The sequence below is a fragment of the Vibrio sp. Vb1166 genome, from assembly GCF_033338695.1.
GTDB classification, from domain to species: domain Bacteria; phylum Pseudomonadota; class Gammaproteobacteria; order Enterobacterales; family Vibrionaceae; genus Vibrio; species Vibrio alginolyticus.
In genome coordinates, this window is sequence record NZ_JAWOTE010000024.1 from 1 (window position 1) to 57,671 (window position 57,671).

The following is a 57,671-nucleotide window of genomic DNA, read 5'->3' on the forward strand; positions in this document are numbered from 1 at the left end:
GCGGAATTGGTAGACGCACCAGATTTAGGTTCTGGCGCCGCAAGGTGTGAGAGTTCAAGTCTCTCCTTCCGCACCATCTTAAATTAATCTACACTATGAGAATACGCGGAAGTGGCGGAATTGGTAGACGCACCAGATTTAGGTTCTGGCGCCGTAAGGTGTGAGAGTTCAAGTCTCTCCTTCCGCACCATTCTTTCTCTCGATAAGAGAGGTTAAGTAGTCTTTGACTATTTACGCTGTAGGGCTATCGCCAAGCGGTAAGGCAGCGGCTTTTGATGCCGCCATTCCCTGGTTCGAATCCAGGTAGCCCTGCCATATACAATGATATTGAGATTTTACCAATTATCTTGATATCTACAGAATAAGTTGCGGAAGTGGCGGAATTGGTAGACGCACCAGATTTAGGTTCTGGCGCCGCAAGGTGTGAGAGTTCAAGTCTCTCCTTCCGCACCATTATCGGAAAACCCAGCATGACTTTGCTGGGTTTTTTCTTTTTTTGGTTCTGGACTCGGGAAATCATTAGATTTGCCGAATTAAAAAAGCGAGCTCATGGCTCGCTTTTTTTCTATCTGTGATTTGAGTAGCTTACTACATACCTAACGCGTATTTCAGTACTTGAGCCTTAATTGGCCCTGAGTTTTCAGCAAGCTTCAATGCAGCATTACGTACGAACTTCAATGGCCCAAGATCGTTGCTAAAACCTTTATAGAAAAAGTCCATGCCCGTCTGCATGAGTAAGTTGTCAGGTCGACGTGCGCGTTCGTATTTCGCGAGTAAGGTATCTTCCAGCTTTTCTTGGTGTTCTGTTACCGAAAGGAGAACGTCTACATCTTTGAAGCCTAAGTTTACCCCTTGCCCTGCAAGCGGGTTGATCGTATGAGCAGAGTCACCCACTAACACGCAATTTTTGCTTGAGTAGCTTTGCGCATGACGACGAGTGAGTGGGAATGAGCCAAACTGTAAAACTTCAATATCGCCTAATTCAGCAGGGAAATGACGTAAGATTTCTTCCCTTAGTTGAGGTTTACCCATCGCACACAGTTGTTTAATACGTTTAGGCGAGTCATACCAAACCAAAGAACCTTGGCCTACTACTTGACCATCGTCGTTACTCAAAGAGCACAGAGGTAAAAATGAACGTGGGCCTGAAGGTGTAAATTGTTGCCAAGTAATATCTTGCTGAGGCAATTCTGTTTTCACGTTAATCAACATGCAGTGTTGTCGGTAATCCCACGCAGTTACACCAATTCCAGCCAATTGACGAACTTTAGAGTTTGCACCATCAGCACCAATCACCCAGTTAGCTTCAAACTGCTCCCCACTTTCTAGTGTCACAAGGTTTACATCTGCAAACTCAATGGCTTTTAATCGCTCAGGACACATCACGGTTAGATTTTCATACTGAGAGAAGACTTGCCAAAGACCTAATTGGATTAGGCGATTTTCAACGATGTAACCTAGCTGATCCAATGACAATTCATCAGAGTGAAAACGAGTACGGCACTCTGGGTGCTCCCAAGTTTCTAAGCGACGATAAGGACAAACTCGCATGCTCTTGATCTCTGACCATGCTCCGAGTGAATCAAGTAACTCCACCGACTGGTGCGAGATTGCAGATACACGAATATCCATCGCCTGAGCGGCATCAAAAACTTTAGGTTTTGTACCTTCAACCAAGACAACGCTTCTGCCCTGCTTGGCAAATCCAACAGCGACGGCTGCCCCAACCATACCGCCACCGATCACGGCGATGTCATACTTGTTCATTTTTCACTCTTCATCGTGCTGATTAATTGGCGTTTTTTATTGTACTTTCCATGGCTATTTTTACAAAATTGTTTAACAAAAAACCTTGTTCTGCATAGGGCGAAAAACTAGATTTCATCAGGCTTTGCAGAGAATTAGCTAGATCACTAGTCAGGTGCTTTTTAAAGCAGTACAATACGCCGCTTACCGCCGTGATGGCGGCTATAATTTGAGCAATAGCTCTCCGATTTAAGTACAACTGAACGAGCGAAAGTGAGATGAGTAAGAAACTGCTAATTAAAACCTGGGGCTGCCAGATGAACGAATACGATTCATCAAAAATGGCCGACCTGCTTAATGCTGCAAACGGCTACGAGCTGACGGAAGAGCCAGAGGAAGCAGACGTACTTCTACTTAACACCTGTTCGATCCGTGAAAAAGCGCAAGAGAAAGTTTTCCACCAGCTAGGCCGCTGGAAAACACTAAAAGATAAAAAACCTGGCGTAGTTATCGGTGTAGGTGGTTGTGTAGCAACGCAAGAAGGTGACCATATTCGTGAACGTGCACCATACGTTGACGTTATTTTTGGCCCACAAACTTTGCACCGCCTACCTGAGATGATCAAACAATCTCAGTCCGATGATGCACCAGTTATGGACATTTCGTTCCCAGAGATCGAAAAATTCGACCGCCTACCTGAACCTCGCGCTGAAGGTGCGACAGCATTCGTTTCTATTATGGAAGGCTGCTCTAAGTACTGTACTTACTGTGTCGTACCGTACACTCGTGGTGAAGAAGTAAGCCGTCCAATGGATGACGTACTGTTCGAAATCGCCCAACTTGCTGAACAAGGCGTACGTGAAGTAAACCTTCTGGGTCAAAACGTAAACGCGTACCGTGGTCCTATGCACGATGGTGAGATCTGTTCATTTGCAGAACTGCTTCGTTTGGTTGCGTCTATCGATGGTATCGACCGTATTCGTTTCACGACGAGCCACCCGTTAGAATTCACAGACGACATCATCGCAGTATACGAAGATACGCCAGAACTTGTGAGCTTCCTGCACTTACCTGTGCAAAGTGGTAGTGACCGTATCCTAACGATGATGAAACGCCCTCACACCGCTATCGAATACAAATCGATCATCCGTAAACTGCGTAAAGCTCGTCCTGATATTCAAATCAGTTCAGACTTTATTGTTGGTTTCCCTGGTGAGACAGACAAAGACTTCCAAGACACCATGAAGCTAATCAAAGATGTAGACTTTGACATGAGCTTCAGCTTTATTTTCTCTCCACGTCCAGGTACGCCAGCAGCGGATTATCCTTGTGATGTGTCAGAACAAGTGAAGAAAGAGCGCCTTTACGAACTACAGCAAACTATCAATGCTCAAGCGATGCGTTACTCTCGCTTAATGCTTGGCACAGAACAACGTGTTCTAGTTGAAGGTCCTTCGAAGAAAAACCTAATGGAACTACGCGCTCGTACAGAAAACAACCGTGTAGTAAACTTTGAAGGTAGTGCAGACCTAATTGGTCAGTTCGTTGATGTGAAGATCGTAGACGTATTTGCAAACTCACTGCGTGGTGAGCTAGTACGTACTGAAAAAGACATGGATCTTCGTAGTGTAATTTCCCCAACGCAGATGATGGCGAAAACACGTCGCGAAGATGAGCTGGGTGTAGCTACTTTTACGCCGTAAGCTCGTATAAATAGCCATAGAGAGCCTGGTCGTTATCAGGCTCTCACTAAGTGGCAAAAAATGAGAGGCAACATTGAGCAATAAAATCGTAACTCTAGAAATTAACCTAGAACCTTCAGACAACCGCCGACTAGCTAGCCTGTGCGGTCCATTCGATGACAACATCAAGCATTTAGAACGTCGTCTAGGCGTTGAAATTAACCACCGTAGTGACCACTTTACGATTGTCGGTAAACCTCATACCGCATCAGCTGCGCTGGATATCCTGAAAACTCTATATGTTGATACCGCACCTGTACGAGGTGAGATCCCAGATATTGAGCCTGAGCAAATCCATCTAGCGATCAAAGAGTCTGGTGTTCTTGAGCAGAATACTGAGTCTAACATCGAGCATGGTAAAGAAGTCTTCGTCAAAACCAAGAAAGGTGTGATCAAACCACGTACGCCAAACCAAGCGCAGTACTTGGTTAACATGGTCACGCATGATATTTCTTTTGGTATTGGCCCGGCTGGTACAGGTAAAACCTACCTTGCTGTAGCAGCAGCTGTTGACGCACTAGAGCGCCAAGAGATCCGCCGTATTCTACTTACTCGTCCAGCGGTTGAAGCTGGTGAGAAATTGGGCTTCCTGCCTGGTGATTTAAGCCAGAAAGTCGACCCATACCTACGTCCGCTATACGACGCCCTATTTGAAATGCTGGGCTTTGAGCGAGTAGAGAAGCTGATTGAACGTAACGTGATTGAGGTTGCTCCTCTTGCTTACATGCGTGGTCGTACTCTAAACGACGCCTTTATCATTCTTGATGAGAGTCAGAACACCACAGTTGAACAGATGAAGATGTTCCTAACGCGTATTGGTTTTAACTCTCGCGCGGTTATCACTGGTGATGTCACGCAGATTGACTTACCTCGTGGTGCGAAATCGGGTCTTCGTCATGCTATTGAAGTACTAAGCGAAGTTGACGACATCAGCTTTAACTTCTTCTTAGCCGACGACGTTGTACGTCACCCTGTGGTTGCTCGTATCGTTAACGCGTACGAGAAGTGGGAAGCGCAAGACCAGAAAGAGCGTAAAGAGTTCGAGAAACGCCGTCGTGAAGAACGCGATGCGAAGTTACTAGAAGCAGCAAAAGCCGAACTGAATGCACAAGTTGCTTCAACTAAGGAATAACCATGGTGATTGAACTTGATCTGCAACTGGCAGTCGAAAATGAAGAAGGTTTGCCTTCGCAGCAAGATTTCCAATTGTGGCTAGATAAGACAATTCCTCTCTTCCAGCCACAAGCCGAAGTCACCATTCGTATTGTTGATGAACAAGAAAGTCATACGCTCAACCATGAGTATCGCGGCAAAGATAAACCAACTAATGTGTTGTCGTTTCCATTTGAAGCACCTCCTGGTATGGAAATAGATTTACTTGGTGATTTGATTATTTGCCGCCAAGTTGTTGAAAAAGAGGCGGTTGAACAGAGCAAGCCTCTGCTAGCACATTGGGCGCATATGGTTGTACATGGCAGCTTGCATCTGCTAGGTTATGATCATATAGAGGATGACGAAGCCGAAGAGATGGAGTCCCTCGAAACCGAAATCATGCAAGGTATGGGTTATGAAGATCCTTACATTGCTGAAAAAGAGTAGCTATTGGCCACTCGACAGGGAAAGGCGAACCACCTAAATGACTCTCGTGTTCGCCTCTCTATGTGTGCTATCACACTTCTGATAGCGTTACTTAATTGAGAAACAATGAACGAAGATAATTCTCCCTCTTCTAACGAAGATAAGAAAGAAAAGGCAGAAGGTCCGAGTAGAAAGTCCTTCTTTGAACGTCTAGGTCAACTATTTCAGGGCGAACCAAAAGATCGCCAAGAGCTTGTGGATGTTATCCGCGACTCTGAAGTCAACGACCTGATTGACCATGACACTCGCGATATGCTTGAAGGTGTTATGGAAATCTCCGAAATGCGTGTGCGTGACATTATGATCCCGCGTTCGCAAATGGTTACAGTTGAGCGTACTCACGACCTTGATACCTTGGTTGCTTTGATTACCGATGCTCAACACTCTCGCTACCCTGTGATCAGCGAAGATAAAGACCATGTGGAAGGCATACTTCTAGCGAAGGACTTACTTAAATACTTAGGCTCAGGCAGTAATCCATTTGATATCGAAGAAGTCATTCGACCAGCGGTTGTGGTACCGGAAAGTAAACGCGTTGATCGACTGCTGAAAGAATTCCGTGAAGAACGTTATCATATGGCCATTGTTGTCGATGAATTCGGTGGTGTTTCTGGTCTTGTGACCATTGAAGATATCCTTGAGGAAATCGTCGGGGATATTGAAGATGAATTCGATGAAAGTGAAGAGACGGACATTCGTAAGCTGAGCAAGCATACGTTTGCTGTCAGAGCGCTGACAACCATCGAAGAGTTTAATGAGACATTCGGAACCAACTTCAGCGATGAGGAAGTTGATACCGTTGGTGGTATGGTCATGACTGCCTTTGGTCACTTACCTTCTCGTGGTGAACTGGTTGAAATTGAAGGCTACAACTTCAAAGTCACCGCTGCCGATAACCGTCGTGTCATTCAACTCCAAGTGACGATCCCAGACGAAGAAACCCTGGTTGAAGCCACTCAAGAGTAACGCGATACCCATTGGGAATCTCAGAAATTACAATGATGAATGAACTCTTTCATCGCCTTAAGCGGCCCTTAGTGGCCGCTTTTGTTGGCGCCTCTACTACACTCGCTTTCGCTCCTTACAAGCTGTGGCCTATTGCCATTCTTAGCCCAGCAATTCTACTGATTCTTCTTGCTAACCAAACTCCGAAACGCGCACTATGGATTGGTTATGCTTGGGGGTTAGGTCAATTTGCAACTGGCGTTAGCTGGGTTTACGTCAGTATCTCCGGTTTTGGCGGTATGCCGCTCATTGCCAATTTATTTTTAATGGGCTTGCTTGTTGCCTACTTGGCTGTTTATTCAGGCTTATTTGCTTGGCTCAACAACAAGCTGTTTCCTCAATTTACGCTCACAAAAGCACTTCTCGCTGCACCTGCTTTATGGCTGATCAGTGATTGGTTACGTGGTTGGGTGATGACTGGCTTCCCTTGGTTATGGCTAGGCTATAGCCAGATAGATGCTCCACTCGCAAGCTTTGCACCAATTGGCGGCGTAGAACTGCTTACTCTATTTATCCTTATCAGCGCAGGGGCGTTAGCCTATGCATGGATTCATAAGCAGTGGCTGATGGTGATTATCCCTGCGGTGCTACTCAGTACTGGCTTTGGGATTCGCAACTACGATTGGGTAACACCCCGACCAGAAGACACGACTAAGCTCGCGCTGATTCAAGGTAACGTAGACCAAAACCTAAAGTGGCTACCAAGTCAACGCTGGCCAACCATCATGAAGTACGCTGACTTAACTCGTGAAAACTGGGATGCTGACATTATCGTTTGGCCAGAAGCAGCAATTCCCGCTTTTGAAATTGAAGTGCCTTCATTTTTGAGCAATATCGACAGCGCTGCAAAAATGAATAACAGCGCAATCATCACCGGTGTCGTCAACCAAGCTGAAGATCGACAGTTCTACAACAGTATTCTGTCCCTCGGCATCACACCATACGGTGACTACAGCTTCGATTTAAGCGAACGTTACCATAAGCATCACCTACTACCGTTTGGTGAGTTTGTACCATTTGAAGATATTTTGCGCCCATTAGCGCCATTCTTTAACCTACCGATGTCGTCGTTTAGCCGTGGGGCTTTTGTGCAGCCAAACATCGTTGCGAATGGCATGCACATGGCACCAGCGCTTTGCTATGAGATCATCTTTAATGAGCAAGTGCGTCAAAATGTGACTGACGAAACAGACTTCATTCTAACGCTTTCAAATGATGCATGGTTTGGTCACTCTATCGGTCCTCTTCAGCATATGGAGATCGCCCGTATGCGTGCCTTAGAGTTAGGTAAACCGCTCATCCGCTCGACTAACAACGGATTAACAGCGGTAACCGATCACAAAGGTAAAATCGTTGAGCAAGTACCGCAGTTTGAAACTGCAGTACTGCGCGCAGAGCTCACCCCAACCAATGGACAAACGCCATATCGAATCGTTGGTACTTGGCCATTGTATATTTGGGTTGGGTTAAGTTTAGCGCTGGCGCTCGGCTTAAGAAGAAAACAGAGCTGATAACAGCTTGAAAGTAGAAAAGACAAAAAAGAGGCGACTAAGCCTCTTTTTTATTCATAGCATTATACTGTCGTTACGCGCCATTTATGGCTTTAATGACTGACGAGTAAAGCCTTTGTGACCACATTTAATACACGGAATGATTACAGTTGGGTGGTTATACGTTGTCTTGTGACCACATTCATCACAGACTAAAGTGCCTAAGCCTATCACCTCTCCTGCTTCATATAGCCCTTGATGCTCTAAGTCATCGAACAACTCAACCCACTCAACTTTAGTTCGGTCAGTAATCTCTAACAGCCCTTGCCATATCGAGTCCGCAATCGTTAAGTAAAACGGGCCGCTTTTGCTATCCTCGTAACTCTCTGAAAACTCTTTTAAGTCTGCTTTAAGGTACGCTTTGATTAAAGCCAATTCATCTTTGGTCAAGTCATTAGCAGCATCCACCACTTTGCCCGACGTCTCAATCGCTTTGTTAACTTCTTCCGGACTGTGCTTCAAGGTTTCAATCACATCCTCGAGCATTTCCTCATAACCTGTTTTACGTTTAGGCATAACTGACCTCCATCTTTCTCCTACCTGCGTCACTTAAGGGCGCATGGGTACAGATTGGCTATTGTTGTGATCCCTAGCTTTAGGTATTCTATGACGATCTATTTAAGTCTGTTCTAACCGAACTCACAAATTCCAAGATAACGGATACCATCGATGCAAGAACAATACAACCCACAAGATATTGAACAAAAAGTTCAAAAGCACTGGGATGACAACAAAACCTTTGTTGTAAGTGAAGACCCAAATAAAGAAAAATTCTACTGTCTGTCCATGTTCCCATACCCAAGTGGTCGACTGCACATGGGTCACGTGCGCAACTACACTATCGGTGATGTAGTATCTCGTTTCCAACGCCTACAAGGCAAAAACGTGATGCAACCAATCGGTTGGGACGCATTCGGTCTACCTGCAGAAAACGCAGCAGTAAAAAACAAAACTGCGCCAGCACCTTGGACTTACGAAAACATCGAATACATGAAGAACCAACTTAAGCTTCTAGGCTTTGGTTACGATTGGAACCGTGAATTCGCAACATGTACACCGGAGTACTACCGCTGGGAACAAGAGTTCTTCACTAAACTTTACGAGAAAGGTTTAGTTTACAAAAAGACTTCTTCTGTTAACTGGTGTCCTAACGACCAAACTGTTCTTGCAAACGAGCAGGTTGAAGACGGTTGTTGCTGGCGTTGTGATACGCCTGTAGAGCAAAAAGAAATCCCTCAATGGTTCATCAAAATCACTGAATACGCTCAAGAGCTACTAGACGACCTAGATAAGCTTGAAGGTTGGCCTGAAATGGTAAAAACCATGCAGCGCAACTGGATTGGCCGCTCTGAAGGCGTTGAGCTGAAGTTTGAAGTTAAGGGTCAACAAGACCTAGAAGTTTACACAACACGTCCAGATACGCTAATGGGTGTGACTTACGTGGGCATCGCAGCCGGCCACCCTCTTGCAGCTCTTGCTGCAGAGAACAACCCAGAGCTTGCAGCGTTTATCGACGAATGTAAGAACAACAAGGTTGCAGAAGCTGAGCTAGCGACAATGGAGAAGAAAGGTATGGCTACTGGCCTTACTGCTATTCATCCATTGAACGGCCGTGAAGTTCCTGTTTACGTAGCAAACTTCGTACTGATGGACTACGGTACAGGCGCGGTAATGGCAGTACCTGCACACGACCAACGTGACTACGAGTTCGCAACGAAGTACGGTCTAGACATCGTGCCTGTTATCAAGCCTGCTGATGGCAGCGAGCTAGACATTTCTGAAGCGGCATACACAGAGAAAGGCGTACTGTTCGATTCTGGTGAATTCGACGGCCTAGAATTCCAAGCGGCGTTCGATGCAATTGCAGCGAAGCTAGAAGCAGAAGGCAAAGGCACTAAGACTGTAAACTTCCGTCTACGCGACTGGGGTGTATCTCGTCAACGTTACTGGGGCGCACCAATCCCAATGGTAACGACTGAAGACGGTGAAGTTCACCCAGTACCTGCTGACCAACTACCAGTGATTCTTCCAGAAGACGTGGTAATGGACGGCGTAACCAGCCCAATCAAAGCAGACAAAGAGTGGGCGAAGACAACCTTTAACGGCGAACCTGCTCTACGTGAGACAGATACGTTCGATACGTTCATGGAATCTTCTTGGTACTACGCGCGTTACTGTTCACCACAAGCGGACGACATCCTAGACCCAGAAAAAGCAAACTACTGGCTACCAGTAGATCAGTACATCGGTGGTATCGAGCACGCTTGTATGCACCTACTGTACTCACGCTTCTTCCACAAACTACTGCGCGATGCGGGTTACGTAACTTCTGACGAACCGTTCAAGCAACTACTGTGTCAAGGCATGGTACTGGCTGATGCGTTCTACTTCGAGAACGAGAAAGGCGGCAAAGAGTGGGTAGCTCCAACAGACGTAGCCGTTGAACGTGATGGTAAAGGCCGCATAACTTCTGCTAAAGACACTGAAGGTCGTGATGTAACGCACTCAGGCATGATCAAGATGTCTAAGTCTAAGAACAACGGTATCGACCCTCAAGAAATGGTAGACAAGTACGGCGCTGACACAGTACGTCTATTCATGATGTTCGCGTCTCCAGCGGACATGACACTTGAATGGCAAGAGTCTGGCGTAGAAGGTGCGAACCGCTTCCTAAAACGTGTTTGGAAACTAGTGAAAGAGCACACAGCGAAAGGCGCAGCAGAAGCAGTAGATACCTCAGCGCTTTCTGGTGATCAAAAAGCACTTCGCCGCGACGTTCACAAAACTATCGCGAAAGTGACGGACGATATCGCTCGTCGTCAAACATTCAACACCGCGATCGCAGCGATCATGGAGCTGATGAACAAACTAGCGAAAGCGCCTCAAGAATCTGCGCAAGATCGTGCAATCCTTGACGAAGCACTGAAAGCTATTGTTGTCATGCTTTACCCTATCACTCCGCATATCTCATACGAGCTATGGGCAGCACTAGGTGAAACAGACATTGATAACGCGGCATGGCCGACGTTTGACGAAAAAGCGCTAGTTGAAGACGAAAAAACCATCGTTGTTCAAGTTAACGGTAAGCTACGTGCGAAGCTAACAGTCCCAGCGGATATCTCTAAAGACGATATCGAACAGCTTGGTCTAAACGACGAAAACGTGGTTAAGTTCACTGATGGCCTGACTATTCGTAAAGTCATTTACGTTCCAGGTAAACTTCTGAACATCGTTGCAAACTAATCGCAGCTGTCAATTTGTCTCTGTGTAGCGAACTTATTTGTTAACCAAGAGTCATTAAACAGGGTAGTTTTCTACCCTGTTTATTTACCTCAAACCATTCACATGAGTGGTTTAAGGTAAATAACCCCTTCAATTTAGGATGAATACAATCAATGCGCTTTTTCTCTTTGATTAAACTACCAGTGGTATTGGTATTAGCGGGGCTTCTTTCTGCCTGTGGTTTTCACCTTCGCGGCGAGTATTCCGTACCGGAAGAGCTGCACACTATGTCTTTCTCCAGCTACGATGAATACAGTGAATTAACTCGCTATGTTCGCTCTCAACTCGAACTGAACAAAGTTGAACTTGTTCAACCATCATCGACGGTACCCAACCTTCATTTGACGGAAGCGACAATCGATGAGCGTACACTATCGCTTTATCAAAATAGCCGTGCAGCAGAAAAAGAGCTGACATACGTAGTAAAATACCGTGTGACGATTCCTGGCTATGGTTCTAAAAACTTTACGACAACAGTAAACCGCAACTACCTAGACAACCCGTTGACTGCACTTGCAAAATCTGTTGAGCGTGACGTAATTGAAGACGAGATGCGCTTGCAAGCTGCAAAACAAATGATGCGCCAGTTGGGCCGTATTCGTGCCGAATATGAAGCAGGACAAATCTCTGAGCCAGCGAACACAAACTCTTAATCACTATGCGAATTTATGCCGATAAATTAACGGATCATTTAACTAAACACGTTAAACAGGTTTACCTAATCTTTGGTAATGAGCCGTTACTGATTCAAGAAAGCCGCCAAGCAATCCAAAAGGCATCGTTTCAGCAAGGTTTTGAGGAAAAACACCGTTTTGCGGTGGATGCTAGCATCGACTGGAATCAAGTTTACGACTGTTTCCAAGCGATGAGCCTGTTTTCAAACCGTCAACTGATTGAGCTTGAAATTCCTGAAAGTGGCGTAACAACCGCCGTCAGCAAAGAGCTGCAAACACTGTGTGATATGCTTCATGATGACATCATGCTCGTCATTGTTGGTAGCAAACTGACCAAAGCCCAAGAAAATGCGAAATGGTTCAAAGCATTAAGCTCAAAAGGCGATTGGGTAAGCTGCTTGTCGCCAGATCTACAACGCTTACCTATGTTCATTCAGACACGTTGCCGCACGTTGGGACTAAAACCCGATCAACAATCACTGCAAATGTTGGCTCAATGGCATGAAGGTAACCTATTTGCATTGTCACAAAGCTTAGAGAAATTGGCCCTACTCTATCCGGATGGTGAGCTGACTATCATACGTTTAGAGGAAGCCCTAAGTCGCCATAATCACTTCACTACCTTTAACTGGATCGACGCCTTACTGGCAGGTAAAGCAAACCGTGCACAACGTATTCTTCGCCAACTTGAGGCGGAAGGAGTCGAGACCGTGATCTTGATTCGAAGTGTACAAAAAGAGTTGAGCCAACTTTTAAATATGCATCAAGACTTAACTCAAATGGGAATGAACCAGGTATTTGAGAAATATCGAGTTTGGCAAAACAAGCGTCCACTCTATAACGCAGCACTGACCCGCTTATCGGCGAGTCGTATTTGTGCATTGCTCTCCTTGTTGGCTCAAGCAGAGATAAAAGCCAAAACTCAATATGACGAGTCTGTATGGCCAACTATTCATCAGTTGAGCTTAGAAACCTGCTCTCCTGATATTAAGCTGGCAATTTAAAAATCAAAGCGTGATATAGTGCGCGACCTGTTTTGCAAGCAAGAATGTAAAACACTGTAGAGATAAGAGACAAACCGAGGAAAACCGAGTGCTTCGCGAAGAACTGAAAGACTTTTTAGCTGATAAAGCCGACGACATGAAAGCGGAAGACATTATCGTCCTAAATGTGGAAGATAAATCAAGCGTGACAGATTACATGATCATCTGTACTGGTACATCCAAACGCCACGTTTCATCCATCGCTGACCATGTTGCAACAGAAGTGAAAAAAGCCGGTCTTGAGCCACTAGGAATGGAAGGTGAAAACGAAGGTGAATGGGTAGTCCTAGATATGGGCGACGCCATGCTTCACGTGATGCAAGAAGAGCACCGCGAACTCTACCAGCTAGAAAAACTCTGGGGTTAATCTTTTGAAAATTCAACTAATTGCTGTTGGCACAAAAATGCCAAAATGGGTTGAGGAAGGCTTTCAAGAATATCGTCGCCGTTTCCCGCATGATATGCCGTTGGAGTTGATTGAAATCTCTGCTGGCAAGCGTGGTAAGAATGCCGATATCGCTCGCATCCTGCAAAAAGAAGGAGAAGCGATGCTCGCGGCGGTACCAAAAGGCAACCGTATCGTCACGTTAGATATCCCAGGTAAAAAATGGGACACTCCTCAACTCGCTGAGCAGTTAGAAGCTTGGAAATTAGATGGCCGTGATGTATCAATATTAATCGGCGGTCCTGAAGGACTCGCTCCTGCATGCAAAGCTGCAGCAGACCAAAGCTGGTCATTATCTGCCTTAACGCTACCCCACCCTCTAGTGCGTATCGTAATGGCAGAAAGCTTATACCGAGCGTGGAGCATCACCGCTAACCACCCTTATCATCGCGAATAATCGTTGTTTAACTTTAGAGCCAAGCGTTAATGATTCGTAAACGCCGCAGTCAAATCCGAGATTATCAAGCCGAAGCGCGTCTGTTTGCCAGCCGCGCTATTGTTGCTTTTATCGGCATTGTTGTCTTGATGGGAGCTCTGGTTGCCAACATGTACAACATTCAGGTGAACCAGTTTCAAGACTATCAAACCCGCTCGAACGATAACCGCATCAAAGTGGTGCCTATCGCGCCTAACCGAGGTCTAATTTATGACCGAAATGGCGTTTTACTGGCAGAGAACCGTCCCGTCTTTAACTTAGAACTGACCCCAGAAAAAATTAAAGACATTGATGCAACCATCCAAGAATTACAAACTATTCTGGAAATTACACCAGACCAGATTGAACGTTTCCACCACGAGCGTAAACGGACTCGTCGATTTAAATCGGTCCCACTGCTTACCCAACTGAACGAAAAACAAGTAGCGGTATTCTCCGTCAATCAGTACCGCTTTCCGGGTGTGGAAATAAGTGCGACCTTAAAGCGCTACTACCCTTTCAGCGAAGTCTTAACCCACGTGATTGGTTACGTTTCTCGAATCAATGATCGCGACATGCAGCGCCTGATCCGAGAAGAAAAAGACGCAAACTATCAAGCCACTCGCGACATTGGTAAGCTGGGTATTGAAAAATACTACGAAGACCTCTTACACGGTACAGCCGGATATCAAGAAGTCGAGGTAAACAGCCGCGGCCGAGTAATTCGTACGTTAAAGTACGTTCCACCTGTACCCGGAAAAGACATCGTTTTAAACCTTGATATCAACTTGCAGCTGTACGTACACCAATTATTGGATGGCCGCAGAGGCAGTGCTGTAGTGATCGATCCTAGAGACAACGGTGTACTGGCTATGGTTTCAAGTCCTAGCTACGATCCTAACTCGTTCGTGCACGGAATCTCAGGTAAAGACTATCGTGCCCTTTTGAACGATAAAAACCGTCCTTTGGTCAACCGCACTACACTTGGCATTTACCCTCCGGCCTCTACCATCAAACCATTTATGGCGGTAGCCGCGCTGCAAGAAGGTGTCGTCACACCTAACACCACACGAAATGACCCTGGTTATTGGCGCATACCAAACTCCAACACACGCCCGTTTCGTGACTGGTTGCGTTGGGGGCACGGGCGCGTCGATATCATTAAGTCGATCGAAGAGTCTGTTGATACCTTCTACTATCAAATCGCTTATGACATGGGTATTGACCGTATTTCGAATTGGATGATGATGTTCGGTTTTGGTGATTACACTGGCATTGATATCTACGAAGAAAGTAAGGCGAATATGCCGACTCGTGACTGGAAAATGTCTCGCCATAAAACCCCATGGTATAAAGGTGATACGATCCCTGTGGGTATCGGCCAAGGATATTGGACAGCAACACCAATGCAAATCGCCAAAGCAACCTCCGTATTAGTAAACGAGGGAGAAGTGATCGCACCTCACTTGCTCAAAGCGACGATAGAAAATGGTAACGACTTCGAAGAGCAGCAAACGACAGAATACGTGACTTACCCACCAATCAAGAATGTGCCTAAAAAGTACTGGGATATGGCGAAAGAAGGCATGCGTCGGGTAAACCATGGCACGCGCGGAACAGCTCGCCGCTCATTCTACAAAATGAATTATGAAACAGCGGGTAAATCAGGTACTGCACAGGTCTTCGGTCTGGGTGAAAACGAAGAGTACAACGCCGATGAGATCGCCGAGCACTTACGTGACCATGCGTTATTTACTGGCTTTGCACCATTTGATGATCCTAAAGTGGTCGTCACTGTAGTACTAGAAAATGCCGGTGGTGGTTCTAGTAACGGTGCCCCAGTAGTAAGGAAAATTTTTGACCGAGTCGTTCTTGGTCCAGAAGAAATTGAGCCTGAAAACAATGCGAAGAAAGAGGTAAAACAGTAATGAAGATGGATCCCTCTACAGGTAAAAATCGCGCCCTGTTTGAACGCTTCCATATCGACTTACCACTCCTACTTGGCATACTGGCCCTGATGGGGTTTGGCCTGGTGATCATGTACAGCGCCAGTGGCCAAAGTTTACTGATGATGGATCGCCAAGCCATGCGAATGGTGCTTTCACTCGTTGTGATGCTCGTCCTTGCACAGCTTTCTCCACGAACTTACGAAAGCTTGGCACCTTTGATGTTCGTTGGTGGCGTTATACTGCTTTTCGGCGTGCTGTTTTTCGGTGAAGCATCGAAAGGCGCGCAGCGTTGGCTTAACCTCGGTTTTGTGCGCTTTCAACCGTCAGAGCTATTGAAGCTCGCAGTGCCATTAATGGTGGCTCGCTATGTCGGTAGACAGCCCCTTCCACCAACGCTAAAAACACTCATTGTTGCACTGATTATGGTCTGCTTACCAACCATTCTCATTGCAAAGCAGCCTGACTTAGGTACCTCGATCCTGATCGCCGCTTCCGGTATTTTTGTTATCTTCCTCGCCGGCATTAGCTGGAAAATCATCGCTGGTGCTGCGATTGCATTAGGTGGTTTCATTCCAATTCTGTGGTTTTTCTTGATGCGAGAGTATCAAAAAGTGCGAGTTCGTACTCTATTTAACCCGGAATCTGATCCGCTAGGAGCGGGCTACCACATTATTCAGAGTAAAATTGCGATTGGCTCCGGTGGTATTTCCGGCAAAGGTTGGTTGCAAGGTACGCAGTCACAACTAGAATTTCTTCCAGAACGACACACTGACTTTATCTTTGCAGTAATTGCTGAAGAATGGGGTATGATTGGCTTCCTTTGCCTTTTAGCCATCTATCTATTTATTATTGGACGAGGTTTATATCTCGCCAGCCAAGCGCAAACCGCATTTGGACGAATGATGGCAGGCAGTATTGTACTCAGCTTCTTCGTGTATATTTTTGTAAATATTGGCATGGTAAGTGGCATCCTACCTGTAGTAGGTGTACCGTTGCCACTCATCAGTTATGGCGGCACATCAATGGTAACCTTGATGGCTGGTTTTGGTATTCTGATGTCGATTCATACGCACCGAAAAGCATTCTCTAAGGCGACCTAGACATGCAAAAACGCGCTTTATATTCCTTGGTTTTCTCTGCTCTTATTTTGGCAGGTTGTTCATCAACTAGCCAAAAAGAACAAGAAGGCCGTTACGAACTCGAATCCGATGTTGCACCGGATACACCGCTTTCAGTCGAACACATCGAGGATGCGCATCCTAAATATGAACCGTACAGCCTAGGTGGGAACAAAGATTACCACTTGCGAGGCAAAGACTACAAAATAGTTCGCAATGCGAAAGGCTTTAAAGAAAAAGGCCGCGCATCTTGGTATGGGAAAAAATTCCAAGGTCATTTGACTTCTAATGGCGAAATCTATGACATGTACTCAATGACGGCAGCGCATAAAACGCTACCGTTACCAAGTTACGTAAAAGTTACCAATACTGACAACGGCAAAACCACCATAGTACGAGTTAATGACCGAGGTCCTTTTCACGATGGCCGTATCATTGATTTAAGCTATGCCGCCGCGCACAAGTTAGATGTCATAAAAACAGGCACCGCGAACGTGGAAATTGAAGTGATCAGTATCAATCAGCCCACGGACAAAAAGTCATTAGAAGCGCACCCTAGGTACGTTATTCAAGTGGCATCATCAAAAAATGAAGAACGCGCGCGAACTTTAGGTACCGAGCTTGGTCAAAAATTGGATACAGAAACTTTCCTAGAGAGTGCGAAAGAGTCTTATCGCTTGTTGTTAGGGCCATTTACTGACTATTCCCTGACGCAAGCCACATTAGATAAAGTAAAGTTGCTCGGCTATTCGTCTGCATTTATTAAAAAACACAACACTGCCAAATGACCTCGTGTCATGAATTTCTCTTTGATCCCCCTCTTACATAACTAGGGATTCTGATAAGATGTCTGCAGTTAACCCAAAAATTTGAATTACCATGAATAAAAATAAGTTTGTGAAATCTATTCTCGTTTCTTCGGTTGCCCTTTCTGCAACTTTCGCTCAATCTGCTCTTGCATCACCTATCGTTGTTCCAGATGCCCCTCAAATCGCGGCGAAGGGCTACGTGCTGATGGATTACCATTCAGGTAAAGTACTGGCAGAGAAAGAGATGAACACAAAATTGTCTCCAGCTAGTCTGACTAAGATGATGACCAGCTATGTAATCGGCCAAGAGCTAGCGCGTGGTAATATCTCAGAAGATGATGATGTCACCATCAGTAAAAATGCGTGGGCGAAAAACTTCCCTGATTCATCAAAGATGTTCATTGAAGTAGGCACAACAGTTAAAGTACGTGACCTGAACCGAGGTATCATCGTCCAGTCAGGTAACGATGCCTGTGTTGCGATGGCAGAACATATTGCAGGTTCAGAAGATGCGTTTGTTGACCTAATGAACGCTTGGGCCAACACATTGGGTATGACTAACTCGCACTTTGCCAACGTTCATGGCTTAGATAACGCAGAGTTGTACTCAACACCATACGACATGGCTCTGCTGGGTAAAGCACTTATCCGTGACGTACCAAATGAGTACCGAGTGTACTCAGAGAAGAAATTTACTTACAACGGCATCACCCAATACAACCGTAACGGTCTACTTTGGGATAAGAGCATGAACGTTGACGGTATCAAAACGGGTCACACAAGTAATGCGGGTTACAGCCTAGTAAGTTCAGCAACTGAAGGTCAAATGCGCTTGGTTGCGGTCGTTATGGGTACTAAAGATGCCAATGCTCGTAAGTCAGAAAGTAAAAAGCTGCTAAGCTACGGCTTCCGTTTCTTCGAAACAGTGGCACCGCACAAAGCAGGTGAAACGTTCGTAGAAGAAAAAGTGTGGATGGGTAACAAAGACACCGTAGCACTGGGTCTTGACCAAGATACTTACGTAACACTACCGCGTGGTGAAGCGAAAAACCTAAAAGCAAGCTTCGTCCTTGAAAAAGAGCTAGAAGCCCCAATTAATAAAGGTGATGTAGTTGGTAAGCTATACTATCAGATCGATGGTGAAGATATTGCCGAATACCCACTAATGGCACTAGAAACCGTAGAGCAAGGTAGTCTATTTAGCCGCATGTGGGATTACATCGTATTGTTATTCAAGAGCTTCTTCTAAAAAGAACATTAGAGTAGCAAACTTATTCGCAAAGCCGCCTGAATGGGCGGCTTTTTAAGTTTGAGCTCCTCGTCTTGAGTTCCCCCTAATTTGACTGTACTATTTCGCACCGCAACGAATATCTACTGGAGTTATCGATATGCTAACCATCAACTCTGATGCAAAATTAAAAGACCTGCTTGAGTTCCCTTGTTCATTTACTTACAAGGTAATGGGTCATGCAAAGCCTGAACTTCCAGAGCTTGTTCTTGAAGTTATTCAGCGCCATGCTCCAGGTGACTACAGCCCGACCGTTAAACCAAGTGCTAAGGGCAACTACCACTCTGTGTCAATCAACATTACTGCAACCTCTATCGAGCAGGTTGAGACACTGTACAAAGAGTTAGGTGAAATTGACATCGTACGCATGGTTCTATAATTTTTTGATATATTAAATTTTTTTTGAAAGCAGCCTTGGCTGCTTTCTTTTTATTTATCAAAGAGATAACGAGGCTTTACATCACTTTCAGTTAAAAATCCGTTACGCAGCGGTAGAGCATCAGGGTTATCCGGTTTATAATCCAAAAACTTTATATATTAGCAACAGGAATTCCCATGCAACACCAACTTGTTGTAAAACGACTTGGCCGCCAAGACTATGAGCCTGTATGGAAGGCGATGCATGAGTTCACCGACCAACGCACAGAAGAAACCCGTGATGAAGTCTGGTTGGTAGAACATAACCCAGTATTTACGCAAGGACAGGCAGGTAAAGCTGAGCACTTGATTAACACTGGCGATATTCCTGTTGTACAAAGTGATCGCGGAGGCCAGGTTACGTATCATGGCCCTGGTCAGTTGGTCGCCTACTTCTTGATCAACCTACGCCGTAAAAAATTAGGTGTACGAGATCTCGTTACCACAATCGAGAACCTCGTGATCAACACGCTAAAAGCATACAATATTGACTCAGCCGCACGACCTGACGCACCAGGTGTCTACGTTGCCGGTAAGAAAATATGCTCTCTCGGTTTACGCATTCGTAAAGGATGCTCGTTTCATGGTTTAGCCTTGAACGTAAATATGGATTTAACACCGTTTCTGCGTATTAACCCTTGTGGTTATGAAGGTATGGAAATGGTTCAGGTCAGCCAATTTGGCGGCCCAGACAATGTAGAAGCCGTAGAAAAACAATTAATAGAAGAACTCGTTACTTTGCTCGATTATGAGCAAGTAGAATTCAGCACAGAAGCACCTTCTCAAGGTAATAAAGCATGAGCAAACCAATCCAGATGGAAAAAGGCGTTAAATATCGTGACGCCGATAAAATGGCATTGATTCCCGTAAAGAACATGCCTACAGAGCAGAAAGAAGTGCTACGTAAGCCTGATTGGATGAAGATCAAGCTACCAGCCGACAGCCAACGAATTCAAGACATCAAAGCGGCGATGCGTAAGAATAAACTTCACTCCGTATGTGAAGAAGCATCTTGCCCGAACCTAGCGGAATGTTTTAACCACGGTACAGCAACCTTCATGATCTTAGGTGCTATTTGTACTCGTCGTTGTCCTTTCTGTGACGTTGCTCATGGCCGCCCATTACCACCGGAAGCAGAAGAGCCTCAAAAACTGGCGAAAACCATTGCCGATATGAAGCTGAAATACGTAGTAATCACTTCTGTTGACCGTGACGATCTGCGTGACGGCGGTGCACAACACTTTGCCGATTGTAACCGCGAGATCCGTGCGTTAAACCCGCATATTAAGATTGAAACACTGGTTCCTGACTTCCGTGGTCGCATGGATGTAGCGCTTGATCTAATGAAAGACAATCCGCCAGATGTCTTCAACCACAACTTAGAAACAGCGCCACGTCTTTACCGTAAAGCTCGCCCAGGTGCGAACTATAAATGGTCACTTGAGCTTCTTAAGAAGTTCAAAGAGCAGCATCCCGATGTACCGACCAAGTCTGGTTTGATGATGGGTCTTGGTGAAACCAAAGAAGAAATCATCGAAGTACTGAAAGATCTACGCGCACACGGCGTAACGATGCTGACTCTAGGCCAGTATTTAGCGCCAAGCCGTCACCACTTGCCAGTAGAACGTTACGTTCCACCATCTGAGTTTGACGAGCTAAAAGAAGTTGCACTAGAACTTGGCTTCACGCATGCAGCGTGTGGTCCATTTGTGCGCTCTTCTTACCATGCCGATATGCAAGCTCAAGGTATCGAGATTAAATAAGCTCTCGCTTGTTTTGAAAAGCTTGTTTTGAAGAGAAAAGGTTGGCTCAGTGCCAACCTTTTTTGTATCTGTCAAATGATGATAAAAAGCCATTCTACCTCCGTCATTCTGAACAGCGAGGAACGAGCGTGATTGAGAATCAGTTTCCAACGTACTGATGATTTTTTGGGAAACGCTGAGTAAAAGAGTGTGCCTCAACAAGATTCCTGCTCTCGCCTAGGCTCGTCGGAATGACGCGGTTTGGATATATTGAAAGGGACAGTGTTGGTAGCCATCTCCTTATCACACACTCTTCGCTATATCTCATTCCAAACGCCAGACAAACAAAAAGGCCCTCAATTGAGGACCTTTAGTATATCAATGTTCAAAATAGATGAGTCGAGTTCTAGGAGAACACACGGAGTTTGCACGAGCAAGTGAGTATGTTCGACACCGGAATTGACTCATTCTATGAAGAATAGTTAGGCGTAAACCGGTAGACGCTTACAAATTTCGAGCACTTTCTGTTTAGTCGCTTCGATAACTTCTTCGTTGCCGATGTTATCTAGAACGTCACACATCCAGTTTGCTAGCTCTTTTGCATCTTCTTCAGTGAAGCCACGGCGAGTGATCGCTGGCGTACCTACACGGATACCAGACGTTACGAATGGGCTGCGTGGGTCATTTGGTACTGAGTTCTTGTTTACAGTGATGTTTGCTGCACCTAGTGCCGCGTCTGCGTCTTTACCAGTGATATCTTTGTCGATTAGGTCAACAAGGAACAAGTGGTTTTCTGTACCGTTAGATACGATTTTGTAGCCACGCTCTTGGAACTGACCAACCATTGCTTTTGCGTTTTTCACTACGCGAGCTTGATAAGCTTTGAACTCTGGCTCCATCGCTTCTTTGAACGCTACTGCTTTACCAGCGATAACGTGCATTAGAGGGCCACCTTGACCACCAGGGAACACTGCTGAGTTCAATTTCTTGTACATATCTTCGCCAGCATTTGACAAGATAAGACCACCGCGAGGACCTGCTAGTGTTTTGTGCGTCGTTGTTGTGACCACGTGAGCATGCGGTACTGGTGTTGGGTATTCACCGGCGGCGATAAGACCAGCTACGTGCGCCATATCAACAAATAAGTAAGCACCTGCTTTGTCAGCGATTTCACGCATGCGTTTCCAATCAACGATTTGCGAGTAAGCAGAGAAACCACCGATGATCATCTTAGGTTTGTGTTCAAGTGCTAGCTGTTCCATCTCGTCGTAGTTGATTTGACCAGCTTCATCGATACCGTAAGGGATAACGTTGTAGTGCTTACCCGAGAAGTTTACTGGTGAACCGTGAGTTAGGTGACCACCGTGTGCTAGGCTCATGCCTAAAACTGTATCGCCAGGGTTAAGAAGCGCCATGTAAACTGCGCTGTTTGCTTGAGAACCTGAGTGAGGCTGTACGTTAGCGTACTCACAACCAAATAGTTGGCATGCACGCTCAATTGCTAGTGCTTCAGCTTTATCTACGTACTCACAACCGCCGTAGTAACGCTTACCTGGGTAGCCTTCAGCGTATTTGTTCGTTAGCTGAGAACCTTGCGCTTCCATTACACGTGGGCTTGTGTAGTTTTCAGAAGCGATAAGTTCAATGTGTTCTTCCTGGCGAAGAGTTTCTTCCTGGATAGCTGCGAACAGTTCCGCATCGTAATCTGCGATGTTCATATCACGCTTAAGCATCTGTATCTCCTGACTCAGATTAGTACTGAAAGTTGCAAAAAAACTGTTGAATGACCCGACGCAAACGTTTTCGTCACCCTAATGGCGCGCATTCTACATAATTTGATTTAGGTCATAAAGAGAAATTTACAATTTTTCTCATGCAGTTTTTTCATGATGACAAGCAATGTTTATCATGCCAGCATTGCAATCGCATAACGACAATCTATTGCCTGTCAAATTTGTGCTTTACACCCTGTAAAACAGCAATTACATAGGTTTACCGTAAATTTTACCCTCTAGCTACCGAAAAGATCATCTTTTTACTACTATGCACGCCTTATTTATCACTAATGACTGCAATATTGATGGAAAAACACTCATTAAAAGAAGACTGGATAGCGATTCTCACGGGTACCTTTTTAGTAGCTCAAGGCGTTTTCTTTCTCCAATCCGCGAGCCTTCTAACGGGAGGCACGACTGGATTGGCTCTGCTTATTAGCCAATTTACACCTTTTACCTTTGGTGTGCTGTACTTTTTAGCAAACAGTCCTTTTTACTTACTAGCATGGAAACGCTTCGGCCGTCATTTCGCCATTAATAGTGCCATTTCTGGCGCGTTGGTTTCTATCTTTGCCGATCATCTTTATTTGCTAATCTCGCTCGAATCGGTAAATGAAGTTTATTGCGCCATCGCAGGCGGGCTTTTAATGGGGCTCGGTATGCTGATCCTATTCCGACATCGCTCCAGCTTGGGTGGCTTTAACGTGCTGTGTTTGTTTATCCAAGACAAATTTGGCATTTCAGTTGGCAAAAGCCAAATGGCAATCGATGCATGTATCCTATTTGCTTCATTCTTCTTTGTCACACCAGAAGTGATTGGCCTTTCAATTTTGGGGGCGTTTGCACTCAATCTCGTGTTAGCGATGAACCACAAACCGCACCGCTATTCCGTGACCTACGGTTCATAAATTTTTGATAATGATTGAAGCGCGATTTATAAGATTTCGCGCTCCAATCGCTATATAATACTTCGCGATTTCCAAATAGATCGGTACGGTATGCGCGACTTTCTGCAACAAGCTAAACAGACTCACAGTTATATTGCGATTGGAGAGCTGATCTATAACCCGAAGACACAGACCCTTCATCAAGATGTTATCGCGATTGATCTTGAACCTCGCACCATTGAATTATTAGAACTGCTGTTAACAAGCGTTGGCCACCCACTCTCTGCTGACACCATTATTGAAACCATTTGGCAGAGCAAGTTCATCTCTAAGAATGTGCTCACGAACCGCATTAGCACCTTACGTGCCCTGCTACAGCAGTACTTACCCGAATACGATGCCGCTAAGCTTTTAGTCACTTACCCCCGCAAAGGCTACTTTCTTAACCCTGCCAATATTCGTTTGGTGCCACCAGCGAAAAGCCATCGACGCGTTATCCCAACTCAGGTTGCGAGGAATAAGAACTTCAAGCTGATTTTTGCTTATAGCTTGTGTGCCATACTTGCAGTTTGTAGCGTGACGCTCGCAAGCTTGTTATGGCAACGCCAAGAAATCTCAACACAACAAACACGTCATCAACTACTGATTCCCAAAGTCGAGCTACTACTCAACCGTGTCGATTCAATCGGCTCTCAGGCGCGAAAATACCGCATACTGGTCAAAGCCATCTTGCTGCAACAACAGGTCGAATATCCATACACCGACATCGCCAACCAAGATGCTCCCAGTTACTTTCTTGATCCTATCGGTCATGCGCCATATTTCCCTGGCGCACGAAACATGCAGACCAGCGACTACGAGCTCAATATCGAGTTAAAAGACGGCACAAAACAGGGCATCTTGAAAGCGCAGATGAACCTTATTTATCCTGCGACGGGCAAGCTAGCGTTTCGCAATGAGTACACACTGCGTTTATCTGACTTACAATCGGATATTTTCCAAATGCACTCGGATGTCGCGCAATACTTCAATCTGCCTGCACCTTCGGCAAGTACGTGGCAGCTTTCGGATATTCACAAAAAAATGTTATTCGAGAATGCCTTTTCTAGCCAACCTCTCCGACAATCTGATGAGTTTGCGGCTATAACAACGGCAAGACATCTCGCCTTATACGAGCACGAACATCAAAAGCTGGAAGCGTATTTAACTCAAGTACAATCGTCGTTTGATGTTTTGCCAGATGAGCTGAGCCTCTGGTTAGGTCTATTGCATTTCAAATTAGGTAACTTAGACAGGGCAAAAGCTCTGTTAACGACACCAGATGGCGACTCACGTATCCAAAACGCACTGATTTATACCTTTGTGTCTCACATTGCTTATAAGCAGAACAAACTTGAACAGTTCCGTCTCAACTACATGGAATCACTGGTGGCGCTGCTGCGCGTTTTACCTTCCGAAACCTTGTTTGAGCGTCTTTCTCAATCTGAATCAAAAGAGACTTGCCTCCAACCGTGGAAAACGTTGCATGTTAGTGTGACCGATCAAGAAATCATAAGCCGATGGAAAGCGCTCATTAACGAGTATTGCACTAACGTAGCCAACGAAATAACCCCAAACAAAACAAAGACCTAAATATAAAATTAAGCTTTCATTAACCCCTGTTAGCTTTTGTTTTTTGCCCTTTTTCTCTCACTGAACTTAGCATGCTCGCATTCAAGCAACGGCCCAACATGAAACGGCCTTATCAATCAGGAATGTAAACCATGCTAAACAAAATGACGCTTATCGCAGCAGCAACTCTGGCTCTTTACGGCTGTGGCGGAGGTTCGTCTTCTGGCAGTGCGAATCCAAACAAAATGCCTCAAGAAAGTTTCGACGTCTCGATTCACAACTCAATCTTCGCTCCTGTACCAAACACACAATTGAGCTATTCGTTTAGCTTGGATGGCCAACCAGAGGGCGACATGAAACTGAGCTTCCAAGCGATGGATAGCGAGCAAATATTGGCAGCATTGGCACAAATCCCAAACAGCGAGGCAATGGTCCAGTTGGTTAATGACTTGGTGAACTACGGCGCCGAACAGTTCTACTATTCAGACGAGCAGTACAACGACGACGAAGAGAGCAATACGCTTTACTTTGCAGGATCAGATGGTGCACTCCATGAAATCACTGACGCTTATTTCATTGGTCATCAGTTTATTGCCATGCTTATGCACAGCGGTCCGATTTTCCGCCTAAACGGTGACGACGTAAAAGAGAAAAGCCCGAATATTGACATCGGTGAAGAAACTATGTCTCTGCAAACCACTCTTACAGGCTACGCAGTTCACAACCTTCTAGACCGTTTTGAAGATCATGAGTGGGTACAAAACCTTCCTATGACAGCATCTTGCCAAGTGGTTTGGCAACAGCAAATCCGAGAGACTGGTATGCGTAAAGCGTTCTCGATCTCAGGCAAGAAAATTGAAGCGGCATACCTGATGGAAGAGAACATCTACAACCTAAACTGTGATGATATGGACTCAATGGAGTTCGCCACTTCGGCAGAACGTTGGTTTAATCCGAGCTTAGGTCTGATTGAGCAAATCGAACTACTAAAAGTACAACAAGTACAAATCAACGAAGAGAAAGTGCAGCTAACAGCGATTGAAACAAAATAAGCTCGCATCTTTTAGAGATACGGCATCTCAATAAAAGAAGGCTTTGGGGAGCACACCAAAGCCTTCATCTCGAACATCAATCCTAGGGGTGATGACACCCGAGTTTATTCTTCTATCAATAAAATACGAGTTTCGTAAGGTCGTAACACTTGATGGTTTGACGCGACTGCGCTCGCTGAGTTTTGATAGTTGGATAGCAAGTTTTTCGCTTTACTCAGTTCAAAACGTTCTGGCAGAACGCATTCCACCTCTTCAGCGTAGTAGTTATTGATACACAGCAGCGTTTGTTTGTCGTTCTGGCGAGCGTAAGCAAAAATGCGTTGATGCTCTGGCAGTAAATCTTCATAACGGCCATCGGTGATCACCGGAACCTGTTTACGTAGCTCAATCAAACGTTTGTAGAAGTAGAACACCGAGTTCAAATCAGCAACCGCTGCTTCTGCGTTGATTTCAGAGTAATTCTGCGCCACTTCAAGCCACGGTGTGCCTTCGGTAAAACCAGCGTGCTTTTGGCAGTTCCATTGCATTGGTGTACGTGAGTTATCACGCGACTTCTGCGCCAAAATCGCCATCATCTCCTCGTGTGATACACCATCACGGTTGACCATAATGTCATACATGTTGGTGCTTTCTACGTCACGGTACTGGCTGATCTCGGTGTAACCTGGGTTGGTCATGCCGATCTCTTCCCCCTGGTAAACATAAGGTGTGCCTTGCATCATGTGCACTGATGCCGCAAGCATCTTGGCAGATTCAACACGGTATTGCTCGTCGTTACCTAATCGGCTCACAACGCGTGGCTGGTCGTGGTTACACCAGAACAGCGCCCCCCACCCTTTGCCATTTAAGCCCGTTTGCCAATGATTGAAGATCTGTTTTAACTGAATGAAATCAAACGGCGCTTTGGTCCATTTTTCACCATTTGGATAATCGACTTTCAGATGATGGAAGTTGAACACCATGGATAGCTCTTTGCCGTCTAGCGAAGAATATTGCTGGCAGTGCTCTAGTGTGGTGGAAGACATTTCACCCACCGTCACGCTGCCGTATTTTTGAAACACAGATTCGCTAATCTCTTGAAGGTATTCGTGCACACGTGGACCATCCGTGTAGAAACGACGACCATCACCAATATCGTCACTTGGAAAATCTTGCTGCTTGGAAATCAGGTTGATAACGTCGAGACGGAAACCATCCACTCCTTTTTCTGCCCAGAAGCTGATGACTTCTTTCACTTCTTCACGCACTACTGGGTTTTCCCAGTTTAAGTCCGCTTGCTCTTTAGCAAAAAGGTGCAAATAGTACTGGCCTGTTTTTTCATCCAGCGCCCAAGCGTTACCACCAAACTTAGATTGCCAGTTGTTTGGTTCTACACCATCTACCGGATCTTTCCAAATGTAGTAATCACGGTATGGGCTGTTTTTATCACCCAGTGCGGATTGGAACCACTTGTGTTCTGTCGACGTGTGGTTCACTACAATGTCCATGATAATACGAATGCCCAACTGATGCGCTTCTGCTAGCAAAGTATCGAAATCTTCCATAGTGCCGAACTCAGGGTTGATCGAGTAGTAATCGGATATGTCATAACCGTTGTCGATCATTGGTGATTGGTAAACCGGCGTCAGCCAAATCGCATCCACACCAAGATGCTTAAGATAATCCAGCTTAGAAATGATCCCTTTGATGTCGCCCGTGCCTTTACTGCCACTGTCACAAAAGCTTTTTGGGTAAATTTGATAGATGGTTGCGGTTTTCCACCAGCTCTCATCATGCTTGGTCATAGCCATTTCTAACACTCACTTACCAGTAATCGGAAACTTAAAATTTGAAAAGAAAAATAGGCGGAGGCAGCCAAGTCACTGCCTCAAATAGAATTACGCGTTTGCAGGCTCAAGCTCACCTTTGGCTTGTGCACGCTTATAAAGAATTAACGTTAATGCGGCAGGTACCAGCATTGCGACTAACATAGCCAAAGCAAAAATGCCCCAGAACTGCGGTTGGATAGATAAGATGCCAGGCAAACCGCCCACTCCGATACCGTTCGCCATTACGCCCGCACTACCACAAATAGCAGCAGCACACGCACTACCGATCATTGCGCTCAGCATTGGGAACTTGTATTTCAAGTTGATGCCGTACATCGCCGGCTCAGTCACACCAAGGTAAGCAGAGATAGCTGCAGGCACTGAGATATCACGCTCGCCGTGTTTTTTACTGATGATAATGATGCCGACGACCGCAGACGCTTGAGCAATATTTGAAAGCGCAATCAGAGGCCAAATTGGCGTGCCGCCTAGCTCTTGCATCAGTTGAAGGTCTACCGCGTTGGTTGTGTGGTGAATACCAGTAATGACCAATGGCGCGTATAGGAAGCCGAAGATGGTTGAGCCAATCATTGCGAAGTCACCCGTCATGGCTGCTTTTGCTGCGAAAGCAACGCCGTCACCCAACATACGACCGAATGGACCAATGATAGAGTGCGCAAGAATCACAGACACAATGATTGAGACAAACGGCACGACCACTAGGTAAAGGTAAGACGGAATGATGCGTTTTAAGTTGGTTTCAATAAACGCCAGAGCCATACCAGCAAGCATTGCTGGAATCACTTGCGCCTGATAGCCCACTTTCTCGATGGCGAATAAGCCAAAGTCCCAAACTTCAGGTACTTGCTTACCAATTAGGTAAGCGTTCATTAACTGCGGCGAAACCAGCGTGACACCCAATGTGATACCCAAAATCGGAGTACCGCCGAGTTTTTTCACTGTCGACCAACACACGCCAACTGGTAGGAAGAAGAAGATTGCTTCACCAATTAGCCATAGGAAAGAGTGTACCGTTGCCCAAAACTGGCTGATTTCCGTTAGCGTTTGACCATCAAACATCTTGATGTCGCCAATCACGTTACGGAAGCCAAGGATCAGACCACCGGTAATGATCGCAGGTAGCAGTGGTACAAAGATTTCTGCAAGGTGGGAAATACCACGCTCAACGATATTCATGTTTTGACGAGCAGCGTTCTTCGCTTCGTCTTTGCTGGCTTCACTTTTACCCGTCAGTCCGATCAGTACCTTGTAAACTTCATCCACTTCAGTACCGATAACCACTTGGAACTGGCCTGCGTTGGTAAAACAGCCCTTCACCATCGGTAATGTTTCTAACTGTTTCGTATCTGCTTTGTCCGTATCATTTAGAACAAAACGCAAGCGAGTTAAACAGTGACTTACACTGGCAATATTGTCCGGCCCCCCGACCAGCTCAATAAGACGCTCCACGTCTTTACGCGCAATCTTACTCATAACTTTGTCCACCCTGTATTGGATACATTCGATTCATCATTTTGTTTTTATAAATGGGAACATTCCCATTTCTTAATTTTAATATTGCCATTCGAAGACAAAAAACAAAATGGGAACAGTCCCATTAATTGAGAATGATCACAGTATAATTTTAGAGCAGATCGTTTTAGTGTGGATTAACAAACGATAGGCTGTTGAGTAAAGTGAACCACTTCCTCATCGCCATTTAATTGATTGATCAGCATGTTAGCGGACTTCTCACCTGCAAGGGTATAACCTGGATCGACACTAAATACTTTAGGGAAAAGGAAAGAGAGCAATTCATTACCACCAACACCTGTCACAACCACGTCTTCACGGCCTAACTCTTGAAGACGCTTAATCACGCCCAACGCGATAGTGTCACTGGCGCACACGATGGCCTGAGTATCAGATTGAAGGACTTTGTCTACCAACTGATAAGCACTTTCATGGCTCAACTTACCCGTTTGGAAACAAGGTGCAATTTGCTTGCGTTGACACCAAGCTTTATAAGCATTTAGACGAGCTAAGCCAGTGGTTTTGTCTTCAGGATCAACACCAATATAAGCAATGTGAGATAAAGATTGCTGCTCAAGATGAGACAAAGCCATGTCTATCACACCTTGGTTGTCGTAGTTGATCGAAGAAACCATTTGCGTGTCCATCGCGATCACGACGATACGATTCCCCCACTCCGCCAATGCTCGCTCATCACATCCAGTAAAGCCAAACACGATCACCCCATCGACGTTGCGACGTTTAAGCACATCCAAATGTTCATTGGTTTTATCGCGATCGAATTGGCTCTCCATGATCACCGCATCATAACCAGCGGAATACAAAGCATTGAGCATGGTACCAACGGCGCGATTTTCTGATGGTGAATCTAAACGGGAGATGATAACCCCAATAACCTTTTGACTGCCACCACGCATCGACTGCGCCGACTTTGATGGGACGTAGCCTGATTCACGAATGATTTGCTCTACCTTCTCACGCGTTTGCGGTTTCACTTTTGGATCGTTAGTAAGCACACGGCTTACTGTTGATTTGCCCACGCCTGCCAATTTTGCGATATCAAGAATGGTGAGTTTTTTGCTCATAAGTGTTCAGATTAAAAGAAGGAATCAAACAAAAGGGAAGCAGTGGCTTCCCTTATCTCAGTCAGTAATGAAGATTACTTGTTTAAGTACGCAGGCACATCTGCAATGCTATCTAATACTACCGTTGCAATGGCTTCGCCCTGTTCCGTTACTGGCTTACCAGTGCGAACCAAAATCTTAGTGCCAACGCCTGCCGCTTCTGCTGCCATCATGTCTTCAGCTTTATCGCCGATCATCACAGATTTCTCCATGTCGATCTTCAAGAAGTCACGCGCAGAAATGAACATGCCTGGTTTTGGCTTACGGCACTCACAATCTTGCTTGTACTCGCCAATGCCATGTTCTGGATGATGTGGACAGTAATAGATACCATCGAACTCAACACCATTATCAGCAAAGTTCCAATCCATCCATTGAGTCAGAGACAAGAAACGGTCTTCACTGAATTTACCGCGTGCGATGCCCGATTGATTCGTCACTAACACTAGAAGGTAGCCTTTATCTTTTAGCGCTTTCGTCGCTTCAAATACACCATCAATGTACTCAAAATCATGTTCGTCATGAACGTAGCCGTGGTCAACGTTTATCACGCCATCACGATCGATAAAAACAGCAGGTTTTGCCAAAACGTATTTCTCTATTAACTCGGTTTAATCAGATTATTACATACCTTATAAACTTCAACACTATCTAATTCATTCTAGACCTCGACAAAACGGTTGATTTGTTGGGCAAGAATCGGTAAATCTGAGGGTGCCCTGCCGTCTACCTCCTGCTTGCTATCTATACATCTCCGTTTCGAAACAGAACATCCATACATTTAGACGTCTAGACGTAAAAATATCTATTGACTTCATTCTGCTTAACCCATAGCATCAACTGAAAATTGAGATAAAGCTCAACATTAAGTTCTGTCAAAGGCCGTTTTTGACAGCGAAGTTCCCCGTATCTTTGGGCAGGTTGAAACATGATAGAAATAAAAAACGTCAATAAAGTGTTCTACCAAGGCAGTAAGGAAATCCTTGCCCTGAAAGACATTAACCTACACATCGACAAAGGCACCATCTTTGGTGTTATCGGTTCATCAGGTGCTGGTAAAAGTACGCTGATCCGCTGTGTCAACATGCTAGAAGCACCGACTTCTGGTTCCATCATCGTTGATGGTGTAGATCTAACCAAACTCAGTAAAAAACAACTAGTCGAAACACGCCGTAACATTGGCATGATCTTCCAGCACTTTAACCTGCTTTCGTCTCGTACTGTGTTTGATAATGTGGCATTACCCCTAGAACTGGCAGGTAAAGACAAATCGCAAATCACAACAAAAGTAACTGAGTTGCTAAAGCTTGTAGGCTTAGCCGACAAACACGAGAGCTACCCATCTAACTTAAGTGGCGGACAAAAACAGCGTGTGGCAATTGCTCGTGCATTGGCATCCGATCCTAGCGTGCTGCTTTGTGATGAGGCCACTAGCGCACTAGATCCAGCAACAACTCAATCTATCCTTGAGTTATTGAAAGAGATCAACCGCAAACTCAACATCACGATTTTACTTATCACTCACGAAATGGAAGTCGTAAAAAGTATCTGTCACGAAGTAGCAATCATCGGTGGTGGTGAGCTGGTGGAAAAAGGCACCGTTGGCGATATTTTTGCGCACCCTAAGACAGAGCTAGCGCACCAATTCATTCGCTCAACGCTGGATCTTTCCATTCCTGAAGATTACCAAGCTCGTCTGCAAGCAGAGCGTGTTGATGGCAGCTACCCGTTGGTTCGCTTAGAGTTTACTGGCGCAACCGTCGATGCACCGTTAATGTCGCAAATTTCTCGTAAATACAATATTGATGTGAGTATTTTGAGTTCCGACCTTGATTACGCTGGTGGAGTGAAATTCGGCATGATGGTCGCAGAGCTATTTGGTAACGAAGAAGATGACAACGCAGCTCTTGAATACCTGCGTAAGCACAACGTAAAAGTAGAGGTACTTGGTTATGTCCTTTAATACGATTTCTGAATGGCTGAGTTTAAACAGCAAACTACTTTTAGGTGCAACGTGGGAAACGCTTTACATGGTTGCGGTTGCCGGATTAGTCGGCTTTGCTGTGGGTATTCCATTAGGCGTAATCCTCCATATTACTAAGAAAGGCGGCCTACTTGAAAACACCAAACTAAATAGCGGCTTAGGCGCTATCGTTAACATTGGTCGCTCAGTGCCATTCCTCGTACTGATGGTTGCGATTATTCCAGTGACAAAAATGCTGGTTGGAACCTTTATCGGTACAACCGCAGCAATCGTCCCACTGACTATTGGCGCCATTCCTTTTGTCGCTCGTCTTATTGAAGGTGCTTTATTAGAAGTACCGACAGGCTTGGTGGAAGCAGCGCAGTCAATGGGGGCGACACCAACACAGATCATCACAAAAGTTCTACTACCTGAAGCAATGCCGACTATTGTTAACTCAGTAACGATTACCTTGGTCACTCTCGTTAGCTACTCAGCTATGGCGGGTACGGTAGGCGGCGGCGGCCTAGGCGACGTAGCCATCCGTTACGGTTTCCACCGCTACGATGTAACTATCATGGCCGTGACTGTCGTGATGTTGATTGTTCTAGTACAGATTATTCAGTCTATCGGTGACGCAGTGGTGCGCCGTGTAGACCACAGATAAGCATCAAAAATACAAATTATAAGGAGATAAAGATGAAATTTAGCCTTAAAGGTCTTTTGACTGTAGCAACGGCCGCCTCTGCTCTTGCTCTAGCGGGTTGCGGCGACAAAGAAGTAGACGTAAACAAAGTAAAAGTTGGCGTTATTGCTGGTGCTGAAGCACAAGTAGCCGAAGTTGCCGCTAAAGTAGCAAAAGAGAAATACAACCTAGATGTTGAGCTAGTAACATTTACCGATTACGTAACACCAAACGCCGCTCTGGATGATGGTTCAGTAGACGCGAATGCGTTCCAGCACAAACCATACCTAGACCAACAAGTGAAAGACCGCGGCTACAAACTGGCTATCGCGGGTAACTCATTCGTTTATCCTATTGCTGGTTACTCAAAGCAAGTAAAATCAATTGATGAAATTCAAGATGGCGCACGCATCGCAGTACCAAACGACCCAACTAACCTAGGTCGCTCACTACTGCTTCTTGAGCAGCAAGGTTTAATTACGCTACGTGATGGCGTTGGTCTACTCGCTACAGTACGTGACATCGTAGGCAACCCTAAAAATATCGAAATCATTGAACTAGAAGCCCCACAGCTTCCACGTTCACTGGATGACGTAACGCTATCTATCATCAACACCACTTACGCAAGCTCTATCGACCTATCGCCAGAGCGTGACGGCGTGTTCGTTGAAGATAAAGACTCACCATACGTAAACCTAATTGTCGCTCGCGAAGAAAATGTTAATGCGCAAAACGTACAAAACTTCGTAAAAGCTTACCAAACGGAAGAAGTTTACGAAGCGGCAAAAGAACTGTTCAAAGGCGGTGTTGTGAAAGGTTGGTAATCCCACTTTTCAAAACATGACTGAAAACAACGTTCTAAACACAAAAGGGCTGATGTGAAAACATCAGCCCTTTCTATTTGTCTATCTACCCATTTAAGTAGCTTCAATTCGCTACTTAAGATGGTCCCAAGAGATATTCGACACGATTCGGCAGTCATCACACTTAAAATGAAATATGTCATGTAGTGGCTCATCGAGTAGCCACTCGCCATCGCATTTTGGACACTTGCGCGCTTTCTCGCTCTCCAGCGACTGACCACCGACACGATACTGGTAATAGTACGTAGGGATCTTCGTGATGTAATCGATACGGCCACGTAAGTCCCAACCTCGGCGAAACAGCACACTATCCACATCGCAAATTTCGTGCAGCGCCGCATGTTCCGCTCGGCAGCCCCCTGCCATTTGGATTTCATCACACGCTTGCCACTCAGTCTGCCACTTAATGACGGCTTTATGGTCTCCATTAAGTGTTGGCTCATTACGATACAAAGGAATTGGCAACAGGGTTTCACCACTTCGCAAAGGCGAACACGTATGAACATAAGTCGTGTACAACACTTGCCAGCTAGGTGTCTCTTCTTCGGCTGCTTGTTCTGAATTCAAATCACGCCCCAGCATACGCATTTTCGGTGCAAGCAAAGACGCATCCGACAAACGGTTCATGCACACTTTGACGAAATCTGAGTGATAACGTGGATGCAAGCTGTCTTGTTCTGGGCAAACAACACGAACGAAAAATTCACCTTCTCCCATCACTATCGGGAATTCACGACCTAATACTTGGCCGTTGTAACGCAGAGCATCCATCAAGCCATTAATGGCTTTGTCTACCGCGCTGACGGTGGTGTTATCAAAACACTCAAACTGCAACTCAACAACATACATACTTAGACGGCAGCCTCTAACTTATTCAAGAACTCAACCAATGAATCTGCCAATACATCACGTTTAGAGGTGCCCAAACGCTCTAGAATCACATTGCCAGTGAGGTTACAAATAGAAATCACATCCATTTCCTCATCTGTCGCTGCGATAAATACTGTTGGTTTAAGTTTCAAGCGGCGCTGCGTCACCAAATGACCAAGAATATTTTCTTGTAGACGCACGAAATCGTCATCGCTCCAGACTTGCAGCAGCGTCAACGAATTACCTTGCCAAGTTGCCTCCATATCAGCGCAGTATTGAGAACCATAAAAGGCTTTAACATCATCTTGCAGTGACAACTCAATCGCATTTTCCACATTGGTGAAATCGGCCATTTCATCACGTGCGACCGCTTTCCAAAGCACCTTTCCATCACGCTTCTCTTCGACACAAGGAGAAACAAGCTCTGCAAGCTCTTCACTGCTTGGCAACTCATTGTGCTTAGCTTGCCAAGCTTGTTGGTAGCGCAGGCTGAACTCTTGTAGCGCCTGAGTAACGTTTGGGGTCATGAAGGTCTCCTCATTCCTTATTTATCAGATAGCCGTGCTTGCCGGATGGCAATTGACCAGCGGATTCAGTAAAATTCTCGCCATTCTAATCGAAAACGACCACAAAGTATGAGCAAATATTCTGACGCTAAAGAGCTTGCTGGCTTAACACTAGGTAAAACGACCGAGTATGCGAACCAGTATGACCCAAGCTTGCTGCAACCAGTCCCTCGCAGCCTGAACCGAGATGACCTCCAGTTAGGCGATACTCTGCCTTTCATGGGGCACGACATTTGGACGCTGTACGAACTGTCTTGGTTAAATAGTAAAGGTTTACCACAAGTGGCCGTTGGCGAAGTATACATTCCAGCCACCAGCGCAAACTTGATTGAATCGAAGTCTTTCAAACTGTACTTAAACAGCTATAACCAAACCCGCTTTGCAAGCTGGGAAGAAGTGACTGAGCGTTTAACACAAGACCTTTCTGAATGCGCAGGTGAAAAGGTGCTGGTTGAGGTGAATCCAGTGACCCACTATACCAATCAACCTATCGTAACAATGGACGGTGAATGTATTGATGACCAAGACATTAACATCACCAGTTACGATTTCGATGCCGATTTGCTTGAAGGTGCAGCAGGTGAAGTACAAGTTGAAGAGGTGCTACATAGCCACCTATTGAAATCAAACTGTTTGATCACTAACCAACCCGACTGGGGCAGTGTAGAAATTCGCTACCAAGGCGCAAAAATAGCTCGTGAGAAGCTGTTACGTTACTTAGTGTCTTTCCGCGAGCACAATGAGTTCCACGAACAGTGTGTAGAGCGTATTTTTACGGATCTAATGAAATACTGCCAACCAAGCAAACTGACCGTATTTGCCCGCTATACGCGCCGTGGAGGCTTGGATATCAACCCTTACCGCTCAACGGAACAAGATAAGCCAGCTCACAATCACCGTATGGCTCGTCAGTAAGCGCATAGGCAACAGAAATAAGTTCGGCAATCTAAAGGGTTGCCGGACGTTTTTATTGTCCAAGCATGTTACTATATCAAATGGCTTCAACCCGCATTTAAACGGCTAATTGAGGCTTTTCGCCGTTATCGCCATATCTAAAAACAGTTCGAGGGAACGAAAGGATGTTTTGGGACAGTTCGCGTCTATTCAAATTGATTGGCTTTCTTTGCTTGCTGTTTGTACAGCCACTTCATGCAACCATTTTATCGTCCGCGTTACTCAACGAAGCACAACAATTGGCGGAAATAGAACCATCACAAGCAAAACAAGCGGCAACCAACTATTTGTCACAGCGTGAGCTAACAGAACGCAAAGAAAGTGACAGCCCTTCAGCCATGTCTCGCGACGAAACAGATCGTAGCGTTCGCACACCAAGCAGCACCATCGAAGCGCACAAGATTATCGCTCAGGCAGATTACGCCATGGGTAATGTTCGTTCGGCTATCGAGCACCTAAATAAAGCGGAACGCTTAGCGCAAGAATATCAATTGCCGTACATGGACTTAGATCTCCAGCTGATGCGCAACCAAATGATTTGGATGTACGACGAAAACTACTCAAAAGCGGAAGACACGCTTAACCAAATTGAACAACAGCTCGATGAAGCCGATGCCGTATTACAACGCACCGACAGCGTTCGCTACCGACTAGTGATGCAAAGAGCACTCCTCGCTTCACATAGTGGCGATATCATTAAAGCGGAAAACTTGTACTCTGAAGCAAAGACCATGCTTGACGATAGCCGCTCTGAGTTAGCCTTGATCGACTACTACACAGCCGTCGGCGAGTTTTACCTCAATAGCAAGAAATACAATTTGGCTTTGTCAGAGCTGCTATACGGTTATTGGCAATCTATTGAAAGTAACAGTGGTGCAAGATTAGCAAAAGTGAATCGCCTTTTGGCTAGGCTCTTCCAGGAGCGACGAGTGTACGACAAAGCGATCGAATACTTATCTCAAGCCGCAGATTTTTATGACTCTTACCCTAGCTCTCCGATCCTAGCGGACGTCCTAGAGCAAATGGGCGACATCTACTTTTATCAGGGTAAGTTTAACCTTGCGTTAGTGCATTACTTCAACGTGCTTGACCATGAAAGTACCAGTAAGAACATCAATAGAATCATTAAAATTCGCTTAAGCTTGGCGGCTACCTACCTACAACTCTATAACTACGCGCTAGCAGAGCAGTACTTAGACCGCTCTAAAGAGCTTTTAGAATACACCAATATTCCTAAGCTTGAAGCAAAGGCTGCCCTGCTTCAGTCAGGTCTGGCTTATCATCAAAATGACAGTAAAGACGTCATTACTAATGCTAAGCTGGCGTTAGCACTTGCTGAAAAGTCACCTGAAAATAACAACTTCATTAAGCAGCAGTCATACCGTTTACTTGGGTTGGGTTACGAGCAGGCAGGCGAATACAAACTTTCTCTGCAAGCTTATAAAAAATACACCAACCTCGTTCGTCTAGAACAAAAGCAGCTTAACCAAATCAGTGAGGATGCGTTCCGTCAGCAAAAAGAATTTGCCGAACAAACCATCCATTACATCGGTCAATCAGAACGCTTAGAGCAAGTGGAAAGAGAGCATCGTAAATTCCAGAAAATCTCATTTGCATTGTTTATTACTGTCTTGGTCATGTTTTTGTTCATTATGCGCCGTGGTGTCATTATGCAGCGCCAAGCAAGTGAAATCGAAAAACTGCGTAACGACCTCTTCACCCACTCTCGCTCTCGTTTACGTAACTTGCGTATGCTGAATGTTAAGCTTTCTCGCTCATTGAAAAAGTCGAGCGAAACTTTCGAGCAATGGCAAATGGGTGAATTGATCCACGAACCACTTAATGATCGCCTACGCTTTGTTATGATCGATTTGCCATTCTTACGAAGCATGTACGTCCATAACGGCTATAAGGCAGGTCTAGAACTAGAACGGGCATTTGGCGACTTCCTTGCGGAAAAAATAGAAAAACCGTCGCGTCTTTACCATTTCTCAGATGCGAACTTACTCTACATAGAACCGAACGCTGACCGTGATGCTTCTGCCGAAGTCATGTTCGAAAAATTCCAGACTTGGGTGGATGAGTTCGCACAGCAGCACAACGTCAATCGTATTATTCGTATGGGCATCAGCGATTATCCGTTCTTACCCCGAGCCTACACTGCAATTAACGATGAGGAATTACTCGATCTGTTATTGCTTGCTACTCACATCGCACGAGAAGTCAGCTTGAAGGATAAGCAAAGCCACTGGGTGTTCTTAAAAGCCATCGATAATGCGCCTGCTGCTAGCTTTGCAACAGGTAACATAAGAACTGCCTGTCAACATGCCATTAGCCAAGGCCTGATCAAGATCCATTCGTCCTACAAGAATGAGGACGACATCAAGAAAATATTAAAAAATGGATAATTAAACGCCTGTTGAACGTAATAACTAATGACGCTATAAAGTTTTTTGTTATTATCAGATAATTGTCAGTAGTACATGGACTTAACCGTAGTCACTTCATGGGAATCTTGGAATCCGATATTCAGTCGCAGCTGCATCAGCTGAGTTGTCAACTTGACCAACTCAGACTGACTCATCGTGATACTTCACTCAAATTCAAACGTGAACAACAAGTTCTTAAACGCGTTGTGGCATCATTGTCTTCAGCTTGCCAGGGTTCGAATACTCAGGTATCCAACTACCTATTTGAAATCCAACAAGAGCTGCAACATCAAAAAGATATCAGCACTCTTATCCCGCGTTTAGCGGTATTAGAGAGGATGCTCAAACAGCAGTCGAAGACGATGGATAAACAAAACGGTTACCTTGACGAACAAATCAAGCACAGTGGTGAAACACTGCAACGTGTCACGGGCTTACCTGCGCAGTTAAAACGTGAACTACGGAACCTGATGAGTTTCTCTGAAGTTCACGCCAGCAATAAAGCTGATCAAGCCACTAAGCTACTGAGTATTTACGAACGCGCTCTGAAAATCATCACGTCTAATTCACGTCTACATCTTAGTGAATTTGAAAACAATCCCGACAGATCTCAGCTTGAGTGCTTAGCCAGCGACCTCCAACATACTATTACAGAGCTTGATTTCGAGGGAGAATCAGGCGATAGATTGCTGGATATTCGCGCTAAGTTGCTCCTTGGCGTGAGTGCCGAGTCTCTCATTGAGCTTACGCTCTCAACGCTGAAATTGGTTGTCGAAGCAACAAAGTTCGAGCGCGAGGCGTCTAGCCAATTCCTTGATCAGCTGAACACTTCTCTCGCAAGTAACCTAAAAACCGTTCATCAGAACGTCGACCAGCATCATACCTACTTTGAACACCGCCAAGAGCTCAACACAGAAATGAACAGCTTGGTTGAATTAAGCCAAAAGTCACTTAATCAAGCTCAAGATATCGCGGTTGTGAAAAAAGAAATCACGCCTCTTCTCGAAAAAATGGCGTCGCTGACAGAGCGACTGAAAATGACGGAAGAGCGAGAGCAAGCGCTGCAAGAGCGGTTAAGTTACAGTAAGAACCAACTCGAAGCGGTATTTGAAACTACGCAAGATTATCGTCGACGCTTAGATGACCAAGCTCAGCGTATGTTGCTCGACCCGCTGACTAAAGTTTATAACCGCACTGCATTTAACGATCGACTAGAGCTAGAGTATCGCCGTTGGATTCGCTCTCAGCAAAACCTTCGTGTTGTGCTGTTTGATGTAGACAATTTCAAAGCGGTGAATGATAGCTATGGTTATACGGCTGGCGATAAAGCGCTGAAGATCATCGCTCGTACTATTAACAAGCGCGTATCAGAAACGGAAACAGTGGCTCGCTTTGGTGGCGAGGAGTTCATTCTACTCGTCCCGGAACAATCTGAAGAATACACACTGGATCTGATTAAGCATATCCAGCGTGATATTAGCCAATTACCCTTTAAGTTCCGTGAGCAAAATATCATGATTACCTTAGCTGCTGTATCGACGTCTTTCAAAGAGTCCGATACGCCAGAGTATGTGCTCGATCGTCTTGGCAAGATGCTTGCGGACGCTAAAAAACGTGGAACAAACCAGCTTAACTGGAGCTAAGATTCGTACAAAAAGCGAGCAAACAAACCAAATTTGGTGCAATCTTCGCTTTATAACCACCCATTTTCAACGAGTTATCACATTTCTTCCCTTTTAGTCTGCTAAGCTGTAAAAACCCAAGTCACTTCAAGATGATGTATTTATAAAAGGCAAATGTATCATCTTGAGGTTGCTTGGGAGTTGATAACCATAAAACCAAATCGGCCAACTACCTTTCATCAAACCATACGTATAACACCAAAAAGGTAAGTTGGTACTTTCCCTCAAATTAATGCAACACAAGGAGGCGTTATGATTACCCATATAAGCCCCGCTGGTAGCATGGACTTGCTATCTCAACTAGAAGTAGAGCGCTTAAAGAACACAGCCTCGAGTGAACTTTATCAGCTGTACCGTAATTGCACATTAGCGGTGTTGAACTCCGGTAGCCATACCGATAACTCGAAAGAACTGCTCGATAAATACCAATCGTTTGATGTCAACGTCGTGCGTCGTGAGCGTGGTATTAAGCTTGAGCTGACTAATCCGCCAGAGCACGCTTTTGTTGACGGCGAAATAATTAAAGGTATCCAAGAGCATCTGTTCTCCGTATTGCGTGATATCGTTTACGTAAACATGCATTTGGCAGACGCCCAGCGGCTCAACCTTACTAACCCAATTCACATTACGAACCTCGTATTCGGCATTCTTCGTAATGCCAGAGCATTAACTCCAGGTATCGCACCGAATCTTGTCGTATGTTGGGGTGGTCACTCTATCAATGGAGTGGAGTATCAGTACACACGTGAAGTGGGTAACGAACTGGGCCTGCGTGAACTTAACATCTGCACAGGTTGCGGCCCTGGTGCAATGGAAGGGCCGATGAAAGGTGCAGCAATTGGGCACGCAAAGCAACGTTATACTCAGCAACGTTATCTTGGTTTAACCGAACCCTCGATTATTGCTGCCGAGCCACCAAACCCAATAGTAAATGAACTGGTCATCATGCCCGACATCGAAAAGCGCTTGGAAGCTTTCGTCCGTATGGCTCATGGTATCGTTATTTTCCCAGGAGGCCCGGGCACAGCGGAAGAGCTACTGTACATTCTTGGCATCATGATGCACCCGGATAACGCCGATCAGCCAATGCCTATCGTATTAACAGGACCAAAAGAGAGTGAAGAGTACTTCCGCTCTATTGATGAGTTCATTCGCGACACACTTGGTGAGGAAGGGCAAAAGCACTACGAGATCATCATTGACAACCCGGCAGAAGTCGCTCGTATTATGAAACGCTCCATGGACTCGGTACGCCTTCACCGAAAAGAGAAAGGCGATGCGTACAGCTTTAACTGGTCATTGAAAATTGAGCCAAACTTCCAACTACCATTCGAGCCTACTCATGAGTCGATGGAACAATTGGATTTAAGCCTAGATCAAGAACCGCAAGTTTTAGCGGCCAACTTGCGTCAAGCCTTCTCTGGCATAGTGGCAGGTAACGTAAAGGCTGAAGGCATTCGAGAAATAGAACGTAGAGGGCCTTTCACCATTCATGGCGACGCAGTCCTCATGAAAAAACTCGATAAGTTGCTAAAAGACTTTGTCGAACAGCACCGAATGAAATTACCTGGCGGTTCAGACTACGAACCGTGTTATCGAATCGCTCACCCGGAAATTGGTGGTCGATAGTCAGGCTAGCATTCGTTACACTAGGGGCATTACGCCCCTTTTTTATTGCTAAGTCATTATGTCTATTCATCTTGTTATCATTGATGCCCTAAACCTGATCCGCCGAGTGCACTCAGCACAACCAGATCCAACCGACATAGCAAGAACCATAACCACAACGCAAAGAACCCTCACTCGCATTCTGTCAGAGGCCAACCCGACACACATCATCGCAGTTTTTGATCACCACGAACAAGACAGAGGTTGGCGCGCTGAAATTCTCCCTGACTATAAGCAAAACCGAAAGCCAATGCCTCAGCCACTACTGCAAGGGTTAGATGCGATTCAACAAGCGTGGTGGGAGCAAGGTATTGATTCATTGCTTTCTGAAGGCGATGAAGCAGATGATTTGGTTGCTACACTCGCAACGAAAGTGGCCAGCCATGGTGAAAAAGTCACCATCGTTTCCACAGACAAAGGTTACTGCCAGCTACTTTCCCCTACCCTACAAATCCGTGATTATTTCCAACACCGTTGGTTAGATGAACCATTTATCGAAAAAGAGTTCGGCGTAAAACCAAATCAACTAGCGGACTACTGGGGATTGACAGGGATAAGCTCTAGCCAGGTTCCGGGCGTACCTGGAATTGGCCCGAAAGCAGCGAAAGAGATTCTCACTCAGTTTGAGAGTATTGAAGCTGCCTACGCTAGTGAAGACCTCGTACCGAAATACCGTAAAAAATTGGACGAGCACATTGAGTCTGCTCGTTTATGTAAACGCGTCGCCGCTTTAAAGTGCGATATCGAACTAGGCTTTAACTTGCAAGATATTCGCTTTTTAGGGCCAAACAAAGCGAAGTAGTGCCCGATGGAAGTTTCACACCATGAAATCCGGCAGATATTAAAAAAGCGCCATTTGAAGGCGCTTTTTCTATTCTAATCACTATTCCCAAAAGACTCGGGGAATAAAGTTAGTAAGGTGAAATATTCGACAGACATTGGATATGAATCGTGATCTCTTCACGATCATGATACAAATGTTTAGCTTGTAGCTTGAACTTTACCTTATTATCAATGAGGAACTGCTTCAGATTTTCAAGGTCTTGCAGCACTTCGTCATAACGCCCTTTCATTGGCAGCTTAAGGTTAAAGATGGCCTCTTTTGCCCAACCTTTTAACAGCCACTGTCCCATCAGGTGAGCAACACGAGCTGGCTTTTCCACCATGTCACAAACAATCCATGTTACGTTCTTGCGGTCTGGTTCGAACTTAAAACCATCCACCATATGGTGCTTGATCTGGCCAGTTTCCATCAAACTGTCTGCCATCATGCCGTTATCTACGCAGTGAACGAACATTGAGCGCTTCACTAATTGGTACGTCCAACCGCCTGGACATGCACCTAAATCCACACCCCACATACCTGGTGCCAAACGCTCATCCCACTCTTCACGTGGAATAAAGACATGAAATGCTTCTTCCAGTTTAAGTGTTGAACGACTTGGAGCGTCTGCTGGGAATTTAAGGCGAGGGATACCCATGAAGAACTGTGAGTTGTTGTCAGTGTAAGAGTAACCAACGTAACAGTGGCCAGGCTCAACAAAGCAAATGTGCAGTACTGGTTTTTTCGCGTTATCTTTGTTCAGCATTAAGCCTTTGCCGCGCAACGCTTGACGCATTGGGACGGTAAACTTACGGCAGAATTTCAGTAGCTCTTTCGCTTCATTTGTATCTGGCGTTTCAATTCTCAAATCACCACAACGAGGGAATGCTTCAATGTCTGCTAGTTCATTCAAAATTGGACTAATGCGGTCATCACTTGGCAACGATTGAAACTCAGCTGCTACCGCAAACATTTGTCGAGCAAAAATTAAAGACTTAAAGTCTAAACCTCTCGCAAGTTTGTCGGCATCTCCATCTTGGTAACACTCGAAGACAACATAACCTGAGTTTCTCTTCACACGAGGGAAGCCATACACTTCCAACTGTGTCGCTTTGTCCTGAATTTCACCAGCACACTCTTTCTCAAAGCCAGAACGGCAATAGAGCATTAGTTGTTTCACTTGGAGACCTCTTTGATATTGAACGCAGCAAAAAAGAACAGACACCAACCAATCATGAACAGTAATCCTCCCACAGGAGTAATTGGCCCAAACCACTTAATGCCCGTCAGCGCCAGCGCGTAAAGACTGCCGCTAAAACAAAAGATGCCGATAATAAAGCAAATCGCCGCAATGAAAAAATATTTTTGTGCTTTTTGTCCCAAATTGAGCAGAAGCAGAATGGCACAAAACACAATCGCCAACGTGTGAATAAATTGATACAGAACTCCGGTCTCAAATACACCGAGCAAATAAGGGGCCAGTGTCGCTTTTAGCCCATGAGCAGCAAATGCTCCAAGAGCGACCGAAATCAGCCCAGACAGAGCAGAGAATGAGAGTAACCACTTACTTTTCACTGTACACCTCTTTTATAAACGCCGCTAACTGCTCTATCGCGAGTGCAATGTTACCCACTTCAGTATGACCTGAGATCTTGCGCGGTTTGAAGCTGTGGTCACCATCAGGTAAAAAGCTCACCGTTACTTGTGACGAAAGGACGAAATCATCGAATTCCTCACGCTTACCAAAGGTGTCTCGTTCCCCTTGCAGAATCAGCGTAGGTTTCTCAATGGTTGCTAAGTGTTCGCCTTTGTATTTCTCTGGCTTTCCCGGCGGGTGAAATGGAAACCCTAAACAGGCAATGCCCGCCACCAGCTCATTTTCAGCCAACAAGCTCGACATACGACCGCCCATTGACTTACCACCAATAACCACGGGAGAAGAAGTAAAGTGAGCGATCACTTCGCTGTATGCTTCGAGCAACTTTGGCGCGCGATCGGGCGGACGCTTTTTGCCATCTTCCGAACGTTTCACCATGTAAGGGAAATTAAAACGCACTACACGAATACCTTGCTCCACTAATCCTTTGGCGACAGCTGTCATGAAGTCATGCTCCATCCCCGCACCTGCGCCGTGAGCAAAAATAAACAGCGGTCCGTTTTCAGGTCCCTCAGCTATCCAGTGATTCATCCAATACTTCCTCTTGTTCTTTTCTCGCGGTTGCTAACATCCAGTCTCTAAACGTTGCGATTCGGCCCATATCTGCCTGCTGTTCATGACACACCACATAGAATGCATTCTTAGATATCAACACCTCGTCGAATGGTGCAATGAGTCGTCCGGCTTCCATTTCAGGTTTGGCGAGTACGTTGTTACCGAGCGCGACCCCCTGACCGTGCGCAGCAGCCTGTAGCACCATCGTTGAGTGACTAAAAATAGGACCGTGGTTTACGTTGATGCCTTCAATGTTGTAATGACGAGCAAACTGCTTCCAGTCTTTACGCGAAGTATCGTGTAACAAAGTATGTAATTTGAGGTCACTTAAAGATTCTAATGGTTTGTTACCCAAAAGTAATGAAGGTGAACAAAGTGGGATCAAAAACTCTTGGTACAATTTATCTGCTCGCAAACCTGGCCAGTTCCCACGGCCATAGTAGATCGCCACATCAACATCATCAGTCAGTGAGCCTTCATCCATATCTACGGCTTTAATACGAACATCGATATCGGGCTCTTGAGCATTAAAATCGGCCAAACGAGGTACAAGCCATTGGATAGCAAAACTCGGCGGTAGGCTAATCGTCAATGCCCCTTTTTCGCTACGTTCCAACACCTTATCTGTCGCTTCCGCAATCGAGGTGAAAATATCTTTGATATCGAGAAAGTAACTTTGGCCTTCTTCTGTTAACAACAAAGAACGATTACGTCGACGGAAGAGCTTCAATGATAAGAACTCTTCAAGCGCTTTAATCTGGTGACTGACCGCGGCTTGAGTAACAAATAACTCTTCTGCTGCTCGTGTAAAACTGAGATGACGAGCAGCCGCTTCGAAGACTCGAAGCGAATTTAATGGAGGCAATCTGCGAGACATATGGGACCTCTAATAGGATTAGTTTTTTTAATCTGAAACATTATAAAATGTCCGTTGTCGAACAGCCAGATAAATTCTATATTTCACCCCGCAACACGGGCCTGAACGGCTTGATTTCTTTGGAAATCAATTGGCTTCGTTGTTGCGATGTTGTGTTTGCAAACTCGTATTTCGAGTTAGGTAGATTTCTACCATAATGTTTTGTCCACACTCCCTGTGACAAAACATATACTTCCTGTATTTATTTTTGACCTGTCTGTCAAATTTGTTACACCGCCTAAATTAGGCGGTGTTTTTTTTATCTATCAAAAATCTCATCCGCATATCTGGCAGCAATATCACTTTATTACTCTTCTTTCGGATTAATTATCGTTATATCAACACAAAGTGTATGGCTTTGCGATAAGCCTCAACATTATGCTAAGTAATGGTTGTCTGTAACGCGATCAAAAACAAAAAAGGCGCAAATTGATGTCTCAATTTGCGCCTTTTAACGTATTTTAACAGTCAGCTATGGACGGTAAACTTTTACGTTGCTGAAGCCTTGCTCTTGCAAGTAAAGCGCTTGCAGACGGCTCATCACACCGCGGTCACAGTAAAGTAGGTATGTCTTAGACTGGTCTAAGTCACCAAACTGTGTACCCAGCTTGTAGAAAGGGATATGTTTCACATCCACACCTTCGATTTCAAGTGGGTTATCGTCTTCCTCTTCAGGACTACGAATATCTAGCACAACCGCGTGCTCTTCTATCGCTTGAACTTGCTCTACTTCTGGTGCGGCTTGCTCAGACTCTTTCGCAATATCACGAATGTCCATCATGCGAGCTTCTTGAACCACTTGCTCAAGGATACTAAAGTCGAATTTCTCTTCTTCAGCTTCTAGCTTGCCTTTCACCGCTTTCACGGTTGGCTTCTTAGAGATAACACCACAGTATTCTGGCATTGTCTTCGCGAAATCTTCTGTGCCGATTTCACGTGCTAGATTGATGATGTCTTCTTTATCCCAGTTGATAAGTGGACGCAGAATCAGCGTGTCAGTTACGTTATCGATGTGGCGTAGATTGGTTAGCGTTTGGCTCGATACTTGACCTAGCGCTTCACCTGTTACCAATGCTTCGATCTTCATCTTCTGAGCGATCATGCCTGCTGCACGCATAAACATACGCTTCAAGATCACGCCCATTTGGCCGTCATCGACTTTCTCTAGGATTTCCGCAACCACAGGCTCGAAATCAACTGAGATAAAACGTACTTTTGCTGAAGAACCGTATTTGTTCCATAGGTAGTGAGAAACCTGCTTAACGCCGATTTCGTGTGCTGGACCACCTAAGTTAAAGAAGCAGTAATGTACTTTTGAACCACGCTTGATATGAAGATAGCTTGAAACACCAGAGTCGAAACCACCCGAGATCAGGCTTAACACGTCTTCTTGCGTACCCAGTGGGAAACCACCTAGGCCTTTATGACGAGACAATACTTGGTTTAGCTTGTCGTTCGAGACTTCTACCTTGATCGTCACGTCTGGGTTTCGTAGCTTAACACTAGCGCTTTCAATCGCTTGATTTAAACCACCGCCTACATAACGCTCTAGTTCAATAGAGGTAAAGTCATGCTTGCCACGACGCTTCGCACGTACAACAAAGGTTTTATTTTCGAGTGCAGCACGGTTGAGTTCTAGTACTTGCTCGAAGATATCGTGCAAGTCTTTAAATTCAGTTTGCTTCACTTCCAGTACGTGGTGAATGCCTGGTGTATGAGTCAAAACCTCAAGAACTTCAGCGTGGAATTCGTTACTCTCAGAGGTCACTTCAATGTGATCACGACGGTTAAATACCGCGACAGACTCCGTGCGGCTCTTAATGATGTTACGAATGTTGCACTCTAAAATCTTTGTGAAGCGCTTACGCACAGATTCACTTTTTACAAAAATTTCTGGATGGGGCTTTACAATAAATTTCATAGTCTAATTCGCAGGTTAGTTTCGCAATCAACAAAGAGTGACACTCAACTTCAATACTTCATACGCAGTAAAACCGCGTTTCAGTCACAAAAAGTAGTCTGAGCTCACTTTTAAGGCGCAAGATTATACACCCAAGCGGATTGGAAAAACAAAAAAAGCGAGCAATCTGCTCGCTTTCTTATCTCTTTACTGACTTAAAACTAAAGCCTAGTTATTGAATTACCGGCACTTCTTCACTGTAGAGAGGCTCGCCTTGCATAATGCTGATTTCAACCCGTCGGTTAAGCGCGCGATTGTCATCAGAATCATTCGGTAACAAGGGTTCCGTATCCGCCATGCCTCGTACTCTTAAACGTTGATGAGAGAAGCCTCTCACTTTCTCCATCTCTTGCGCGACTGATACTGCACGCTGAGAAGAGAGATCCCAGTTAGAACGATAAAGTTCCGAGTCTAGCGGTCGATTGTCTGTATGGCCAGATACTCGCACAATGCCTGGCACGTCTTTTACTAGCTCTGCAATCTGACGAACTAAAGGACGAAACTTAGGCTGCAAGAAGGCCGAACCTTCTGGGAATGCACCTTTTTCACGCATACGTATAACAATCTGCTGACCGAGGTTTTCAACTTCAATGGCGCCTTGTTCAATCTCTCGCTCTAAGGCTTTCTTGATGCTTTCCATCAAGGTTTCCATCTCTTTAGATTGCTGTTGTTGCATGTCCGCTTCGGCAGATTCATTGTTTTGAGTTGACGTTTCTGGCGATTGCCCACCCGTTAACTTGCCTTCATCACGTTTTGTGCCACCAGCTCGATCAGACTCCCCTTCATGAAATTCGAGCGTCTGCTGAGTGATGTCCATGGTTTGCTGCATGATGACATCAATCGGAGTTGGTTCCGGCCGACCCGGTCGAAACTCTTGGGCAATAATGCTAGTGCCTTTGGGAATGTCTTTCACTTCAAGCTGATTTTGCACACCGAAGGCAAATTTCATTGATCCTGCAATTTGTTTGAACTTCAGTACATCCATCTCAGAAAACGAGAGCAGAAGAACAAAGAAACACATCAGTAGCGACATCAAATCTGCGAATGTCCCCATCCATAACGGGAGGCCAGGTGGCGGACAATCGCATTTGTTATCTTCATCATCCATCACGACTCTCCAAGTTACTCGTCAATCTCAAGGGCACGTTTACCTTCATTGAGGTAGTTCTTCAAGTAACTATCGATCACTCGCGGGTTTTGGCCATCTTGAATCGCTAATACGCCATCCATGATCAAACGGCGATTTAGCGTTTCTTGGTCACGGCGAAGAGAAAGCTTATCCGCAATAGGGAAAAACACCATATTGGACAGGATCGCGCCATACAATGTGGTCAAGAGTGCAACGGCCATTGCTGGTCCAATCGCTTTAGGGTCATCCATGTTTGAAAGCATCGCAACAAGACCAACCAAGGTGCCAATCATTCCCATTGCAGGAGCAACGTCGCCAAAGGCGCGAAATACACCAGTACCTTGCGTATGTCGTTCATCTGTAAGCGCGATGTCTTTTTTGAGTGCCGCTCTCACAACGTCGGCATCATGGCCATCAACCAGTAGATCAATGCCTTTCTGCATGAATGTGTTGTTTATTTCCATCTCTTCAAGAGCAAGAAAACCACCTTTACGCGCCGCATCGGCCATTTCCACAATTTTTGCGATCAGGTCTTCGGGTTCATCCGCTTTAAACATGAAAGCTTTGCCTGCAATCTTTGTCGCACCAAAAAACTGTCCCATTGTGAACTTCATCAACACGACGAATATTGAGCCACCAACGACAATAAGGATCGACGTGACATCGACAAACATGCCGATGCTGCCACCAAGCACCATCGCCATAATGACGAATGCAAAACCACCAATCAAACCTAATAGGGTTGCTAAATCCACAAAGCACTCCTCACGCTATACTCAAATACTGCCATTGGGCGGATTATTACCTGTATCGACAACTCGCGCAGAATTTTTAGAAAAATCTTAGCTAATGGATCACAAATTACACCTAACAACCTCAACCAAAATATGGGGTTTCACCGCTTAGACTCGTTGAACGCTAATTTTGTGACAATTATATAAGGTTAAATTTGACCAAGTTACTAGGCTAAGGTAACTTTCGTGCATCTTACCCGAGGCTTGATTAAGGCAGAAAAAAGATGGCGGTCAAGAAACCAGAAAACATGACCTTTGAAGCAACCATTGAAGAGCTTGATAGCTTGGTTGATCAATTAGAAAATGGCGATCTTGCTCTAGATGATGCCCTGCGTAAGTTTGAACGAGGCATTGCCTTAGCTCGTGCAGGCCAAACTAAATTAAGCGACGCCGAACAGCGCGTGAGCATTCTTCTTAATGAAGATGATGAAGCACCACTGAGTGACTTCAAACCAGATTCAGAATAACAATCAGTAGTGAGCAATGTGATGCAACAGACATTGACGTCTTTTCAACAAAGAAACAATCAGCAATTGAATTTGTGGCTCGATCAGCTTCCATATCAAGAGCAGCCATTGATTCAAGCAATGAAATACGGCCTTTTGCTAGGTGGAAAACGCGTTCGCCCTTTTCTTGTTTACATCACAGGTCAAATGCTCGGCTGTAAACCTGAAGACTTAGACACCCCCGCCGCTGCTATCGAATGTATACATGCCTACTCACTCATTCATGATGATCTGCCAGCCATGGACGATGATGAACTGCGTCGAGGTCAACCAACTTGTCATATTAAGTTTGATGAAGCAACCGCAATACTGACAGGTGACGCACTACAAACTCTTGCCTTCACTATTATTGCTGATGGTCAATTAAGCCCGGCGGCTGAAGCTCAACGCATCAGCATGATCAAAGCCTTAGCGCATTCCTCTGGTGCCAGCGGCATGTGTGTAGGGCAAGCCTTAGATTTAGGCGCGGAAAATCGCCAAGTTTCTCTTGAAGAAATGGAAGAGATACACCGTAAAAAAACCGGAGCTCTGATTGATTGTGCGGTAAAATTAGGTGCATTAGCTGCTGGTGAGAAAGGTATCGAGGTTCTACCTCAATTGGAGCGCTACTCAAAAGCAATTGGTTTGGCGTTTCAGGTTCAAGACGATATTCTTGATATCATCAGTGACACAGAAACACTGGGTAAGCCTCAAGGTTCCGACCAAGGTCTGAATAAGAGCACTTATCCTTCCCTGCTGGGTTTAGAGGGAGCCATAGAGAAAGCTCACACTCTGTTACAGGAAGCACTTCAAGCATTGGAAGCTATCCCATACAATACTCAGTTACTCGAAGAGTTCGCCCGATATGTCATCGAGCGCAAAAATTAACACTATAAGCGCGCATTTATATGACTCTTGATATTTCAAAGTACCCAACACTGGCGTTAGCAAATACACCGGAAGAATTACGTCTTCTTCCGAAAGAAACATTACCAAATCTGTGTGATGAACTGCGAACGTATCTGCTAAATTCAGTGAGCCAATCTAGCGGACACTTAGCGTCTGGCTTAGGCACCGTAGAGCTAACTGTCGCTCTGCATTATGTTTACAACACCCCTATCGACAAATTGATTTGGGATGTTGGTCATCAGGCTTACCCGCACAAAATCCTCACCGGACGTCGCGATAAAATGCCAACAATTCGCCAAAAGGATGGTCTACACCCTTTCCCCTGGCGTGAAGAAAGTGAATATGACACGTTGTCTGTCGGTCACTCTTCGACATCTATCAGTGCAGGTCTTGGCTTGGCCATCAGCGCACAAAAAGAAGGCAAAGGCCGTAAAATTGTCAGTGTGATTGGCGATGGCGCAATTACAGCAGGCATGGCATTCGAAGCCATGAACCACGCTGGCGACGTTCATCCTGATATGTTGGTGATTTTGAACGACAACGAAATGTCGATTTCAGAAAACGTCGGCGCCCTGAATAACCACCTTGCAAAGGTACTTTCTGGTAGCTTATACACTTCTATCCGTGAAGGCGGCAAGAAAGTGCTGTCTGGTGTTCCACCTATTAAAGAGTTGGTTCGCCGTACGGAAGAGCACCTAAAAGGCATGGTAGTGCCTGGTACTCTATTCGAAGAATTCGGCTTTAATTACATTGGCCCGATTGATGGGCACGACGTCAATGAACTCGTCAAAACGCTAAAAAACATGCGTGAGCTCAAAGGTCCTCAGTTCTTACACATCATGACCAAGAAAGGCAAAGGTTATGAGCCTGCCGAGAAAGATCCTATCGGCTACCATGGTGTTCCTAAATTCGATCCAACGCATAACTGTCTACCGAAAAGCAGTGGCGGTAAGCCAACTTACTCAAAGATCTTTGGTGACTTTTTATGTGACATGGCGGCCCAAGATCCTAAGCTAATGGCAATTACGCCAGCAATGCGCGAAGGATCAGGTATGGTGCGTTTCTCAAAAGAGTACCCAGACCAATACTTTGATGTGGCGATTGCTGAGCAGCACGCGGTGACACTGGCAACAGGCATGGCAATTGCGGGCGATCATCCAATCGTTGCTATCTATTCGACTTTCTTGCAACGTGGTTATGACCAATTGATCCACGACATCGCGATCATGGACTTACCAGTGATGTTTGCGATCGACCGCGCAGGTCTCGTTGGCGCAGATGGTCAAACTCACCAAGGTGCGTTCGATTTGAGCTTTATGCGCTGTATTCCGAACATGGTGATCATGGCGCCAAGCGACGAAAACGAGTGCCGACAAATGCTTTACACTGGCCATAAGCATTCTGGCCCGAGTGCGGTTCGATACCCTCGTGGTAGCGGCATGGGCGTAGAAATCGAAACTGAGTTTACGGCGTTAGAAATCGGTAAAGGGCGCATGGTTCGCCAAGGTGAAAAAGTTGCTATTCTGAACTTTGGTACTTTCTTGGGCAACGCGCTAGAAGCGGCAGAATACCTTAACGCCACTGTTGCTGATATGCGCTTTGTGAAGCCGCTCGATGAGGCATTGATTCGTCAACTAGCCGCAGATCATGACGTGCTCGTGACGTTAGAAGAAAATGTTATCGCGGGTGGTGCTGGCGCTGGTGTCGTTGAGTTCATGATGAAAGATAAAATCATTAAACCTGTGTTGAACCTAGGTTTACCAGATGAGTTTATTCATCAGGGAACACAAGATGAACTGCATGAAGAGCTTGGTCTCGATGCAAAAGGAATTGAAAAGTCCATCTTGGATTATTTAGCAAAATAGAATGTAAAAAGGGATGTTCATAGCATCCCTTTTTTACGTTCAGTGTTTAGTTCATCCAGCCCGCATATTTTGCGACTAGAAACAGGGCAACACCGGCCATAACTCCCGCCACGATATCATCAACCATAATACCCAGCCCACCGTGAACTCGCTTGTCTAGCCACCCAATTGGCCAAGGTTTTACCATATCGAAAAAACGAAATAAGATGAAGCCAGTGATCAACCACTTCCATTCAGTGAGTGGAATATTCAGTGCAGGTACAATGCTCATCGTAATCCAAAAGCCTGCAAACTCATCCCATACGATTGAACCATGATCATGCACCTTCATGTCTGCAGACGTCACTTGGCATATTTGAATGCCGATCACACACGAAATCAGAACAACAATGACATACGCCGTAAATGGTAATTGTGCCAACAACAAAAAGAAAGGCACGGCCGCCAGTGTGCCCATTGTTCCAGGGATAAACGGGGATAATCCACTGCCAAAACCCGTCGCCAATAGATGCCACGGGTTCTTTAATGAAATCAGAGAAAGAGGGTTGGTCATATCCTTAAACCTATACTGCTAGTTTGGTTTCAATCGTCATGCCTGTGAGTTGCTCAATAGTAACAGGCTCTTGGCTAGAGCTTAGCTTAGATCATTTAAAGTGGTCGAAGCCACTTAAGTCCCAATCAAGTGGTTGATTGTTATCATGCAGCTCGAAGGTTCCATTTGGTCGGATTTGACCAATACATGTGACCTTACAGCCAGTATGAGATAAAGCGCTTTGTAACGAGCCTCGATTTTGCTCCGGCACGGTAAAACACAACTCGTATTCTTCGCCACTTGCTAAAGCATACTGCTGCGCGCTGATCTTATCATCTAAAAACTGGACTAATTCTGAAGAGATCGGTAGCTGAGAGACATCAATACTCACCCCAACCTGAGATCGCTGTAAAATGTGCTTAATATCAGAGATTAAACCATCTGAAATATCTATCGCCGACGAGGCTAAGCCAACAAGAGCTTGTCCAGCAAGCACACGCGGAGAACTAAGGTAATGAGCTCGCTCTAGTGCTTCCGCGCCGGCTCTGCTTCGCAGAGAGTCATCTAGAATCACATCCAAGCCAGCTTTTGCATCGCCAAGGTTTCCCGTTACATATACCCAATCCCCAGGCTTTGCGCCGGAACGTGTGAGAGCTTTACCTTCAGGTACAAAACCTTGCACCGTGAGTGTCAGACACAATGGCCCTTTGGTGGTATCACCGCCTATTAACTGAATACCATAGTAATCAGCCAGTTCGAAAAATGCATCACAGAAAGGTGCAAGCCATTCTTCATCTGGCTCGGGCATCGTTAATGCAAAGCTCACCCATGCAGGCGTTGCTCCCATCGCTGCCAAATCACTGATGTTAGAAGCCAATGCTTTGTGTGCGACCCATGCTGGGTTCGCGTCGGCTAAGAAATGCGTTCCAGCTACCAATGTATCCGTGCTAATCGCAATCTGAACATTAGCTGGCGCTTTGACCAAAGCACAATCATCACCAGCGGCTAGATGGACATCTTTACGTTGGCTCTGACGACCGACGAAGTACTTGTCTATCAGATTAAATTCACCAGACATAATTCACTTACTTTTTGATGTAAAAGCTTTTGATACAAAAAAGGTCAGCATGTGCTGACCTTTTCATTGAAGAAATCGTTATTTCTTACGAATGTGAGGTGCTGCTTTATCAAGTACACCATTCACAAACTTGTGGCTATCTTCTGCTGCGAAAACTTTTGCAAGTTCAATCGCTTCATTGATAACAACTTTGTAAGGAACATCTTCGCGACGAGTCATCTCGTACATAGCAAGGCGAAGAAGAGCAAGTTCCATCATATCTAAATCCTGCATAGGACGAGAGATGTATGGACGAATTTTGCTATCTAGCTCAGCGTGGCTAAGTACAACACCGCTTAATAGTTCACGGAAGTAAGCTACGTCTGTCTCTGGAGCAGCAAGCGCTGGCTCAGATGCATGAAGTTCTTCTTCATCGTATTTGTCGCCAGACAAAAACTGTTCTTCAATCTTGGCAACATTCTCTTTAGTAATTTGCCATGAGTAGATCGCCTGTAGAGCGAATTGACGTGCGTTACGACGTGCGGCTGGTTTCACACTGGCCCCCATTAGGAATCAATTTCAGATAGTACATTAATCATTTCAAGTGCGCTTAGTGCAGCCTCTGCACCTTTATTACCAGCCTTGGTTCCTGCGCGTTCAATCGCTTGATCGATCGTATCAACAGTCAAAACACCAAATGCTACTGGAATGCTGAATTCCATAGACACTTGTGCTAGACCTTTGTTCATTTCACTACAAACATAGTCAAAGTGAGGCGTTCCACCGCGAATAACAGACCCTAGAGAAACAATAGCGTCGAATTTGCCAGTTTTAGCAACACGCTGAGCTACTAGAGGTAGTTCTACGGCACCTGGACAACGCACAACCGTGATGTTGTCTTCGCTTACTTGTCCGTGACGCTTTAGTGTATCGATCGCACCAGAAAGTAGGCTTTCGTTAATAAAACTGTTGAAACGAGAAATAACGATAGCAATTTTTGCATTTGGCGCTGGGAAGCCACCCTCGATCACTTTCATAAGCTTTCCTTTAACTCTATTTATAAGTGAAATATGTTCATCAAGTGAGAATCGCCGGATTCTAGCACAAATTTGTGAGCAATATCTAATGGAAATTGGAGGCAAATCACCGGTTCCTAGCCATTGACGAGTTAAGCACGTCAAAGACTAGGAACTTATTGTTCGGTTGTTACTCGCAGACGTACTCAACAACGTTCAGACCAAAACCACCTAACGCGTGGTACTTTTTGTTGGTCGATGACAGAAGGCGCATATCATGTACACCGAGATCCGCAAGAATCTGTGAACCAACGCCAACACGGCGAGACGTGCCTTGTTTTTTAGCAAGCGTTGGGGCTTCACCTTTGTCTTGCGCTTCGAACATCTTCACGCGATGAATAAGTAGATCGGTCGATTCTTCATGGCCAAGAACAACCAGCACACCGCCTTCTTCACCAATGCGTTTCATTGCCTTATCTAGTGTCCAGCTGCGCTCTGCATTACGATCGCTACGTAGTAAGTCGGTAAAAACGTCTTGAAGATGAACGCGAACCAGTGGCGCTTTTTCTTTCAAATCGCCCTTGCACATTGCGTAGTGCACTTGGTTATCAATGGTGTCTTTGTAAGTGACTAACGTGAACTCGCCAAACTCTGTCGGTAGCTTGCACTCTGCCACACGTTCAATCGTTGTCTCAGTGTTATTGCGGTACTCAATTAGGTCGGCAATAGTGCCCAATTTAATACCGTGCTTCTCTGCAAAGATCTCTAGATCTGGGCGACGAGCCATGGTGCCGTCGTCATTTAAGATCTCAACAATCACCGATGCTGGCTCTAAACCAGCAAGACGAGCCAAATCACAGCCAGCTTCAGTGTGACCTGCGCGAGTCAGTACACCGCCGTCTTGAGCTGCGAGAGGGAAGATGTGACCAGGCTGCACCAAATCCGCAGCTTTAGCGTTTGGCGCGACTGCTGCTTGAACGGTACGTGCGCGATCTGCGGCTGAAATACCAGTCGTTACCCCTTCTGCTGCCTCAATCGAAACAGTAAAGTTGGTGGTGTATTGCGCATTATTGTCTTGCACCATTGGTGGCAGACCTAGGCTTTCGCAACGATCTTTGGTCATGGTTAAACAAATCAGGCCACGGCCATAGGTTGCCATAAAGTTGATGGCTTCCGGCGTAATATGCTCGGCAGCCATGATCAAGTCACCTTCATTCTCGCGGTCTTCATCATCCATTAGGATGACCATTTTGCCTGCGCGAATATCATCAATAATTTCTTGTGGCGTACTGATTGGCATAGTCTGTTATCCCGTTATTCTAAATTTGTTATTGCGACAGCAATGAAAAATTACGTTGCAGTGAATGCTAGTTAGGTCAATAGTTTGAGCTTTGCATTAAGCAAGTCAATGAATCTCGCGGTGTTCTGTGAGTCTGCTCTTTATCGCATGCCTCACGCAGCCACTCCCAAGACTTATGCAAAACCGTTTTGCTGTAAAAAGTCCATCGTGATACGAGACTCGGCCTTATCTTCTTGTTGTCCTTGCAGTAAACGCTCCATATAACGCGCAAGTACATCAACTTCTAAGTTGACTTTGCGCCCCACTTGAAACTGGTCAATCGTAGTTTCTTCACTCGTAT

53 protein-coding genes and 3 tRNA genes (1 of these 56 running past the window's edge) are annotated in these 57,671 nt (G+C 45.4%); 34 read left to right on the forward strand and 22 right to left on the reverse strand.

The window, feature by feature from the left end; genetic code table 11:
* Positions 1 to 105 precede the first annotated feature (105 nt).
* From R7E51_RS19145 to R7E51_RS19155, 3 genes are all read left to right on the forward strand, one after another.
* Positions 106 to 190, forward strand: a tRNA-Leu gene (locus R7E51_RS19145).
* A 50-nt stretch (positions 191 to 240) separates the two neighbouring features.
* Positions 241 to 315 (forward strand) — tRNA-Gln (locus tag R7E51_RS19150).
* 53 nt (positions 316 to 368) lie between these two features.
* Positions 369 to 453 (forward strand) — tRNA-Leu (locus R7E51_RS19155).
* A 135-nt stretch (positions 454 to 588) separates the two neighbouring features.
* Here R7E51_RS19155 and R7E51_RS19160 read toward each other — a convergent pair.
* Complete coding sequence (locus tag R7E51_RS19160; RefSeq protein WP_017821766.1) at positions 589 to 1,767, reverse strand: 2-octaprenyl-3-methyl-6-methoxy-1,4-benzoquinol hydroxylase; 1,179 nt, start codon at positions 1,765 to 1,767, stop codon at positions 589 to 591.
* A 257-nt stretch (positions 1,768 to 2,024) separates the two neighbouring features.
* Between R7E51_RS19160 and miaB the strand changes: the two genes are divergently transcribed.
* The 5 genes from miaB to lnt all read left to right on the forward strand — a co-directional run bounded on the left by miaB (position 2,025) and on the right by lnt (position 7,642).
* Positions 2,025 to 3,449 (forward strand): tRNA (N6-isopentenyl adenosine(37)-C2)-methylthiotransferase MiaB, encoded by a 1,425-nt coding sequence (gene miaB / locus R7E51_RS19165; RefSeq protein WP_005373038.1) that lies wholly within the window; start codon positions 2,025 to 2,027, stop codon positions 3,447 to 3,449.
* Positions 3,450 to 3,522: 73 nt separating this feature from the next.
* Positions 3,523 to 4,620 (forward strand): PhoH family protein, encoded by a 1,098-nt coding sequence (locus R7E51_RS19170; RefSeq protein WP_005373033.1) that lies wholly within the window; start codon positions 3,523 to 3,525, stop codon positions 4,618 to 4,620.
* A gap of 2 nt (positions 4,621 to 4,622) precedes the next feature.
* Positions 4,623 to 5,087, forward strand: coding sequence for an rRNA maturation RNase YbeY (ybeY, locus tag R7E51_RS19175; RefSeq protein ID WP_017821765.1), 465 nt, complete (start codon positions 4,623 to 4,625; stop codon positions 5,085 to 5,087).
* Between the two features lie 105 nt (positions 5,088 to 5,192).
* Positions 5,193 to 6,092, forward strand: coding sequence for a CNNM family magnesium/cobalt transport protein CorC (corC, locus tag R7E51_RS19180; protein WP_005384118.1), 900 nt, complete (start codon positions 5,193 to 5,195; stop codon positions 6,090 to 6,092).
* 32 nt (positions 6,093 to 6,124) lie between these two features.
* Entirely contained in the window at positions 6,125 to 7,642 is a 1,518-nt protein-coding gene (gene lnt / locus R7E51_RS19185) for an apolipoprotein N-acyltransferase (RefSeq protein WP_017821764.1), read from the forward strand.
* An 84-nt stretch (positions 7,643 to 7,726) separates the two neighbouring features.
* On the opposite strand, the gene R7E51_RS19190 is transcribed toward lnt, so the two are convergent.
* Complete coding sequence (locus tag R7E51_RS19190; protein WP_005373024.1) at positions 7,727 to 8,197, reverse strand: zinc ribbon-containing protein; 471 nt, start codon at positions 8,195 to 8,197, stop codon at positions 7,727 to 7,729.
* Positions 8,198 to 8,350: 153 nt separating this feature from the next.
* On the opposite strand from R7E51_RS19190, the gene leuS reads away from it, so the two are divergent.
* From leuS to lipA, 12 genes are all read left to right on the forward strand, one after another.
* On the forward strand, positions 8,351 to 10,924 hold the full coding sequence (gene leuS, locus R7E51_RS19195) for a leucine--tRNA ligase (protein ID WP_005384121.1): 2,574 nt from the start codon (positions 8,351 to 8,353) through the stop codon (positions 10,922 to 10,924).
* Between the two features lie 152 nt (positions 10,925 to 11,076).
* Positions 11,077 to 11,616 (forward strand): LPS-assembly lipoprotein LptE, encoded by a 540-nt coding sequence (locus R7E51_RS19200; protein ID WP_005373019.1) that lies wholly within the window; start codon positions 11,077 to 11,079, stop codon positions 11,614 to 11,616.
* Positions 11,617 to 11,621: 5 nt separating this feature from the next.
* Positions 11,622 to 12,641: a DNA polymerase III subunit delta gene (gene holA, locus R7E51_RS19205; protein WP_017821763.1), complete on the forward strand. Its 1,020-nt coding sequence runs from the start codon at positions 11,622 to 11,624 to the stop codon at positions 12,639 to 12,641.
* A gap of 88 nt (positions 12,642 to 12,729) precedes the next feature.
* Positions 12,730 to 13,047 (forward strand): ribosome silencing factor, encoded by a 318-nt coding sequence (gene rsfS, locus R7E51_RS19210; RefSeq protein WP_005373015.1) that lies wholly within the window; start codon positions 12,730 to 12,732, stop codon positions 13,045 to 13,047.
* Positions 13,048 to 13,051: 4 nt separating this feature from the next.
* The gene (rlmH, locus tag R7E51_RS19215; protein WP_017821762.1) at positions 13,052 to 13,522 is read left to right on the forward strand and encodes a 23S rRNA (pseudouridine(1915)-N(3))-methyltransferase RlmH; all 471 of its coding nucleotides are present in this window, start codon (positions 13,052 to 13,054) and stop codon (positions 13,520 to 13,522) included.
* Between the two features lie 29 nt (positions 13,523 to 13,551).
* Positions 13,552 to 15,468 (forward strand): penicillin-binding protein 2, encoded by a 1,917-nt coding sequence (gene mrdA / locus R7E51_RS19220; protein WP_005384126.1) that lies wholly within the window; start codon positions 13,552 to 13,554, stop codon positions 15,466 to 15,468.
* The gene (gene rodA / locus R7E51_RS19225; protein ID WP_005373004.1) at positions 15,468 to 16,589 is read left to right on the forward strand and encodes a rod shape-determining protein RodA; all 1,122 of its coding nucleotides are present in this window, start codon (positions 15,468 to 15,470) and stop codon (positions 16,587 to 16,589) included. Before mrdA ends, rodA begins: the two co-directional genes overlap by 1 nt.
* Before the next feature lie 2 nt (positions 16,590 to 16,591).
* Positions 16,592 to 17,395 carry a septal ring lytic transglycosylase RlpA family protein gene (locus R7E51_RS19230; protein WP_017635670.1) on the forward strand — a complete coding sequence of 268 codons (804 nt, stop codon included), beginning with the start codon at positions 16,592 to 16,594 and terminating at the stop codon, positions 17,393 to 17,395.
* A 91-nt stretch (positions 17,396 to 17,486) separates the two neighbouring features.
* Positions 17,487 to 18,665 (forward strand): serine hydrolase, encoded by a 1,179-nt coding sequence (locus tag R7E51_RS19235; protein WP_005384132.1) that lies wholly within the window; start codon positions 17,487 to 17,489, stop codon positions 18,663 to 18,665.
* 139 nt (positions 18,666 to 18,804) lie between these two features.
* Positions 18,805 to 19,083, forward strand: coding sequence for a DUF493 family protein YbeD (ybeD, locus tag R7E51_RS19240; RefSeq protein WP_005384135.1), 279 nt, complete (start codon positions 18,805 to 18,807; stop codon positions 19,081 to 19,083).
* A gap of 176 nt (positions 19,084 to 19,259) precedes the next feature.
* A complete protein-coding gene (lipB, locus tag R7E51_RS19245; RefSeq protein ID WP_005384137.1) occupies positions 19,260 to 19,922 on the forward strand; it encodes a lipoyl(octanoyl) transferase LipB in 663 nt (220 codons plus the stop codon).
* Positions 19,919 to 20,884, forward strand: a complete 966-nt coding sequence (gene lipA, locus R7E51_RS19250) for a lipoyl synthase (protein WP_005391329.1) — start codon at positions 19,919 to 19,921, stop codon at positions 20,882 to 20,884. The genes lipB and lipA overlap by 4 nt, the downstream gene beginning before the upstream one ends.
* A gap of 461 nt (positions 20,885 to 21,345) precedes the next feature.
* On the opposite strand, the gene glyA is transcribed toward lipA, so the two are convergent.
* On the reverse strand, positions 21,346 to 22,596 hold the full coding sequence (gene glyA / locus R7E51_RS19255; protein WP_005381985.1) for a serine hydroxymethyltransferase: 1,251 nt from the start codon (positions 22,594 to 22,596) through the stop codon (positions 21,346 to 21,348).
* Positions 22,597 to 22,943: 347 nt separating this feature from the next.
* Between glyA and R7E51_RS19260 the strand changes: the two genes are divergently transcribed.
* The 3 genes from R7E51_RS19260 (at position 22,944) to R7E51_RS19270 (ending at position 26,188) form a co-directional block, all read left to right on the forward strand.
* Positions 22,944 to 23,546, forward strand: coding sequence for a YitT family protein (locus tag R7E51_RS19260; RefSeq protein ID WP_017821760.1), 603 nt, complete (start codon positions 22,944 to 22,946; stop codon positions 23,544 to 23,546).
* 90 nt (positions 23,547 to 23,636) lie between these two features.
* Positions 23,637 to 25,157, forward strand: a complete 1,521-nt coding sequence (locus R7E51_RS19265) for a winged helix-turn-helix domain-containing protein (protein ID WP_017821759.1) — start codon at positions 23,637 to 23,639, stop codon at positions 25,155 to 25,157.
* 131 nt (positions 25,158 to 25,288) lie between these two features.
* A complete protein-coding gene (locus R7E51_RS19270) occupies positions 25,289 to 26,188 on the forward strand; it encodes a hypothetical protein (protein WP_017821758.1) in 900 nt (299 codons plus the stop codon).
* Between the two features lie 104 nt (positions 26,189 to 26,292).
* Here R7E51_RS19270 and treC read toward each other — a convergent pair whose 3' ends face one another.
* The 4 genes from treC to gmhB form a co-directional block, all read right to left on the reverse strand.
* Positions 26,293 to 27,978, reverse strand: a complete 1,686-nt coding sequence (treC, locus tag R7E51_RS19275) for an alpha,alpha-phosphotrehalase (protein WP_017821757.1) — start codon at positions 27,976 to 27,978, stop codon at positions 26,293 to 26,295.
* An 87-nt stretch (positions 27,979 to 28,065) separates the two neighbouring features.
* Positions 28,066 to 29,490, reverse strand: coding sequence for a PTS trehalose transporter subunit IIBC (treB, locus tag R7E51_RS19280; RefSeq protein ID WP_005383602.1), 1,425 nt, complete (start codon positions 29,488 to 29,490; stop codon positions 28,066 to 28,068).
* Between the two features lie 176 nt (positions 29,491 to 29,666).
* Positions 29,667 to 30,614 (reverse strand): trehalose operon repressor TreR, encoded by a 948-nt coding sequence (gene treR, locus R7E51_RS19285; RefSeq protein ID WP_017821756.1) that lies wholly within the window; start codon positions 30,612 to 30,614, stop codon positions 29,667 to 29,669.
* 74 nt (positions 30,615 to 30,688) lie between these two features.
* Positions 30,689 to 31,240: a D-glycero-beta-D-manno-heptose 1,7-bisphosphate 7-phosphatase gene (gene gmhB, locus R7E51_RS19290; RefSeq protein ID WP_005381961.1), complete on the reverse strand. Its 552-nt coding sequence runs from the start codon at positions 31,238 to 31,240 to the stop codon at positions 30,689 to 30,691.
* 341 nt (positions 31,241 to 31,581) lie between these two features.
* Between gmhB and metN the strand changes: the two genes are divergently transcribed.
* The 3 genes from metN to R7E51_RS19305 are packed head-to-tail and all read left to right on the forward strand — an operon-like array spanning position 31,582 to position 34,125.
* Positions 31,582 to 32,616, forward strand: coding sequence for a methionine ABC transporter ATP-binding protein MetN (metN, locus tag R7E51_RS19295; protein WP_005381962.1), 1,035 nt, complete (start codon positions 31,582 to 31,584; stop codon positions 32,614 to 32,616).
* Positions 32,606 to 33,283 carry a methionine ABC transporter permease gene (locus tag R7E51_RS19300; RefSeq protein ID WP_005383604.1) on the forward strand — a complete coding sequence of 226 codons (678 nt, stop codon included), beginning with the start codon at positions 32,606 to 32,608 and terminating at the stop codon, positions 33,281 to 33,283. The genes metN and R7E51_RS19300 overlap by 11 nt, the downstream gene beginning before the upstream one ends.
* A gap of 32 nt (positions 33,284 to 33,315) precedes the next feature.
* Positions 33,316 to 34,125, forward strand: a complete 810-nt coding sequence (locus tag R7E51_RS19305) for a MetQ/NlpA family lipoprotein (RefSeq protein WP_005381966.1) — start codon at positions 33,316 to 33,318, stop codon at positions 34,123 to 34,125.
* 111 nt (positions 34,126 to 34,236) lie between these two features.
* On the opposite strand, the gene R7E51_RS19310 is transcribed toward R7E51_RS19305, so the two are convergent.
* Entirely contained in the window at positions 34,237 to 35,013 is a 777-nt protein-coding gene (locus R7E51_RS19310; protein WP_065274234.1) for a Zn-ribbon-containing protein, read from the reverse strand.
* 2 nt (positions 35,014 to 35,015) lie between these two features.
* Complete coding sequence (gene syd / locus R7E51_RS19315) at positions 35,016 to 35,561, reverse strand: SecY-interacting protein (RefSeq protein WP_025768899.1); 546 nt, start codon at positions 35,559 to 35,561, stop codon at positions 35,016 to 35,018.
* A 108-nt stretch (positions 35,562 to 35,669) separates the two neighbouring features.
* Between syd and queF the strand changes: the two genes are divergently transcribed.
* From queF to xni, 5 genes are all read left to right on the forward strand, one after another.
* Entirely contained in the window at positions 35,670 to 36,515 is an 846-nt protein-coding gene (queF, locus tag R7E51_RS19320; RefSeq protein WP_025768898.1) for an NADPH-dependent 7-cyano-7-deazaguanine reductase QueF, read from the forward strand.
* Positions 36,516 to 36,679: 164 nt separating this feature from the next.
* The gene (locus tag R7E51_RS19325) at positions 36,680 to 38,962 is read left to right on the forward strand and encodes a tetratricopeptide repeat protein (RefSeq protein ID WP_017635678.1); all 2,283 of its coding nucleotides are present in this window, start codon (positions 36,680 to 36,682) and stop codon (positions 38,960 to 38,962) included.
* A 98-nt stretch (positions 38,963 to 39,060) separates the two neighbouring features.
* Entirely contained in the window at positions 39,061 to 40,626 is a 1,566-nt protein-coding gene (locus R7E51_RS19330; RefSeq protein ID WP_005381978.1) for a GGDEF domain-containing protein, read from the forward strand.
* A gap of 291 nt (positions 40,627 to 40,917) precedes the next feature.
* The gene (ppnN, locus tag R7E51_RS19335; protein ID WP_047102074.1) at positions 40,918 to 42,294 is read left to right on the forward strand and encodes a nucleotide 5'-monophosphate nucleosidase PpnN; all 1,377 of its coding nucleotides are present in this window, start codon (positions 40,918 to 40,920) and stop codon (positions 42,292 to 42,294) included.
* A 58-nt stretch (positions 42,295 to 42,352) separates the two neighbouring features.
* Positions 42,353 to 43,135: a flap endonuclease Xni gene (gene xni / locus R7E51_RS19340; RefSeq protein WP_025768895.1), complete on the forward strand. Its 783-nt coding sequence runs from the start codon at positions 42,353 to 42,355 to the stop codon at positions 43,133 to 43,135.
* Positions 43,136 to 43,244: 109 nt separating this feature from the next.
* Here the strand turns inward: xni and rlmM are convergent, their stop codons facing one another.
* The 7 genes from rlmM to pomA form a co-directional block, all read right to left on the reverse strand.
* Positions 43,245 to 44,336 carry a 23S rRNA (cytidine(2498)-2'-O)-methyltransferase RlmM gene (gene rlmM / locus R7E51_RS19345; protein WP_017820611.1) on the reverse strand — a complete coding sequence of 364 codons (1,092 nt, stop codon included), beginning with the start codon at positions 44,334 to 44,336 and terminating at the stop codon, positions 43,245 to 43,247.
* Positions 44,333 to 44,731: a DUF423 domain-containing protein gene (locus R7E51_RS19350; protein ID WP_042521214.1), complete on the reverse strand. Its 399-nt coding sequence runs from the start codon at positions 44,729 to 44,731 to the stop codon at positions 44,333 to 44,335. Before R7E51_RS19350 ends, rlmM begins: the two co-directional genes overlap by 4 nt.
* Positions 44,721 to 45,344 (reverse strand): alpha/beta fold hydrolase, encoded by a 624-nt coding sequence (locus R7E51_RS19355; RefSeq protein WP_005383614.1) that lies wholly within the window; start codon positions 45,342 to 45,344, stop codon positions 44,721 to 44,723. Before R7E51_RS19355 ends, R7E51_RS19350 begins: the two co-directional genes overlap by 11 nt.
* A complete protein-coding gene (locus R7E51_RS19360; protein ID WP_005383616.1) occupies positions 45,325 to 46,245 on the reverse strand; it encodes a transcriptional regulator GcvA in 921 nt (306 codons plus the stop codon). Before R7E51_RS19360 ends, R7E51_RS19355 begins: the two co-directional genes overlap by 20 nt.
* A 511-nt stretch (positions 46,246 to 46,756) precedes the next feature.
* Positions 46,757 to 48,205 (reverse strand): tRNA uracil 4-sulfurtransferase ThiI, encoded by a 1,449-nt coding sequence (gene thiI / locus R7E51_RS19365; RefSeq protein WP_042521212.1) that lies wholly within the window; start codon positions 48,203 to 48,205, stop codon positions 46,757 to 46,759.
* Positions 48,206 to 48,416: 211 nt separating this feature from the next.
* The gene (locus R7E51_RS19370; protein ID WP_206958415.1) at positions 48,417 to 49,352 is read right to left on the reverse strand and encodes a flagellar motor protein MotB; all 936 of its coding nucleotides are present in this window, start codon (positions 49,350 to 49,352) and stop codon (positions 48,417 to 48,419) included.
* Positions 49,353 to 49,366: 14 nt separating this feature from the next.
* Positions 49,367 to 50,128 (reverse strand): flagellar motor protein PomA, encoded by a 762-nt coding sequence (gene pomA / locus R7E51_RS19375; RefSeq protein ID WP_005381564.1) that lies wholly within the window; start codon positions 50,126 to 50,128, stop codon positions 49,367 to 49,369.
* A 263-nt stretch (positions 50,129 to 50,391) separates the two neighbouring features.
* On the opposite strand from pomA, the gene xseB reads away from it, so the two are divergent.
* Genes xseB through dxs form a run of 3 tightly spaced genes read left to right on the forward strand, consistent with a single transcriptional unit; the run spans position 50,392 to position 53,426 of the window.
* On the forward strand, positions 50,392 to 50,634 hold the full coding sequence (gene xseB / locus R7E51_RS19380) for an exodeoxyribonuclease VII small subunit (protein WP_017635682.1): 243 nt from the start codon (positions 50,392 to 50,394) through the stop codon (positions 50,632 to 50,634).
* A gap of 21 nt (positions 50,635 to 50,655) precedes the next feature.
* Entirely contained in the window at positions 50,656 to 51,540 is an 885-nt protein-coding gene (gene ispA, locus R7E51_RS19385) for a (2E,6E)-farnesyl diphosphate synthase (protein WP_017635683.1), read from the forward strand.
* Positions 51,541 to 51,560: 20 nt separating this feature from the next.
* Positions 51,561 to 53,426 (forward strand): 1-deoxy-D-xylulose-5-phosphate synthase, encoded by a 1,866-nt coding sequence (gene dxs / locus R7E51_RS19390; RefSeq protein ID WP_206958413.1) that lies wholly within the window; start codon positions 51,561 to 51,563, stop codon positions 53,424 to 53,426.
* 46 nt (positions 53,427 to 53,472) lie between these two features.
* Here the strand turns inward: dxs and pgpA are convergent, their stop codons facing one another.
* The 6 genes from pgpA to R7E51_RS19420 form a co-directional block, all read right to left on the reverse strand.
* Positions 53,473 to 53,979: a phosphatidylglycerophosphatase A gene (gene pgpA, locus R7E51_RS19395; protein ID WP_031780838.1), complete on the reverse strand. Its 507-nt coding sequence runs from the start codon at positions 53,977 to 53,979 to the stop codon at positions 53,473 to 53,475.
* Between the two features lie 91 nt (positions 53,980 to 54,070).
* On the reverse strand, positions 54,071 to 55,036 hold the full coding sequence (thiL, locus tag R7E51_RS19400; RefSeq protein ID WP_167415050.1) for a thiamine-phosphate kinase: 966 nt from the start codon (positions 55,034 to 55,036) through the stop codon (positions 54,071 to 54,073).
* A gap of 78 nt (positions 55,037 to 55,114) precedes the next feature.
* On the reverse strand, positions 55,115 to 55,582 hold the full coding sequence (nusB, locus tag R7E51_RS19405) for a transcription antitermination factor NusB (RefSeq protein ID WP_005381571.1): 468 nt from the start codon (positions 55,580 to 55,582) through the stop codon (positions 55,115 to 55,117).
* On the reverse strand, positions 55,582 to 56,052 hold the full coding sequence (ribH, locus tag R7E51_RS19410; RefSeq protein ID WP_005381572.1) for a 6,7-dimethyl-8-ribityllumazine synthase: 471 nt from the start codon (positions 56,050 to 56,052) through the stop codon (positions 55,582 to 55,584). Before ribH ends, nusB begins: the two co-directional genes overlap by 1 nt.
* A gap of 169 nt (positions 56,053 to 56,221) precedes the next feature.
* On the reverse strand, positions 56,222 to 57,331 hold the full coding sequence (gene ribBA / locus R7E51_RS19415) for a bifunctional 3,4-dihydroxy-2-butanone-4-phosphate synthase/GTP cyclohydrolase II (protein ID WP_005381573.1): 1,110 nt from the start codon (positions 57,329 to 57,331) through the stop codon (positions 56,222 to 56,224).
* Between the two features lie 173 nt (positions 57,332 to 57,504).
* On the reverse strand, positions 57,505 to 57,671 hold the 3' end of the coding sequence (locus R7E51_RS19420) for a riboflavin synthase (RefSeq protein ID WP_005383626.1). It continues 487 nt past the right edge of the window; 167 of the gene's 654 nt are visible here — the last part of the coding sequence; its start codon lies off the right edge, out of view — the gene reads right to left on this strand; it ends in the stop codon at positions 57,505 to 57,507.

Coding starts and splice junctions, on each gene's coding strand:
- lipB (WP_005384137.1), top strand. CDS start 19,260: ATGCAACACCAACTTGTTGTAAAACGACTTGGCCGCCAAGACTATGAG.
- holA (WP_017821763.1), top strand. CDS start 11,622: ATGCGAATTTATGCCGATAAATTAACGGATCATTTAACTAAACACGTT.
- dxs (WP_206958413.1), top strand. CDS start 51,561: ATGACTCTTGATATTTCAAAGTACCCAACACTGGCGTTAGCAAATACA.
- rodA (WP_005373004.1), top strand. CDS start 15,468: ATGAAGATGGATCCCTCTACAGGTAAAAATCGCGCCCTGTTTGAACGC.
- thiL (WP_167415050.1), bottom strand. CDS start 55,036: ATGTCTGGTGAATTTAATCTGATAGACAAGTACTTCGTCGGTCGTCAG.
- mrdA (WP_005384126.1), top strand. CDS start 13,552: ATGATTCGTAAACGCCGCAGTCAAATCCGAGATTATCAAGCCGAAGCG.
- queF (WP_025768898.1), top strand. CDS start 35,670: ATGAGCAAATATTCTGACGCTAAAGAGCTTGCTGGCTTAACACTAGGT.
- R7E51_RS19310 (WP_065274234.1), bottom strand. CDS start 35,013: ATGTATGTTGTTGAGTTGCAGTTTGAGTGTTTTGATAACACCACCGTC.
- R7E51_RS19325 (WP_017635678.1), top strand. CDS start 36,680: ATGTTTTGGGACAGTTCGCGTCTATTCAAATTGATTGGCTTTCTTTGC.
- xni (WP_025768895.1), top strand. CDS start 42,353: ATGTCTATTCATCTTGTTATCATTGATGCCCTAAACCTGATCCGCCGA.
- ispA (WP_017635683.1), top strand. CDS start 50,656: ATGCAACAGACATTGACGTCTTTTCAACAAAGAAACAATCAGCAATTG.
- treC (WP_017821757.1), bottom strand. CDS start 27,978: ATGGCTATGACCAAGCATGATGAGAGCTGGTGGAAAACCGCAACCATC.
- R7E51_RS19360 (WP_005383616.1), bottom strand. CDS start 46,245: ATGTCTCGCAGATTGCCTCCATTAAATTCGCTTCGAGTCTTCGAAGCG.
- ribH (WP_005381572.1), bottom strand. CDS start 56,052: ATGAAAGTGATCGAGGGTGGCTTCCCAGCGCCAAATGCAAAAATTGCT.
- treB (WP_005383602.1), bottom strand. CDS start 29,490: ATGAGTAAGATTGCGCGTAAAGACGTGGAGCGTCTTATTGAGCTGGTC.
- R7E51_RS19370 (WP_206958415.1), bottom strand. CDS start 49,352: ATGGATGATGAAGATAACAAATGCGATTGTCCGCCACCTGGCCTCCCG.
- thiI (WP_042521212.1), bottom strand. CDS start 48,205: ATGAAATTTATTGTAAAGCCCCATCCAGAAATTTTTGTAAAAAGTGAA.
- lipA (WP_005391329.1), top strand. CDS start 19,919: ATGAGCAAACCAATCCAGATGGAAAAAGGCGTTAAATATCGTGACGCC.
- R7E51_RS19230 (WP_017635670.1), top strand. CDS start 16,592: ATGCAAAAACGCGCTTTATATTCCTTGGTTTTCTCTGCTCTTATTTTG.
- ppnN (WP_047102074.1), top strand. CDS start 40,918: ATGATTACCCATATAAGCCCCGCTGGTAGCATGGACTTGCTATCTCAA.
- pgpA (WP_031780838.1), bottom strand. CDS start 53,979: ATGACCAACCCTCTTTCTCTGATTTCATTAAAGAACCCGTGGCATCTA.
- xseB (WP_017635682.1), top strand. CDS start 50,392: ATGGCGGTCAAGAAACCAGAAAACATGACCTTTGAAGCAACCATTGAA.
- nusB (WP_005381571.1), bottom strand. CDS start 55,582: ATGGGGGCCAGTGTGAAACCAGCCGCACGTCGTAACGCACGTCAATTC.
- R7E51_RS19160 (WP_017821766.1), bottom strand. CDS start 1,767: ATGAACAAGTATGACATCGCCGTGATCGGTGGCGGTATGGTTGGGGCA.
- lnt (WP_017821764.1), top strand. CDS start 6,125: ATGATGAATGAACTCTTTCATCGCCTTAAGCGGCCCTTAGTGGCCGCT.
- leuS (WP_005384121.1), top strand. CDS start 8,351: ATGCAAGAACAATACAACCCACAAGATATTGAACAAAAAGTTCAAAAG.
- ribBA (WP_005381573.1), bottom strand. CDS start 57,331: ATGCCAATCAGTACGCCACAAGAAATTATTGATGATATTCGCGCAGGC.
- R7E51_RS19260 (WP_017821760.1), top strand. CDS start 22,944: ATGGAAAAACACTCATTAAAAGAAGACTGGATAGCGATTCTCACGGGT.
- metN (WP_005381962.1), top strand. CDS start 31,582: ATGATAGAAATAAAAAACGTCAATAAAGTGTTCTACCAAGGCAGTAAG.
- R7E51_RS19355 (WP_005383614.1), bottom strand. CDS start 45,344: ATGAATCACTGGATAGCTGAGGGACCTGAAAACGGACCGCTGTTTATT.
- R7E51_RS19270 (WP_017821758.1), top strand. CDS start 25,289: ATGCTAAACAAAATGACGCTTATCGCAGCAGCAACTCTGGCTCTTTAC.
- R7E51_RS19300 (WP_005383604.1), top strand. CDS start 32,606: ATGTCCTTTAATACGATTTCTGAATGGCTGAGTTTAAACAGCAAACTA.
- R7E51_RS19330 (WP_005381978.1), top strand. CDS start 39,061: ATGGGAATCTTGGAATCCGATATTCAGTCGCAGCTGCATCAGCTGAGT.
- glyA (WP_005381985.1), bottom strand. CDS start 22,596: ATGCTTAAGCGTGATATGAACATCGCAGATTACGATGCGGAACTGTTC.
- R7E51_RS19265 (WP_017821759.1), top strand. CDS start 23,637: ATGCGCGACTTTCTGCAACAAGCTAAACAGACTCACAGTTATATTGCG.
- R7E51_RS19190 (WP_005373024.1), bottom strand. CDS start 8,197: ATGCCTAAACGTAAAACAGGTTATGAGGAAATGCTCGAGGATGTGATT.
- corC (WP_005384118.1), top strand. CDS start 5,193: ATGAACGAAGATAATTCTCCCTCTTCTAACGAAGATAAGAAAGAAAAG.
- R7E51_RS19305 (WP_005381966.1), top strand. CDS start 33,316: ATGAAATTTAGCCTTAAAGGTCTTTTGACTGTAGCAACGGCCGCCTCT.
- ybeY (WP_017821765.1), top strand. CDS start 4,623: ATGGTGATTGAACTTGATCTGCAACTGGCAGTCGAAAATGAAGAAGGT.
- treR (WP_017821756.1), bottom strand. CDS start 30,614: ATGAGCAAAAAACTCACCATTCTTGATATCGCAAAATTGGCAGGCGTG.
- miaB (WP_005373038.1), top strand. CDS start 2,025: ATGAGTAAGAAACTGCTAATTAAAACCTGGGGCTGCCAGATGAACGAA.
- R7E51_RS19235 (WP_005384132.1), top strand. CDS start 17,487: ATGAATAAAAATAAGTTTGTGAAATCTATTCTCGTTTCTTCGGTTGCC.
- ybeD (WP_005384135.1), top strand. CDS start 18,805: ATGCTAACCATCAACTCTGATGCAAAATTAAAAGACCTGCTTGAGTTC.
- syd (WP_025768899.1), bottom strand. CDS start 35,561: ATGACCCCAAACGTTACTCAGGCGCTACAAGAGTTCAGCCTGCGCTAC.
- R7E51_RS19200 (WP_005373019.1), top strand. CDS start 11,077: ATGCGCTTTTTCTCTTTGATTAAACTACCAGTGGTATTGGTATTAGCG.